We start from the raw sequence: 53,668 nt of genomic DNA, 5'->3' as shown, positions 1-53,668 counted from the left end.
GTTCTTGAGATTGATGCAGGTGTAACATAATCCGATGCCAGAGGGGAGCAGCACCAATCACCCCAGACACTTGTTCCATGGGCTCACCATTAAAATTGCCTACCCAAGTGGCAACGGTATAGTTTTTGGTGAATCCCACAGTCCAAGTATCTCGGAAATTAGAAGAGGTGCCAGTTTTAACGGCAGCCGGAAAAGGTAAATTCAGTACTGAATCTACACCAAACCCCTGAGCACGAGCTTGAGGGTCACTCAGTATATCCGTGATTAATGCCCAGGTTGAAAGGGTTGAATGTTGTTCGCGTAGCGTGGCCTTTTGGCCAAGGGTTGAATGTTGGAGGGTTGAATGTTGGAGGGTTGAATGTTGGAGGTTGAATAGTGGGCTTTGCTTACTTGGGGGATGATCTGACAATTGTTTGCTTCGCGCCATTCCTGCTCTTCCGTAAACCGACAAATCATCCCTATTTGGCGAGGGGCTAGATAGCTTAGTGACAAGGGATGTGGGTTTTCCAAGTCGTGCTAGGGTGAGGTAGGCGCGAGCTAGTTCCCAAAGACTGACTTCGCCACTACCTAGGGTTAATCCTAATCCATAATGTTCTGGAGACTGGGTTAGGTGTTCAAAGCCTAGTTGATGTAAGTGCAACAGAAAGTTTGATACTCCAACTTTTTCCAATACCCTAACTGCTGGGATATTAAGGGAATTGGCTAGAGCAATACGAATGCGAACTGGTCCGAGGAAGGTTTCGCTGTAATCGGTGGGACTGTAGAGTCTAGCTCCGGGAATCGGGTAATAGGTGGGGATGTCAGCTAAGACGGTGTTAGGACGAATAATTCGTTGCTCTAGGGCTAATTGATATAAAAAAGGCTTGAGGGTGGAACCGGGTTGACGTAGGGCTTGGACTCCGTCATTGCGTCCTAATTCAGCTTCGGAAAAGTAATCGGGAGAGCCGACATAGGCGTATACTTCACCGGATTGATTCTCAATGACTATAGCAGCAGCGTGATGGACATTTTTATGGGCAAGGTCGCGAACTACTTGCTGCACTTGGGCTTCAACAAATTCCTGTAGGGGACGGTCGATAGTAGTACGAATTTGGGAGGGATGCTCTGATGGTAATTGGTTGGCAACCAAGAATAAAAAGTGTGGCGCGGCAATTATTCCTTGCTGTCGAGGTAGTAGGGAAATGGCTTCCTCATAGGCTTGGTCTGCTTGAGTAGCGGTGATATAGCCATCTTCTACCATGCGCTTGAGCACATAGATTTGCCGCCGTTTGGCAGCATCCCAGTAATAATAAGGATTGAGATAATTAGGATTATTGGGTAGACCAGCTAATAGGCTGGCTTGAGCAACATTGAGTTCACTAGCAGGCATGCCAAAATAAATCCGAGCAGCAGCTTCTAAGCCATAGATATTGCCACCCATGGGGAGTCGGTTGATATAGGCTGCCAAGATTTCATCTTTACTCATCCCTGCTGCTAATCGCCAGGATAGCCAAATTTCTTGGAATTTGGCAGGTAGAGTGCGGGGGTTGGGTTCCAGCATCCGTGCCAGTTGCATGGTGATGGTGGAAGCACCACTGACAATGCGTTTCGCCTCAATGGCTTCAATTAGCGATCGCATAATTGCCCGCATCTCTAATGCCCCATGGTGATAAAACTCTCCATCTTCTGCGGCGAGAATAGCATGGATAAAGTGCGGGGAAATTTGATCGAGAGGGACAACTGCAGTATGGTCTTGGTCTCGACTGAGGATTGTGCCTAGGGATAAACCATTGCGGTCACGAAATTCTACCGCTAGGTCATCTTGAACTAAATCTTTAGCACGAATGGGAGCGAGATAGGGAAGCGTACGCACCGTGATGCCAAGCAGCGCCAAGCCAAGGAATAGTTTTACAGCACGCCGATGTTTGGGATTCAGCCTCAACCACATTTTCTGTTTGATGATGTTAATCGAATTTCTCATCAGGGAAACAATCTTGTGTAGCTCATTACTATGAGAACCGTTATAACTCAATGGTTAGAGGAAGGCTGAGGTGGAAACCTGAGGTGATTAGAGCTTTGATCAAATAGTTAAATCAAACAAAGCATCGGAGCAATTTTACTGTATGTTTAAAGAACTATTAAGAAAACCTTGAATTAAACATGGATTTAAGAGTACAATTGGCGGAATCTCTGGATGAGACAACCTGGGACTTACTGATTCCTCATGTGAAACGAGATGCAGTATTGGTGGTGAATGAGGGACTGGATTTGTTGGATGTTGGGGTAGCGATCGCAAATGATGATGTGCTATCTGTCCAACATTGGATCAGTGAGCAGCTAATGCACAAGCCTTTACTTGAGCAACTCTCTAATTGGAACAGCAACCAGAACAAGCGGTTTCAGGCTCTGATTGTACAACCCTACGTACTGGTGCAAGAACTCTCAACGGACTTTACCAAAAAATTTGGGTAATCGCGCCCCGTCCTTATAGGACGGCTTTTTTTTAAACAATGGCCTTGACAGTTTGTACTAGGTGTGCTATTTTAAAAGTCTATAACAATAAACTAAAAAACTAGATAGATACTATCTAACCATAAGTAGGCAACGTAAAAAATATGTCTGTGATACATATTGCGTAATTTGGTCTAACGACTTAAAGGTCTATGAAAAATTTAGATAAAAAAAAGTATCTATCTATCTATATATAAAAAAGGTACGGTGGGGCACACCGAAACCTAGATCCATGATCAAGCACGCTTAGGTCGAATTGTCCTCTACTTTTTTTGGTTCCGACCTGCTATACGCAAGACAGCTCGTTGTTCGCGTAGCGTGGCCTACGGCCAAGTAAGAATCCCCGTTATTCTAGGACGGGGAGTGTCAATTGATTAACCTTTTCGAGGCTTGGCCTAATTCAGCCCCTGTATGACCTGTCGTCAACCACAGCAACGCCCTAGCCCCATCTCGCAAAGCTTTTTCAAAGGGTTCAGGAGACTTTCCGGAAGGAACAGGTAACGGCTTGAGAACAATTCCTCTACTGCCAAGCACGATATCACCAATCAAGCGAGCACGGCGCATATGATAGTCAGAAGTAATCAAATAGACACTATCGATGTCCTGAGCTTCTAACTGATCCACTAACGTGGTAAAGTTAGTCACCGTATCCACCGCTTTGTAGTCTAGGTGGAGGCGACTGACCTCAATTCCTTCCCGGGTAAATAACCGTTTAGCATATCCCTTCGGGCTGCCGGAAGATACCCAAATGTTGAGGTCTGGGTGCTTTATGGCAAATTTGGCAGCATATCTCTCCCGCGATTCAGATCCCCCTAAAACTAAGGCAACTTTTGGTTGCACTAAATAGCTTTCAATCCTTTTGTAACCAAACATCAGAGTCATTGCTAAAACGAGTGTCACCCATGGTATTAATTTAGCTTTATAGTTAGGGGCTGATGAGTGGGAGTGAATCCTGAAAATCATAACTCGAATGGATGTCGAATAGATAGATGGCGTTGTTTAACTCAAAGCGCAAGGAAAGCAGCTTTCTTTAGGGATTAGTCATTACTTGCTACTTGCTACTTGTTACTTGCTACTTGTTACTTGCTACTTGTTACTTGTTGATTGTTACTTGCTACTTGTTACTTGCTACTTGTTAATCAACAAAAACTAAAAAATTTAGAAAGATTTACCAATCAAGCTTAGTCTTGGTCCTTGACCGGAAAAACTGATGAAGGAATTGTCAACGCTAGCTGATAGAGTTGACGTCGGGGGAGTTGAGTTAGCTTAGCTAACTGACGACTCGCTTGGGATCGCGATACTCCCTGAGCCATAATCTCTGTCAATTGAGCTTCTAGTTCAGCTTTTGATAACATAGGCTTTTGTTGGGAAGCTCCACCAATTACTAGGGTAAACTCTCCCTTGGGTTCTAGCTGAGTAAAATGAGCGATCGCCTCCCCAATAGTTCCCCGCCAAAACTCCTCATGCAGTTTGGTTAATTCCCTAGCTAATACAATTCTACGATTTTCTCCCAAACAGTTTGCCAAATCTCGCAACGTATTAAGCACACGGTGAGGCCCTTCATACAAAATCAACGTTCTTGGTTCCCCCTTGAGAGAGTCTAAACGTTTTTTTCGACTTTGACCCTTGGTGGGTAAAAAGCCTTCAAACACAAATCGGTCTGTCGGTAGTCCCGCAGCACTTAATGCCGTAATTCCAGCAGTAGCACCTGGTATTGGCACTACCGATATCCCCTCCTCAATAACAGCCTTCACCAATTTATAGCCAGGGTCAGAAATGCCTGGCATCCCAGCATCCGTCACCAACGCAATGGTATTTCCTTGACCCAGGCGATTCAACAACTCGGGTAAACGCTGGTCGTGATTGTGTTCGTGGTAACTCACTTGCGGCGTTTTAATTTGAAAATGCTGCAATAGCTTCCCGGTATGGCGCGTATCTTCCGCAGCAATCAAATCCACCGATTGCAGAATTTCCACTGCCCGAAACGTCATATCCTGCAAATTACCAATTGGTGTTCCCACCACATAAAGCATTCCCACTTGTCTTCTTCGCCATCCCTTACGTCTTTGCGGTTAATCAACAAATCACGGGCTCCTACCCCAAAAGATGAAACAAGTCAGCCAGAATGGTATTCGAGAACAAAAACCCTTCCGGGTCAGTTAATCTCAACCCTCCCGCCACTGGTAACCTCTGACCATAGGTTAAATTAACCCTTTCGCCATTATCTCCCACAACCTCTACCCAGTTACAACCGTAGTATGGCAGCAAACCCATCCAAATCTGTTCCAGAATTTTTTCCCCAAACCTCTGAGCTAGCATAGATAGACTCAACCCCTCTGCCAAGCGTAGACCTAGCATTAGGGTTTCTAACAACACATCCTCTGAAGTCGTGGGTGAGCCATCCCAAACCCCACCCGCTTCTAGTAACTGTTCCACCCAAGCATCATACTCCCGCCTCGTGCGTGGTCTAGTGAACCGATATCCTTGAGTATAGCTAGCCGCACCCATGCCAAAACCGTAATAAGGGCGGTTTTCCCAATAGACCCGATTGTGACGGCATTGATGACCAGGCAAGGCATAGTTAGAAATTTCATAATGTTCGTACCCCACACTAGTAAACACCTGCTGTGCTAAGCGGTACATCATGACAGTGGTTTCATCAGTCGGTAACGGCTTAGTTCCAGAGGTGTACTGGCGGCCAAAGGCAGTCACAGGCTCAAGGACTAGGTCATAGCTGGAAATGTGGGTAGGGGCAATCTTGACCGTTATTTCCAGAGACTCCTGCCATTGTTCTAGGGTTTGAGCCGGTAGACCAGAGATTAAATCAAGACTAAATTCGGGAACCTCTACTTGATGGATCAGTTCGATAGCAGTGACTATATCTTTAGAGTCATGGGTACGGCCACAATTGCTCAATAATTTATCTTGAAATGCCTGAACCCCTAAGCTGACTCGATTGACCCCCAAATCTCGGTATCCCGTTAACTGATCCTTGTTGAAGGTTCCTGGATCCATCTCCATGGAAATCTCGGCATCAGCTGCAATTCCAAAGCGCCTGTCCAAGGTGTCGAGGATTTTGGCTAGTTGTTCAACTGTCAGCAGAGAGGGGGTTCCACCTCCAAAGAAAACTGTGTCTAAACTGCTTGTGGTCGGTGGAGTGATATTAATTTCCTGACATAACACCTCGACATACTGGTCAATCATGCTAGAGGTACTCTGTGTGGCCTTATCCCCTACCACAGAGACTGGAAAATCACAGTAATAGCATCGGCGTCGGCAAAAGGGAATATGAACATAGGCGGCACTGACTCTTAAAGAATCGCAATCTTTCTCAGAATTATGTAATAAATTGACCACGGGCTTTTTACGGTAATACTTCAATCAGGTAAGCCAATCCGACCGTTGGGATGAACAGTTATTAATTAAATAAATTTTTTATTAGTTTTGTGATCATCTTTTGGCTAACCTCAATCTCCTCCGGAGCGAGATTCCCCCCTTAAGAAGAGTCAACAGTAGGAAACCTGTAACTCCCTTGAGCAGATAACTCCAGCGAATATAATTGCCCAAGCTATCCCTCGGTTAGCCTAGGCAATTCAACGGTTTAATGAAGCTAAGTCGGATCAGAGAATACAGCGATATAAAGGATATACTAAATAGTGTTGTTGACTATCACGTTGACGACAGTTTATGCAATCGTTTAAAAAGTTTTCCTAAAAAAACAACTACAAAACCAATTGGAAAGGAAGAATGCTTGACTTCGTCATTATACTTTTATTTATCATAGCAGCAGCAAGCATAGGCTTCGACAGTGTGGAATTGCTACCCGGTCATGTGCAAGATCAAGTCAGCAATTTGACAGCGTTACGCTCGACTACTGCATGCTTTGGTGCCATTATCGGACTAGCACTAGGGTTAATGGCCCAAGTAAGTTACCGTCGGGTAGAAGCCCAAGTGCGAAAAATGCCAATGGAGGTGATTTTAACCAGGTCTATTGGTCTGATCCTGGGACTGCTGTTAGCTAATTTGATGCTAGCGCCGATTTTCTTACTCCCCATCCCCTCGGAATTTTCCTTCATCAAACCCCTGACTGCCATTTTAGGAAGTGTGATGTTTTCGTTCTTGGGGGTTAGTCTAGCCGATACCCATGGTCGCACCTTCTTGCAGCTGATCAATCCTAACAGCCTGGAATCAGTTTTAGTGGCAGAAGGCACCCTCAAATCAGCCTCAAGTAAAATTATAGATACTAGCAGTATCATTGATGGTCGGATCGAAGCACTGCTTGAGACGGGTTTTATCGAAGGTCAAATTCTGGTTTCCCAGTTTGTCTTACTAGAATTGCAGCAACTTGCCGATGCTGCCAATGATCAGAAGCGCACTCGGGGACGACGGGGCCTAGATATCCTAAATCGGATGCAAGCCGTTTATCCAGAACGCTTGGTGATTCATTCGGCTGATTACGATGACCTACAAACTGTAGATACCAAATTGGTACGTTTTGCCCAGGAAATTAATGGCACTCTTTTAACCAATGATTACAACTTGAGTAAAGTGGCTAACCTCCAAAAGGTGCCAGTGTTGAATGTCAATGATTTAGCCCAAGCCGTGCGTCCTCTGTATCTACCGGGTGACATCCTAGAGCTGAAAATCCTTAAGGGGGGTAAAGAACCTACCCAGGGAGTTGGTTATCTAGATGATGGCACAATGGTAGTGGTGGAAGAAGGGTATAAACACATGGGTGTTGAACTGCCAGTGATTGTTACCTCAGCGTTGCAGACTTCAGCAGGTAGGATGATTTTTGCTCGACCTAAAGCTTCGGTTACGGTTTGATATTGGTGTTTTATAGGTTGGCAGGTTGGCAGGTTGGCAGGTTGGCAGGTTGAAGGTTGCAGGTTACAGGTTGCAGGTTGGCAGGTTGAAGGTTGCAGGTTGTTTGCCCTTGGCGTCCCTTGTAGCTTACCTTACAGCTTGAATGTTATAAATCCAGGTTTGCTCTTCTTAAGCCTCTAATCCTCAACAACCGTCTCACCATCAACCGTCTCACCATCGACCGTCTAACCGTCAATCATCAACCGCCTAACCTTCAACCTCCTAACCTTCAACTGGCTAACCTTAAACCTCCTAACCAATGACTAATGCCATGCTTAGCCTATGCATGATTGTTAAAGATGAGGAAGAATCATTACCACAATGTTTGAGTAGTGTCAAGGATGTAGTGGATGAGATGGTCGTCCTAGACACAGGTTCAACGGATCGAACGATTGAGGTGGCGCAAAGCTATGGTGCTAGAGTTTATCAGTTTGAATGGTGTAATGATTTTGCAGCTGCTCGCAATCAGGCATTGAAGTATGTGCAAGGGGAATGGGTGCTGGTGTTGGATGCTGATGAAGTGTTGAAACCGGAAGTTGTACCGGAAATTAAGCAGGCAATCCAAAATAGTTCCTATCTAGTTATTAATCTAGTCCGGCAAGAAGTGGGTGCAACTCAATCTCCCTATTCTCTGGTGTCCCGTTTGTTTCGCTATCACCCAGAGATTCGCTTTTCTCGCCCCTATCATGCTATGGTGGATGATACTGTAGCGCAAATGTTACAACGAGAACCCCAATGGCAGGTGGTGTCTCTATCCCAGGTGGCAATCTTACACTACGGTTATAGCGATGATGCGATCGCATCACGGGATAAGTTGACTAGAGCGCTTACGGCGATGGAAGGCTATCTGGCTAGTCATCCGTTTGATGCTTATGTGTGTAGTAAACTCGGGGCGCTTTATATTCAAAATAATCAAGTAGACCAGGGTCTGGAGTTACTCAAGCGTGGTTTAACTGGCACTGAGCTAGAGCCAGCGGTATTATTTGAACTGCACTACCATCTGGGGAATGCTTATACTCGCCAAGGAGAGCTTAATTCAGGAGCAATACATTACCAACAAGCGATCCAACAACCGATTTTGCCCCAGTTGAAATTAGGAGCTTACAATAACTTGGGCAGTTTGTTGTTACAAGCAGGGGAGTTGAATCACGCCAAAACCGCCTATGAAATGGCAGTGAAGATAGACCCAAGTTTTGCCCTTGGACATAATAATCTGGGCATGACTTGGAAGGCTTTGGGTCAGATGGAAAATGCGATCGCATCCTATCAGCAAGCGATTCAACTCAACCCAGAGTATGGAGAGGCTTATCAAAACTTGGGAGTGGTTTGGCTTAAACTGGGCAAGGTTGATCAGAGTTTATCAGCCTTTAAAAAAGCGATCGCACTTCACGAAACCGATAACCCAGCTGAAGCTCAGCGTCTTCGTCAGGGACTTCAGGCTATGGGATTTCAGGTTTAATCTTATTAAGTATTAGGGAACAGGGAACAGCGGATCACCGGAACAGGGAACAGAGAACAGTAGAAAAGAAATACGAGATTTTTTTGGTGTTATGCCAGGGCTGTTTCATTATTTGGAATAAATTGTCAGGTCAATCGGGTGAAAGGGAGGTGGGGTGCTGGGGAGAGGGTTTTTTTAATAAAAATACCTTTTTATTAAAAAAAATTCCCCGACGGTGCTTCGCACCGCTATCTCCCGTTTCTCCCGTTTCTCCCCACCTCCTATCCAAAGGTGCGACCCGAAGGCGCGACCCTAGGCCGGGTTCCCCGGCCTAGGAGGCGCGGGCCTTGAGGGAATTTAATTCTGAATGCGGGAACGAAGTTACCGCATTCAGAGGGTCGCCTTTATGGGTTACTGGCTATAGGTAAAAGGGTTAAAACTTTTGTAATAAGGCCTCAGATGAAACCTTAGACAGGCTCGCCAATGAGCGTCGGCAGGCTATGCATAAAAGGGTTAAAACTCGTGGAATAAAGCGAGCCTGTCTTACGGTAACTTCAAACCACTCTTCAAGGTTTTGTCTCCGGAAAGCGCACCTATCACATTTTAGTCGGACCCAAGAAACAGCCCTGGGGTTAGGGGGGATTCCTGTTCCCTAAAATCCCAAAATTGTGTACCTCACCAAATTGAAAACCGCTATACAAGTAATCAAACCTATTGTGAATGAATCGATGCTGCTGACTTTGGCAGTGTTACGATCCCTGAAATCTGTGAAGATTCCCCGGATAACTGATGGTATCTAGTTTATGGGCGTTACCTAGCTAACTGTGATTCCCTAATTTTAACTAAAACTTGAACAAGTTTAGTCTTAACTTTACGAATACTTTAAATAAAAGTATTTTTCTTTAAAAAAAGAATTGATAAATTGATAAATAGTCAAGTCAAGCAAAATATAAAAATTTTCAGGGTAAAAAAATAAGACACCTTAAGGTATTTGAATTTTTCATGAATACTCCAACATTTAAACGTTGATTTAAAGGGGAATCTACGAAAACTTTATCGGTTTTACGAGTCTGAATTAGGGTGTATCAACTGGTGTATCAACTGGTGTATCAACTGGTGTATCAACTTATGATGCCTTGAGGTGAGCTTAGTCAAAATTTGTTTGTCTGCAATGACCTTCTTGTGTCAATAATTTAATCTACCAAAGACAAAATATGATGACTACTATTTTTGGATTTGAGACTGGCGACTTCATAAATTGGAACACTATCGGCGATGCCAGCATTGAGACAGCGGCATTTGGCAGTATCCCTTCTCAGGGAAAATTTCAGGCTTTAATTACTAATGATGTGGGTTCTGTAAGTGATAGCGAACTTGAAAACCTCTTGGGTTTGAACCCAGGCACTATAGATGGTTTTGGCAATGGGGATGCCAAAGAAGGATCCGCTCTCAAGCTAAAACCTATTACAGTCAACGCTGGAGATGTTTTGAGCTTCGACTTTAACTTCCTCACTGATGAGCTTACCCCTGACTCCACCTTCAAGGATTTTGCCTTTGTCTCCATCACCCCAAACGTTTTATTTAACCTCGCAGATACAAATAGTTCATTTCTCCTGTCTCCTACAGGATTTCGTCAGGAAACAGACTACAATACCTTTACCTACAAATTCCCAACTTCTGGTACTTATCTAGTAGGTATGGCAGTGGTGGATGTAGAAGATGAGTTATTGGAATCCGCCCTACTAGTGGATAACTTGAAAGTTGTGCCGAAAGATGAAGTAATTGTAGGCACAAGCAACGATGAAACTCTTTTCGGTACTGCTGATAATGACACAATCTACGGTCAAGGTGGTAATGACACAATCTTTGGCAGTGAGGGAGTAAACATTCTCTATGGTGGTGCTGGAGATGACCTGATTTTCGGCGGTTCCAACTCTGACAACATTTATGGCGGCACTGGTAATGACCGGATATTCTCCTCCGGAGGCAGTAACTCAGTTTATGGGGGTATCGGTAATGACTTCATAGACACTGGCACTGGTAATGATTTCGTTGTTGGTGGCTTTGGCAACGATACGATCAGGCTTGGGGGTGGTCAGGATATTGTTGTCCTAGAAGCACGCAAAGGAACTGATACTATCATTAACTTTGAGGCTGGTAAGATGTTCCTGGGTCTGTCTGGTGCCTTGACTTTTAGTAACTTGACGTTTAACCAAAGTGGTGGTGATGTGGAAATCTCTGCTAACAGTGAAGTCTTAGCAGTTGTGAATAATGCACAAGTTAGCACTATTGCCAGCGCTAGCAACTTTCTGACGATTTAGTTATCTGATTTAGCTTGATCTGTGAGTGTAACTCTGAGTCAACCTGTTTTTTCCCGACGGTTTCTAACTCAGCATTTACGCAATAACTATACTTTTAGGGGCGCACGTCGTACGCCCCTACTACTGATGCTAACTACATAAGGGCGTTTGAGGTCGAGTTTGGCGACAGTCGCTGTAACTCTGGTTTTTCTGTGAAAACTATCATAACCAGGTCTAGAATCTCAAGAGGTACACTGGGGGAATTGGTAGTTAAAGATTATGGTTTTGATTAGTAATCAGTTCCCTATGTCTACATTTTTATTAGAAGTCGGTACAGAAGAATTACCCGCAGATTTTGTGGATAGTGCGATCGCACAGTGGCAATCGAGAATTCCCCAAACCCTGGATGAGTACTTTCTTACTCCAGAAGGAATTGAGATTTACGGCACCCCTCGCCGCTTAGCAGTTATCATTAAAGGATTACCTCAAAAGCAACCCGACCGAGAAGAAGAGGTTAAAGGACCACCAGCTAAGGCAGCGTTTAAGGATGGCCAACCTACTAAAGCAGCGATTGGGTTTGCCCGTAAACAGGGGGTAGAGGTAGATAATCTATTCCTCAGAGATACGGCTAAAGGCGAATTTGTCTTTGTTCAGAAACAGATATCCGGTCGCCCCGCTACGGAAATTTTAACGGAACTGATTCCCCAATGGATATTTGGATTGGAAGGAAGACGGTTCATGCGCTGGGCCAATGGAGATTTAAAGTTTCCCCGTCCGATTCGCTGGCTAGTCACACTTTTGGATGATGTAGTGCTACCGGTAGAGTTAGATAATAATGCCGAGATTATAAAAAGCGATCGCATTTCCAGTGGTCATCGGATCTTGTCTCCCAAACCAGTAGAGATTCCCCAAGCAACAGATTATCAGTCCTATTTGCGCAATGCTTATGTAGAGGTCAACCCTGAAGCACGTCGCGAGACAATCAAATCACAAGTGGAATCAGCCGCTAAACAATTAGGTGGTTATACCCCTCTGTACCCTGAGTTATGGGAAGAAGTCACTAATTTAGTGGAATGGCCGACAGCAGTAGTAGGTAAATTTTCCTCAGAATTCTTGAATTTACCTCAAGAAGTGGTCACCACAGAGATGGTGTCTCATCAGCGCTACTTCCCAGTATTCAAAACCGAAGCGGCTACTGAACTTATCCCCTATTTTATTACTATTGGTAACGGTGACCCGGCTAAATCCGAAATTATTGCTACTGGGAACGAGCGGGTAATCCGAGCCAGGCTAGCCGATGGACAGTTTTTCTACAAAACCGATATCGACTCACCCTTGGAAAGCTATTTACCCCAACTGGAGAAGGTCACTTTTCAGAAAGATTTGGGTTCAGTACGCCAAAAGGTCGGTAGAATAGAAAAGATAGCGAGTCAAATTACTGACCAGTTACGTCAACACTCTCCTAATCTAATCTCACCAGAGGCGATTACTCAGATTCAAAGAGCGGCCTTACTGTGTAAAGCCGACTTGGTTACCCAGATGGTCTATGAATTTCCTGAATTACAAGGGGTAATGGGACAAAAGTATGCCGTTACTAGTGGGGAATCTGAGCAAGTCGCAACAGCAATTTTTGAGCATTATTTACCCAGAGGTGCAGGGGATGCTCTACCTCAAACCCTGACCGGGCAAGTGGTAGGATTAGCAGACAGGCTAGATACTTTAGTCAGTATCTTTGGTTTAGGCATGTTACCCACAGGCTCTTCTGACCCCTTTGCTCTACGTCGTGCGGCTAATGGTATTATCAACATTACCTGGGATGCCAACTTACCGATTAATCTCCAACAGTTGCTACAAGATATTGCTGCAGATTTTGTAGCTGCTTATCCAGACAAAAACTCACCAATAGAGTCATTACAAGAATTTTTCTTACAACGGATTCGGACTCTGCTCCAAGAAGAAAATAAAATTGACTATGATTTAGTGAATGCTGTGTTAGGAGAAGATGATCCCGAGTATCAAAACAGGGCATTAATTGATGTGTTAGATGTACGCGATCGCGCTTTGTTTCTTCAGTCTATCCGAGATAATGGTACGCTGGATAAAATCTATGAAACTGTCAACCGTTCAGCTCGTTTAGCTAAACAAGGGGATTTAGATACCAAAGAGTTACAACCAACAACAGTAGTGACTCCGGAATACTTCCAGAAATCTTGTGAGCAAGCATTTTATGATGCCCTAGTGGAATTAGTGCCGAAAATTAAAGCGTCTCAGGAAGAGCGAGATTATCAGAAATTAGTGGAAGCACTAGAACAGATTGCTCCTACAGTTAGCACTTTCTTTGATGGTGACCAGAGTGTGTTGGTGATGGATCCTGACCCCAATATTCGCAGTAATCGGTTGAATTTGTTGGGATTGTTGCGGAATCATGCTCGTGTGTTAGCAGATTTTGGAGCAATTGTCAAGAGTTAGGGTTTGGTTTGTCAGCAATTAGCTATCAGCTATCAGTAATCAGTAATCAGTAATCAGTAAGCAGTAAGCAGTAATCAGTAATCAGTAATCAGTAATTAGCTATCAGCTATCAGCTATAATAAATCAGTAATCAGCAATCAGCAATCAGCAATCAGTAATCAGTAATCAGCTAAAGGCCAAGGCCAACGGCTGACGGCTGATCGCTGACCGCTGACCGCTGATCGCTGACCGCTGACCGCTGACCACTGACCACTGACCACTGACCACTGACCACTGACCGCTGACCACTGACCGCTGACCGCTGACCGCTGACCGCTGACCGCTGATAACTTTGGGGGATTGATCGTAAAAGCTCTATCTGCGGTTCTACTAAAATTGTGGTCAAATTGAAACTGACCCACTATGGAACTAGCCTCAGAACTGCCATGGAGATTTTGGAAACCGTAACGTTTGATGATGCGATCGCATTCACCGAATCGATAATGACCAAAATGGTAACAGGGGAACTAACATCGCCAGAAATTACCGAAGCGATCGCATCCTTAGTCAAGAGCAAGAATGGTGCTAGAGGTTTCTTTGTCACCTACCTTACCAGTGACAGCACCTTAGCTGACAATCCCTCACCAGAGGTGATCACAGCCCTAGAGTCATCCCCCGAAATCGTAGCCGAACTGTTAGTCAAAAATTTAGCTATGTCAGCGGCAATGGCATTGAACCATCGCCGCAATGGCAAAGAAGACATGGCTCAAGGATCAGACCGAGTGCGATCGCGTAGTGCTAATCTCATTAAACAACTAAACATGCCAAGCCTGTTTGACATTGCCCAACAGTTAAGGCAAAGCGCCCTTACTGGAGTTGGCAACTACCAAGAATTTCTCAAGCGCTGGAAATACGATTCTGATCAAAAACAGGTCATTCATGAAGCTTTATCTGACATTCTTGACCAATAATCAAAGGGATGTTTCCAAAAATCAAAAACTGACTATAGCAATTAATAGGAAAATAGCAATTTAAAAAATGTTAATTGCTATTTCCTAATCTCATCATGTCTACTTTCTAATAGTATAGCACTACCCATTCAAATGTTTGACGCTGCATCGCTCCTAAACTCCAAAACGTAAGTAATCGCTTACTTTTGACTTCTGACTTCTGACTTTTGACTTTTGACTTTTGACTTTTGACTTCTGACTTCTGACTTCTGACTTTTGACTTCTGACTTCTGACTTCTGACTTCTGACTTCTGACTTCTGACTTCTGACTTCTGACTTGCGCGTAGCGCTATATCATGGCTAATGATCAAAATTCTTCACCTATCTGATATCCACATGGGTAGTGGTTTCTCCCATGGACGAATCAACCCTGCTACTGGAATCAATACACGTTTAGAAGATTTTGTCAATACCCTAGCTAAATGTATTGACCGAGCCATTACCGAACCTGTGGATTTAGTTCTTTTTGGCGGTGATGCCTTTCCCGATGCCACACCACCACCTTATGTTCAACAAGCTTTTGCTAATCAATTTCGCCGCTTAGTAGATGTAAACATTCCTACCGTTTTACTAGTAGGAAATCACGACCAACACTCCCAAGGACAAGGAGGTGCTAGCTTATGTATTTATCGCACCTTAGGCGTGCCTGGATTTGTAGTAGGGGATAGCATCGAAACTCATAAGATTCAAACCGACAATGGTCGAGTACAGGTGATTACTCTACCGTGGCTAACCAACTCCACCCTTCTCAGTCGCCCAGACACCGAAGGTCTAACCCTAGCCGAGGTTAACCAACTCCTGATCTCACGGCTTGAGCCAATCTTAGAAGCAGAAATTCGTCAACTAGACCCAAACCTGCCAACGGTCTTGTTAGGTCATTTAATGGCAGACCAAGCTAGATTTGGTGCAGAACGCTTCCTAGCCGTTGGTAAAGGTTTTACTATTCCGCTCTCGCTGCTGACTCGACCCTGCTTTGATTATGTAGCTTTAGGACACATCCACCAACACCAGAATCTCAACCACTCCAATGACCCGCCAGTCATTTACCCTGGCAGCATTGAGCGGGTCGATTTCAGTGAAGAGAAGGAAGACAAAGGTTATGTCATGATTGAGCTGTCCAAAGGTCATGTTCAGTGGGAATTTTGTCCCTTGTCAGTGCGTCCCTTCCGTACCATTGAGGTCAACCTTGCTGAAGCAGATGATCCCCAAAGTACTTTACTAAACGCTATTGGTAACGAAATTATTAAAAACGCTATAGTCCGGCTGATTTACAAGCTACGTTCTGAGCAGCTCGACCTAATTGACAATAGTGCCATACATGAATCCTTGAGGGCAGCCCACCACTATACCATTCGTCCAGAATTAGTCAGCCAGCTAGCCCGTCCCCGCTTGCCGGAACTTGGTATAGGTAACAGTATTGACCCCATAGATGCGTTATCGACATATCTAGAGAATCGGCAAGACCTCAGAGATATTGCTGCAGATATGCTAGAAGCTGCAGAATGCCTATTAGAGAAAAATCGTTGACACTCCCCGCCCTATAAGGACGGGGATTCTTCGCTCAACGACCCGACTTGCTGTTCCTGGCCGGAACCAAGAACAGTAGAGGCCAGATCTCCCGAAGCGTTCTGATCTATGATCCAGGTTCCGGTGTGCCCCACCGTACCCAAGGCTCTTTTTAGGATATTGATTGCGGCGTTGTGGTCACGGTCTAATTCACAACCGCATTCACAGACGTGAGTTCTAGTTGATAGTGACTTCTTGACCACTTCGCCACATTCTGAGCAATTCTGGCTTGTATAGGCAGGATTGACTGGAACAGTGACTCTGCCAAACTTTTCGCCAAAGTGCTCTAACCATTTTCTAAATTGATACCAACCAGCATCATTAATAGACTTAGCAAGGCAATGGTTTTTAACCAAATTCTTGACTCTTAAATCTTCATAGGCAACCAGGTCGTTAGACCGGATTACGCAACGCGCCAGTCTCTTGGCATGTTCTTCACGCTGCCTACTTATTTTAAGGTGTTGTCTGCCTAATCTATTAATGGCTTTCTTACGGTTAGATGAGCCTTTATTTTTCCGAGATACTCGGCGTTGATAAAATTTTAGACGCTTCTCTCCTGCCCTATAGAAGCGAGGATGAGGTTCAGTGTTTCCCCTAGAATCGGTATAGAACTCTTTTAGTCCTACATCTAAGCCTAGAGTGGTATCAGCTGGGTCTAATTGCTCTTTTACATCAACAGAGACGCAAAACTGAACGTAGTACCCATCAGCCCTTGTGACAATGCGAACCCGTTTGATCAATTTTTTATCGAAGCGCCACAAGTCCCAGGTACCCTTGAGTTTCAGCTTTCCTATTCCTTTCTTGTCACTGAAAGTGATTGACTTTTTATCAGGGGAAAGTTTCCATCCTGATTGTTTGTACTCAACAGATCTACAGTGTTTTTGAAAACGGGGAAAACCTTTCTTTCCTGGTACTTTTTTCTTGCAATTGTCATAGAAGCGAGTAATTGATGACCAGGCTCTCTCAGCCGCAGCCTGTCGAGCCGTTGAATTCAGTTCATTGGCAAAGGGAAACTCTTTGGCAAGTATTTTACTATACTTGCTGAGGTCATATTTTCCTGTGCCCTTATTATCCATCCACAGACGAATACAACTATTTCGGATAAACTTTACTGTCCGAATTGCTTCGTCAATAGCTTGATATTGGCACGATTTTCCGTAGGCTTTGAATTCAATTATGATCATCATAAATCGACCTCTTATGTATACAATTACGCTAACACATATAGCGTAATTATACAACTATGATTCAATATCTTTTCAAGGCGAATAAACTCGCTAAGCACTTTCATCCCGGAGACGAAACCTTAGAATAAGGAAGCCTTAATCATAAAGTTTTCACCCTTTACTCATAGCCGACCAACCATAAAGGCTTCCTTATTCTTGCGGTAACTTCTGACCGGCTCTAAAGAGACGGAGCTTTCAGTGTTGGGATTCCTAGTAATTGGTAATTAGCGACTAGCAGGAAAACTGCCACCAGCGATGCAGCGCGGTCTTGGGGAGGCAGTGCGGTCTTGGGGGTTTCCCCCATGAGCAACTGCCGTGGTCTCCCCCATGAGCGACTGCCGTGGTTTCCCCCACTCGCGCTTTGCATCAAGAAATGAAGTGAACATCACTGAAGGTTTCGATCCACAAACGAGCGCCACAATCGAGTGGGTGATCTGGCTGATAGACAATCCGACATGGGCCGAGGATTTCTACTTGGTTGCCGTATAGATTGTTGCCACTTCGTTTTACTGAAATCACTGGCTTCCGGTCTTTGGGACTTTTGTGCATATTCGAGCCAATGTGATTGCGGTTGACATTGATCTTAGCTAGAGCCGGAGGACGATTTTTAAGCCACTTACCCTTTGGGCCACGTCTGCCTTTGGTAATTTGAGGCAGATAGTTAAACAGGGGAATAATCCAGAATTTACCGCTTTTATAAGCACCTCTGACCCGGCCAGAGCTTAGGAGTTGTCGCAATCGTCTAGAAGAAATTCCTAACAGAGATGCCGCTTCAGTAGTACCAACGCACTTGTTCATCAGTTGACTCCTTAAACTATTCCGATAAAACTAGTATAACAGAAAAATTTGTGAAACGTGGAATCATCGGGTGCTATTAATTAATGCATTAAACTTCAGCACTCAGAAGATTCCCTGAATAACATTGAGTGTAATTAGGGCTATCATTAGACAAATCAGGTCAGTTGGAATGATTGGTTGGGACTTCTGGAATAGCTAAAAATGGCAATCAGTGCTACTGTAGGATGCCATACTGTTGCGCTAGTTATCCTACATGGTTGAATCAATACCTAAGCAAAACTACCGTGAAGATCCAGGGTCAGCCATCGTAGGCTTCACAGGTCAACAGTGTCAGCAACAGCTGCTTGACAAAACCTGAGTAGACATCTGTTCTAACTCCTGATTAACCTGATGGTTTGTGCAGCATAACTGGTAACGCTCCTAACACCTGATGCAATGACAGCACTGCCCATTCCCCACCAACCCTCAAGTTCAACGAATAGCACCAGCTCCTATGCTGCTGCTAAGAAAAACCCTGTGTCCACCCTCAAAGAACTGGTGGCACGTCTTTATCGAGAACAGCACAAGGTTCAAGATTTGTTAAGTTCATTGGGGTTTGCCTTACGCAGCTTCAACAATCTCAATCAGTTTTTAGAGTTAATTCCTCTAATGGCAGCACGGGTGAGTGATGCCGATGGGGGAGCTTTAATCTTGTTCAATCGAGATGGTCAGGTACAACGATCTGACCTACACTACCAGAACCCTCAGGTGGTTCAGACTATTCGTAAAGCGATAGAAAAGACCACCCACCAAGTGACAAGTCCTAATGGCCAAGGGGGGAATGATCAGCACACACCAACCTCTTTGAAACTGGTTCAGGCATCCTTTGATAAACTCTTGAGGGATTATCTTGAACCCAATATCAAACTGTTTAGTCTTCCGATTCTGGTTAAAAATGTTGAACAAGGACATTTGTATATCTTTAGCCATGACCCACAATATAACTGGACAGCAACACGACAGAAGTTGGTAAGGTTAGTGGCTGACCAAACTGCAGTAGCGATCGCTAATGATGAACTGAAAGTTGAGCTACGCCATAAAGAACGCTTAGATCGAGAGTTAGAAATTGGTGCCGATATCCAAATCCGCCTACTACCGCGCCAATGCCCTGAAATTGAAGGGGTGGAATTAGCGGCTTTCTGTAAAACCGCTAACCGTGTCGGAGGTGACTACTACGATTTCATTCCCACCAACTACGACCAGCTCGGACCGAAAAACTCCGGGGATGGTCATCTCACTGATGACCACAGTGCTTATTTACCTTGGAGCATTGTGATTGGTGATGTGATGGGAAAAGGGGTTCCGGCTGGGTTGATTATGACTATGACCAGGGGAATGCTGCGAGCAGAAGTACTAAACGGTCACTCCCCTGCACGCATTCTCGAACACCTGAACCGGGTTATGTATCCTGACTTGGAAAATTCCCATCGGTTCGTCACCCTGTTTTATTCTGAGTACGACCCCAAAACCAAGATTTTGTCCTATAGTAATGCCGCTCACAATCCCCCCTTGTTGTGGCAGGCATCAACCGGTTCTATCAAACCCTTGGATACCGCAGGAGGGATGCTGATTGGTTTAGAAATTGATTCTCAATACGAAGACTCTCACGTGCAGCTAGATTCAGGGGACACCATTATTTACTACACTGATGGGGTGACCGAGGCAGCGAATCTCAATGGCAATCGCTTTGATGAGGAAAATCTAACCCAAAGCTTCCAGTGGGCCTGTGAACATAGTTATAGTGCTCAGGAAATTTTAGATTACCTATTTCAGCAAGTCCAGCAGTTTACTGGTACAACAACTAACGGAGATGATATGACACTGGTCGTAATGCAGGTAAAATCAAGGCTTGACTAATAGATTTAACGTATAGGAAAGCATAGCAATGGTGATTGTAGGCATACAAACAGTAATAGTTCCGTTAGATAGCATTAGCGATTGGACTGATGTCTTGGGATGGCTGAACTCTCAGTTACCCATCGATGGGCTAGTTTTGGCTCAAACTATTGAAGATCCCGATGTACTCGGTCAAATCAAGACGGCGTGGCAAAAGTTTATTGATTCTGGTCAGGCTGTGGCGCTGGTGATTGGTTTAGTTGTTGGTTACTTATTCAGAAATCTAACTTCGTTTAACTAAATCGTCAGCTGTCAGCCGTCAGCTGTCAGCCGTCAGCTTAAGATACATCTTCCGTAGCCTGTGCGGTTCGCTTAGTCTACACCTATGCCCATTGCACAATGCCCAAACGGTAAAATTTAATAGTTCCAAATTTTATAGAATTGAAAGTCTGGGGATTTGCCCTTCTTAGCTTATGCTCTACGCGCCTAAGCTGATAGCTGATAGCTGATAGCTGATAGCTGATAGCTGATAGCTGAATGCTTATACTAAATCTAACTTCGTTTAACGAGTCTTTTGTGCTTTATCTTTTGTCCTTTATCTTGTTTCCAAAACTGTGACTGAGCAAAAAACCTGGAGTCAGAGATTTGAATCAGCGTTACATCCAGCAATTGCTTGCTTCAATGCCAGTATCGGCTTTGACATAGAACTGATTGAGTATGACATTACTGGTTCTGTGGCTCATGTCAAGATGCTTGCCCATACTGGCATTATTTCTGAGTCGGAAGCTCAGCAGCTAGTAGCTGGCTTAGAACAAATCCGTTCAGAATACCACCAAGGAAAATTTAACCCTGGTGTTGATGCTGAAGATGTACACTTAGCTGTAGAACGCCGCCTAACTGATATTGTGGGTGATGTTGGCAAGAAGCTACATACAGCGCGATCGCGTAATGACCAAGTTGGTACAGATACCCGACTCTACCTCCGAGACCAGATTGACCAGATTCGTAACCAATTACGTCACTTCCAAGAGGTCTTGCTCAATCTTGCCAAAGCTCATGTTGAAACCCTGATTCCTGGCTATACTCACCTGCAACGGGCTCAGCCAGTCAGTTTAGCCCATCACCTATTAGCTTACGTAGAAATGCTAGAGCGGGACTGGCAGCGTTTAGGGGAAATCCGACGGCGGGTGAATATCTCACCCCTCGGTTGTGGAGCCTTAGCAGGGACTACCTTCCCGATTGACCGACATCATACCGCCGAAACCTTGCATTTTGAAGGAATTTATGGTAATAGCCTCGATGGAGTAAGCGATCGCGACTTTGCCATTGAATTCCTCTGTGCTGCCAGTTTGATCATGGTACATCTGAGCCGATTGTCAGAGGAAATCATTCTCTGGGCATCTCAGGAATTTGGCTTTGTTACTCTCATCGATAGTTGTGCTACTGGTTCGAGCATCATGCCCCAAAAGAAAAATCCTGATGTTCCGGAACTGGTACGAGGTAAGACTGGTCGTGTCTTTGGTCATCTGCAAGGGTTGTTGGTATTGATGAAAGGGCTACCTTTGGCTTACAACAAAGACCTGCAAGAAGACAAAGAAGCACTGTTTGATAGCGTTAACACTATCAAAGCCTGTCTCGAAGCCATGACCATTCTCTGGCAGGAAGGGTTAGAATTTCGTACCGAACGTTTGGCATCAGCAGTTACTGAAGATTTCTCTAACGCTACCGATGTCGCTGACTATTTAGCCTCAAAAGGGGTTCCGTTTCGGGAAGCCTACAATCTGGTGGGTAAGGTGGTCAGAGGTTGTTTGGCATCCGGTAAGTTACTGAAGGATTTGAGCCTCGAACAGTGGCAAGAGTTGCATCCAGCCTTTGAAGAAGATATTTATCAAGCCATTGCCCCAATTCAAGTCGTAGCTCGTCGGAATAGTTATGGTGGCACTGGTTTTGACCAGGTTAGGCGAGGGATTCAGGATGCATGCGATCGCTTAAATTCCAATCATGATTGATCGCTAATTTATCGTAAGCATATGCGCTACGCGCACGCTACGCGAACAGCTATCAGCTGTCAGCCGTCAGCTATCATGCAGACGTAACTCAGATTAAACAAATGCTTACCTGTTTTATTCAAAAGCACCATCTGTAGCCCATAAGCACCTCACCTCAAGTAGCGTGCGCGTAGCGCATAAGGTGATAGCAGCATCTGTAGCAACATCTGTAGCCCATAAGCACCTCAAGTAGCGTGCGCGTAGCGCATAAGCTGATAGCTGACGGCTGAATGCTTACAATTTATCTCTAATTTAGATCTTGTCGATCTTGCACCAGTACAAAAATACTTAATAATCTTAATAATAGGGAAGTTCGGATCGGGAAACTTCGGATCAGAAGTAAGGATTTTTAGTTAGTTTTTGGCTTAAAAGATACTTTGACTTTTGTTTATTCCAATCACATAACCTTGACTTATTCTGACTCGAAGCTCCTGACTCGATACTCCTAAGTTTTCTACATCAACAGTAGTTAATCAACTGGGGTAGCTGCCTGATCGGATGTAAGGAGTCAGCTATGACAGTCAGCTGATAGCTGACTCCTTACATCGCACCAGTACCACCTTGGTAATTATCCTCGTTGTTAGTTTCTGCTGTTGTTTCCTCCGACTTAGGAGGTTTGCTACCGTACCGTCTATTTTTGGAAAAACGGCCCGTATTACGCTTGGATTTCCGAAACTTACGGGCGTAAGCTTGATTCCGCTGCGCCTTTTCCTTTTTTAGATTGCGGCGCTTTGCCATGTCTACCTCATTGATAAAAAAACAAAAACACTATCAAACCCAAGTCTTAGACTAGATTCAGCTTGGTTTATTTAAGTTACCCATTTGACACTCCCCGCCCTGGAAGGACGGGGATTCTTAGTTCTTCGACATGCCTTAAAATTAGTTATCCGCCAAAGGCAATATTTAAGCCAAATATCCGTTAAAAACCAAATATTGAGCTTAATTTAACTAACCCCAGTGGGCTTATCTCCCTAAGCGTTGAGTTTCCTCAGTTTCCGTGTGCCGGAGACGAAACCTTAGAAGAGTGGAGCCTTTATGGTTAGTCGTCTATGGGTAAAAGGGTTAAAACTTTGCCGATTTTGGCTCCACTCTTCTTACGGTAACTTCTAACCCCACGGTACTTTCATCTTTTAAGATTTGCTTTACTGGTTGTCGGTATCCGCGCTTGATCCATACGTTTTTAATGAGGTTTTTCGCGCCTCATGTACTAGCATCGCTTTACGTCGTTAGTTTGTTGACAGTACCGACGAATCCTGTCTGTGCTAGGCTACCTTTTTATTATACCACAGTGAACAAAAGCCCTCCTAGAAGGACGGGGCTTGAGACCCACTTTTTCGGTCACCCACGGCAAAGGAAAATGGTTAGTTTTCCACAACAGACTTCTTGATTGTCCTCGAAGCCTACTGTTGTTATAACTTATTCTAGAACCCACTGCGACTACGATTTCCTCGATTGTTGTCGTTGTCGTTAGTCTTTGGTCTAGCTTTGCGGACGCGCATAGAACGCCCCATCCATTCTGCACCATCTAGCTCAGCAATGGCAGATTCTTCCTGATCCGTTGTCCCCATATCAACAAAAGCGAATCCACGCCCTTGACCTGTTTCCCTATCTTTAGGAACTACTACTTTTGATACTGTACCATAATCCTGAAATACTTCCTGTAAGTTTTCAGAGGTAACCTGATAATCTAGGTTGCCAATGTATATAGTCATTTAGAGTTGTCCATCTGATCGAAAATGTTCAGATGAAAGTCGGTGAGAGGGCGAAGCACTGGTGCATATCTACCCAGGTTATGACATTGATGCAGATCGGTCAAAGGAGGGCACCCCATGAGCGACTACCGGTGCGGTCAAAAGAGACCCCCTATTCGCGCTTTGCATCAAGACAGAGATTTAACCAGAAGTGATTCGCCTGTGAACCGGTCAGGTATTCCTTAGGCTCCTAGCTGTTAACTACTCAGACGTTCAACGTTGAATTGCATCACAATGGACTTTTCAATCACTGACGTTACCGAACTTGCATCCATAATGTCTATCATAGCAGTCAGTAAAACCAACACACACACTTCATAGCCCTATCATCACATGAGAAGATTATGGCAATTTGTCCAAACAGTTCTGGGGATTATATTTCGACATCCTATTACCGGTACGAGCATCATTCCACTCTTGCCGGATGGGCGAATTGTGCTAGTTCGACGTCGTGACAATGGTAAGTGGGCTCTACCAGGAGGGATGGTTAACTGGGGTCAAGATATTCCAACGACTATCGAACGGGAATTATTTGAGGAAACCGGACTTGAGTTGCTCAAGATTCGCCAGTTAGTTGGGGTTTACTCAGCACCAGGAAGAGATCCCAGAGTCCATTCTATCTGTATTCTGGTAGAAGCTGATGTGACTGGAACCATGGAGGTACAGGACGTATTGGAAATTAGTGAAGTCAAGGCGTTTGAACTGGAAGCTATCCCTAAGGGAAACCTCAGCCATGACCATGACCGTCAGTTACAGGACTATTTTGAGGGTAATATCACCGTTGCTTAATTCCCCATTCCCCACAAAAGTCACCGCAGCAACTAACTACCAACGACTGACAACATTCCCCAAAAGATTAAGTAAGGATCAACAATAATCTGAGCTGCTATTCCAGGAAATTGAGATTGGAGATAAGTAACTAACTGCTCAGAGTCGCCACCAGTCAGAGCAATCGGACTGTTGGGAAACTCCCTTTGCCAATCCTCAATAAAATCCCGGATACTAGCTAATACTGTATAGACCACACCACTTGCCATGGCTCCTGATGTTTCGAGTGACCAACGCTTTGGTAACTGAGCTGGTAGTTCAATGGCGGGTAATGCTCCAGTTTTTTGTGCTAGAGACTGTAACTGTAATCCTAATCCTGGCAAGATAGCCCCTCCGATTAGCTGTAGGTTTTGGTTAGCACCAGTAAAGGTTAGAGCAGTACCAGCATCAATAACCAAAATTGGATAACTATACCTGTGACCAGCACCAAATAACGCCAAGGCGCGGTCAATGCCTAGGGTGGGATATAGTCCGGAAAGGGGTAAATCTTCCAGGGTCAATATTGTAGTATCGGAATAGTTTTGCCAGAGTGCTGTTTGGGCAGGTACTACTGAAGCGATGTAAAGGGGTAATGGCTTGGATGTGTCTGTACCCTGAGCTCCTAACTGGGGTGGGAAAATTTCCTCTGACATTACATTAGACGTCCAGTCCTTGATTAACTGCGCTACAGCTGCTGGGGTTAGATGGTTGGTATCCCAGGCTTTTTTGAGGGTGTTATCCACAAACCAAGCCCAATGTAGCCGGGAATTGCCAATCACTAATCCTAAAAAGCTGTTTGCCTTAGTTGTCATATAGCAGTTATCAATTGGGTTAGGTCCTTTCGTTTTCGGTTGCGCGGGAGTCGGGAGTCGGGAGTCGGGAGTAGGGAGTAGGGAGGACACAACTCTACCGATAGGTTGAACGCGATGGACGCGCGTCCCGCTTTGCTGCGAAGCGCGTGGCCTAAAAGCCAAGGTTGAAGGTTGAAGATTGAAGGTTGGTTGGTTGAAGGTTGAACGCGATGGACGCGCGTCCCGCTTTGCTGCGAAGCGCGTGGCCTAAAAGCCAAGGTTGAATGTTGAAGGTTATTGAACGCGATGGACGCGCGTCCCGCTTTGCTGCGAAGCGCGTGGCCGAAAGGCCAAGGTTGAACGCGATGGACGCGCGTCCCGCTTTGCTGCGAAGCGCGTGGCCTAAAAGCCAAGGTTGGTTAAGGCTAGGATTAGCCTAGGGCATTAGCTATCAGCTATTGGTGGTGACTGAACTATAACCAATCCTAAATCAGAGCTATAGCATATTTAAATCCAGCTTTTGAAGATATTTGTGTAAAAATAAAGAAAAGTTACATAACTTAAAAATAGCGGATAAAGGAGTAAAGGGATGGTAGTACTCACTGACCGGGTTCAAAAGCGGCTAACCATAGAGACTAGCGAGATTGCTCCAGATACCACAACTATTCGTTCTTTGGATTGGGATCGCGATCGCTTCGACATCGAATTTGGACTACAAAACGGCACCACGTACAACTCGTATCTGATTCGGGGTGAGAAAATTGCCTTGGTCGATACCTCCCATGAAAAATTCCGCCAGCTATATTTAGATACTCTAACTGGACTAATTAACCCTACCGATATTGATTACCTAATTATCAGCCATACCGAACCAGACCACAGTGGCTTAGTCAAAGATATCCTTGCACTGGCTCCAGATATTACTGTGGTGGGCTCAAAAGTGGCAATCCAGTTCCTGGAAGACTTTGTACATCAACCGTTTCAGCGCCAAATTGTCAAAACTGGTAATCAGCTAGATTTAGGCAATGGGCATATCCTGGATTTTGTTAATGCCCCTAATCTCCATTGGCCCGACACCATGCTCACTTACGATGGGGGGACTAAGGTGCTGTATACTTGTGATGTGTTTGGCATGCACTACTGCTCTGCTAGCACCTATGATGACAACCTCAGCGCTATCGAAGCAGATTATCGATTTTACTACGAATGCCTGATGGCTCCCAATGCCCGTTCAGTGCTATCTGCTCTCAAGCGGATGGATAAGTTGGGAGAGGTGACTACTATTGCTAATGGTCATGGTCCTCTACTGCGCCACAATGTAGAACAACTGGTAGGAAATTACCGCAACTGGAGTCAAGCTAAGGCCAAGGCAGAAAAATCCGTTGTTGTGTTTTATGTCTCAGATTATGGCTATAGCGATCGCATTTCTCAAGCGATCGCCCTAGGGATTACCAAAACTGAGATTGCTGTGGAGATGATGGACCTCAAATCCGCTGACCCCCAAGAGGTTCAGGAAGCGGTCAACCGCGCGGCTGGCATAGTGATTGGCATGGCTCCAGCCACAAACAGCAACACTACAGCAGCAGTTAGCACGGTATTGGCTGCGGTCAAATCCAAGCAATCCTTTGGTCTGTTTGAATCCTATGGCGAAGATGACGAACCGATTGACCCCCTACGCAGTCAATTGAGAAGCCTAGGACTCAAAGAAGCCTTTCCTGGGATTCGCATCAAAGACACTCCTAGTGAAACCACTTACAAGCTTTGTGAAGAAGCTGGTACTGACATCGGGCAATGGTTGAGTCGCGATCGCTTGATCAAGAACATGAAATCCCTAGATACAGACCTAGACAAAGCCCTAGGTCGTATCAGTGGTGGGTTATACATCATTACCGCTAAGAAAGGGGATGTCAAGAGTGCGATGTTAGCCTCTTGGGTGAGCCAAGCTAGCTTCGAGCCTCTCGGTTTCACCATTGCTGTAGCCAAAGACCGGGCGATTGAATCCTTGATGCAAGTGGGAGACCGCTTTGTACTCAATGTACTGGAAGAAGGCAACTACCAAGACTTGATGAAACACTTCCTCAAGCGCTTCAAACCTGGTGCTGACCGCTTTGCAGGGGTTAATACACAAACCGCAGAAAACGGTTCCCCGATTCTGAGCGACGCCCTAGCCTATCTAGAGTGTAAAGTTACCACTCGTATGGAGTGTAGTGATCATTGGATTGTTTACTCTACCGTTGACACCGGACGGGTTTCTAAGCCAGAGTCTCTGACTGCTATCCACCATCGGAAAGTGGGAAATCATTACTAAACATTAATAGCAGTTCTAAATGTAATCGGCTAACCTGAACCATGAACACTACAAAACCCCGTGACGTCCAACCTCTCTATATTGCTACCGATACCCTCATATTGCGATCGCGTACTTGGGACCGGCTCAAATTTGAAATCGAATATGCCTTGCAACGAGGCACCACTGCTAATTCTTTTGTCATTAGAGCTGATCAAATCGCCCTATTCGATCCACCAGGAGAATCCTTTACAGAGGTATTTCTCAAAGCATTACAAGAACGCCTTGACCCAAAGCTGATCGATTATGTCATCCTCGGTCACATTAATCCCAATCGCCTGGTTACTCTGAATGCTCTGCTCAAACTTGCTCCTAATATTACCTTTGTTTGTTCCAATCCTGGTGCTAAATCCTTGCGCACTCTGTTTGAGAAACTAGAGGATAAAGCTATTCCAGAACAGGAGCTCAAAATCCTGGTAATGAAAGGGGATGACACTCTCGATTTAGGGAAAGGTCACATCCTAGATTTTATCCCTACCCCTAATCCCCGTTTCCCTGATCAGCTTTGTACCTACGATTCTAAAACTCAAATCCTATTTACAGATAAATTATTTGGTGCTCATGTCTGTGGCGACCAGGTAATGGATGAAGGTTGGAGGGTTTATGACGAAGACCGACGCTATTATTTTGATTGCCTGATGGCACCCCACGCCCGACAGGTGGAAACAGCTTTAGCTAAATTAGATGACTTTGATGCTAAGCTTTATGCTACCGGTCACGGACCTTTGGTGCGCTATGGCTTTCAAGAACTGACTGAATCCTATGGAAAATGGAGTAAGCAACAACAAGCTCAAGAGGCTAATGTTGCCCTAATTTATGCCTCAGCTTACGGCAATACTGGAGCAATTGCCCAAGCGATCGCACGAGGTATCACTAAAGCTGGTGTATCGGTAGAATCCCTTAACTGTGAAGCAGCTGACCCGGAAGAGATTGGCGCTGCTGTGGAGAAAGCAGACGGATTTATCATGGGTTCTCCTACCCTAGGAGGTCACGCACCAACCCAGGTTCAAACCGCTTTGGGTATGGTTTTATCTAGCGCTACTAAAACTAAGCTAGCGGGTGTCTTTGGTTCCTATGGCTGGAGTGGGGAAGCCATAGACCTATTAGAAAGTAAGTTCCGGGATGCGGGTTACAAGTTTGGCTTTGAGACGATTCGGGTCAAATTTAAGCCTACAGACAAAGACCTCAAATACTGTGAAGAAGCCGGTACAGATTTTGCTCAAGCCCTGAAAAAAGCCAAAAAAGCCCGGAAACCCAAGCAACCTGCTGGTGAGTCTTCCGCTGCCCGCACGGAGCAAGCGGTGGGACGGTTGATTGGTTCACTGTGTGTTGTGACTACTAAACAACAAGACCTGACCGGAGCGATGCTAGCTTCCTGGGTATCTCAAGCTACCTTTACGCCTCCAGGGTTAACCGTAGCGGTAGCTAAAGAACGAGCAGTTGAGTCTTTGATGCACACTGGGGATAACTTTGTATTGAATGTGTTAGAAGATGGGAAACATTTACCCTTGATGAAACAGTTTCTTAAACCATTTGGACCTGGTGAAGACCGATTTGGTGGGATAAAGATCGAAGAATCAGAGAATGGTTGTCCAATACTAAGTGATGCCCTAGCTTATTTGGAATGTACTGTAGAAAATCGGATGGAATGTGGTGACCACTGGCTAGTTTATGGGGTAGTTAAAAATGGGAAGGTGCTATCTGATGGAGTAACTGCTCTGCATCATCGTAAGTCGGGAACCTATTATTAATAGGAGATAGTTTTTTGGTTTAAAGGGAACAGGGAACATAACTATATCTGTAAGCTATCAGCTATCAGCGTGTCGCGTATCAGCGTGTCGCGTATCAGCCTTTGGCTGACGGCTGACGGCTGAATGCTTAGCAGCTATCAGCTTTTGAATAAAAGAGGTCAGCATTATTTTAATCTCTATTACGTCGGCACCTCAAGTAGCGTGAGCTTTTAGCTCACGGCTGACGGCTGACGGCTGACCGCTGAATGCTTACCGATGTTTTAACCTTTACTTCGACTGCTATAGACCTAAAAAAAGTGATGCTCAGCAAAGAGTGTCGCTTTTTTTTATTAACCCTCAAACTATACCAGGATCATTATACTTCATAAAAATCTCCCCCGACTCCCGACTCCCTCGGTGCGCTTTCCGTTGGCGAATTAAATTCGCCACGGGTCGCACCGCTCCCGACTCCCGACTTCCAAATCGGACTATTTTTAACTACCTGTTATAATATTGCGGTAGCCAAGGACTAATCACAATGAAGTCTAAACTCAAATATATCCTGCGTTGCACGTTGTGTGGAAAAGACTATGAACCAGACCCTTTCCGCCTTTGCTGTGACGAAGAACATGAGCCATCCCTTCTGCGTGCTGTCTATCCTAACGAAAAGCTAGAAGTCAAAGAGAATCTCCCAGGTTTATTCCGATATATCGATTGGCTACCGGTTGATCGATACTTAGAGACAGAAGGTAAACCGATTACTTATCAAAGCAAAAATCTGGCTCACCATCTCGGATTAGATCATCTTTTCATTTGTTTCAATGGCTACTGGCCAGAGCGAGATGCTGATCTTTCTACTTGTTCGTTTAAAGAATTAGAAGCTTTCCCGATATTAGCTAGAATACCAGAGGATAACCCCAAAACCCTAGTCGTTGCTTCAGCTGGAAATACTGGCCGAGCGTTTGCTACGGTTTGCTCTAAGCTGAAGATTCCCTTTTGCTTGGTCATTCCAGAGCAAAATTTATCCGCCATCTGGTCAAAGGAGCCGTTTGATTCTTGTGTTCGTCTGATTGCTGTTGGTGGGAATAGTGACTACTCCGATGCCATTCGGATCGGAAAAATTATCAGTGAATTAGAGGGTTTCTTTCCGGAAGGAGGAGCTAAAAATGTAGCCAGACGGGATGGCATGGGGTTAACCGTTGTGGATGCTACAGTAACCATTGGGGAAATTCCTGATCACTATTTCCAAGCCGTAGGTTCCGGTACTGGTGGGATTTCAGCTTACGAAGCCAATCTCAGATTTTTAGCAGATGGCAGATTTGGCAACAAAAAAATGAAGCTTCACCTCTGTCAAAACATTCCTTTTACCCCCATGACCGATGCCTGGAAAGCAGGTAGTCGAGACATTACTCCTTTGAGCGAAATAGAAGCCAAAAAATCCATTAGTCAGGTTTCTGCAAAGGTACTTACCAACCGAAATCCGGCTTACTCTCTTGCGGGAGGACTTTATGAAGCATTGGCGGATACTGAGGGAGAAATGTATGGTGTGACTAATGACGAATCAGATAAAGCAACGGCTTTATTTGAGCAATTGGAAGGAATAGATGTTAGTCCTGCTGCCGGTGTTGCTACTGGTGCTTTAATTCAAGCAGTTGAAGCGGGGAAAATAGGTAAAAAGGACACCATTGTGCTCAATATTACCAGTGGAGGCTACAAACGGATGCGCCAAGATTATCCGTTACACTACCTCAAACCTGATTTAGTTTTTAAACCTGAAGAGATTGAGCCGGATTTTCTGGAACAGACCATTAGCAGTGTATCATAACGGTTTGCCAGTTAAACAGTTCAATATCCATGAAAACTTTATCCACTCTTGCAGTCCATCAACTCAAACCCTTTGGGGTGAAGCTGACGAACGTTGATCTTAATTCCCCAGAACAATGCGATCGCATTCGAGAGCTGCTCTACGAAAATGGGGTAGTGATCATCCCTCCTGACGGAGGCAGTTTCGGTGATCAACCAATCCAAGCTGATGCAAGTCTGTTAAAGTTGGCGGGGCTTTTCGGGAAGATCGAGAACTACCACCCAGTAAACGCACCCAAAGACAGCACTGGCAAGGTGCAAATTCTGGAAACCATGGGTGACACGGGGATTCCAGCGGATTCCTTCCTATTCCACTCAGATATGAGTTGGCGAATGAACCCATCCCGGGCCAGCGTATTATGTGGGTTTATCCTGCCTCCTAACGGTGGTAATACCTGCTTCCAAAATGCTAACCAAATGTACCGCAATCTCTCACCAGAACTAAGGGAGCAGTTGCATGGTATCAGCGCTCTCCACTCTCTCCAGAAGGGTTATGCCCGGGTCAACCGACCGGATGATGTGACTAATGACGTGCAGGCTATTCATCCGGCAGTGATTAAGCATCCCGACACAGGTGTGCCACTGCTCTATCTGAACTCAAATTTCACGGTGTCCTTGGTAGGAATGTCGGAAGAGGAGAGTACGGAACTTTTGAACCGCGTCTTTGAGCAAGCCAACCGTCCAGACCAGGTTCTTTGCCATTCCTGGACTAAGGGGGATGTGGTGATCTGGGACAACTTTGGAGTGCAGCACCTGGCTAGGGCAGACTACCTTGGCCTGCGCCGAATGCACCGGGTGGTGGCCCACGACCCCGATCTGCGGACAGAGCGTTATGTAGGGGAAACAGGGGATGCCAAGGAAACCATATAATATCGAGCACTACCTGAAGCAAGATGACAATCAGGCTGGTTACGGCGACAACAATTCAGACCAGTCAGCGGCCCAATACAACCAAGCACGCAGCCCCTTTGGGGTAAAAGAGATCTTGGGATTTGTCCGGCCAGGAGATATGGTGTTAGACGCTGGCTGCGGCACAGGGCAGCACGCACGATACCTTGCTGAGGTGGCGAGTAAAGTTGTGGGAATTGACACCGATTCCGCGCGGATTGCGATCGCCAAAGAACATTGTCAAGACTTGGACAATGCCAGCTTTGAGGTGGGTTCTGTCACCAAGCTTCCTTTTGAAGACGGTTCCTTTGACCTAGTGCTGTTGGCCCAAGTGCTACACCACCTTGGAGGGGAAGACGTCCATTCAGCATCTTTAACGGAGCAATGTGAGCAGGCGATCGGGGAAGCCAAACGAGTGCTGAAACCTAGTGGACGACTTGTACTTGTCACGACTAGCCGAGAGCAGCGTCGTAAAGCTTACTGGCATTTTAACCTATTTCCAGAATCAGCGTGGGAGCGTCTGGATTCGGTCTGGTCCGTGACCGAGGGTGTTTGGTTCACATCGCTGATGGAGAAAATGGGGTTCACCATGACTGGTAATGTAACCCCAGCGGAATCCCACTGGATTGAAGCCCAGGATGAACAGATGGTGAGGCTTAGCCTCGACCCTGGTTGGCGGTCAACAGATGTGGCATTTGCGTTGCTGACACCTGCTGAAATGAGCCAGTTTGTGGCTCAGGTCGAAGCGGTGCTAGGGGATGGCTCTGCAAAGGAGCTAATCAATGGAGCGATTGCGGGGCGTGCTTCCCATGGGGAGGCTACGGTATATGCCTATGACCTTAAATCTGACCTTTAAAGCCCTGTTGTGATTGTTGATATTTTCCTCAAGGTGGGGAAAATATCATTCAGTCAAGTTATTTTTTAGTTCCTTCGATCATCACACCAACAAAGCCCAAATCATGAGTTTCCATAGAAAATCCTACTGATTCAAGCAATTCCTGAAAATAGCTGAAAGGATAAGCATTAGGAAAATGGGAACCCCGTTCTAAAATCACTTGATTGCCATTGATCCTTTCTACTTTTAAACCGGTTTTAGCATAAAAGCGTAAGCGCTCATCCATGACTTCTTGAGCACATTTAAAAGTCGAAATAAATATCTTTTTGTCTACTAATTTTTCGAGATTATCGAAAATAATTTCATGAACTTCTTGAGGAATATTGCCGATGGTATTCCATCCCAGTAAAGCATGAGTAAACCTTTCTTGAACCAGAGTAGGTAAATGTTCCGCTCTTCCGAGAATGACTTTTACATTATCAAAAGTTGCAGTTGATTCTTTAGCTATGTTTACCAGTTGTTCGGCAAAATCAATTCCTGTGATCTTGCCGACAAGGGGGGCAAGATGACGAAGATAACGTCCCTCACCACATCCTACCTCCAGAACACTATCCACCCCTTCAAAGGTTCTCTTGATAAATTCTTCTTCTAACTTCTGATACTCCCTGACTCCTTCCGTCTCATTTTGAGGATCGAGCAAAGTCAATCCGATCCCTTCGTAAAAGTCTTTGCTATCTTTCATGATGTCTTCTATCCTTTAACAGCTTCACCTAGTGTACCAGCATGAAGAGTTTACCAGCATGAATGAAATTATGCAAAAACTTTTCTAGATCGGCTTTTTGCAGTTCAGGGTTAGCCAGCATTAACCGAATCATAACCAGACCTTGATAATGAGCATAGTTGACAAAAGCTGTTCCCGAATGAAATAATCGGTTGTGTATGTCTAGATTAAGCTGGTCTAATCTAGATTATCTTAACTCTGAACTTTAAACCCCTGTTGTGATTGTTGAGATGTAAGCTAATGCGCTACGCGCACGCTACTTGAAGTGCCGTCAGCTATCAGCTATCAGCTAATGCGCTACGCGCACGCGATCGCGTTCAGCTAGCAGGTGCTTTAACTACACGGGGTCGGATGAATAAAACGAGCAGGGATTTTCAACCAGCCGTACTAGCACTCCCCAGCTTGTTTACTACTTCCCGTTGATTAGCTGACCGCTGACAGCTGATAGCTGTTCGCGCAGCGTGCGCTTCGCGCATTAGCTGACCAGTTAAGTTATTTTTTAGTTCCTTCAATCATCACACCAACAAAGCCCAAATCATGAGTTTCCATAGAAAATCCTACTGATTCAAGCAACTCCTGGAAATAGCTGAAAGGATAAGCATTAGCATGATGCAATCCCCCTTCTAAAATTACTTGATTGCCATCGATACTTTCTACCTTAAAACCTGTTTTGTCATAATAGCGTAAGCGCTCATCCATGACTTCTTGGTTAGATTTAAACGTAGATATAAATACCTTTTTATCTACTACTTTTGCCAGGTTATCGAAAATAGCTTGATGAAGTTGTTGAGGAATATTTCCAATGGTATTCCATGCCAATAATCCGTAAGTAAACGTTTCTTGAACCAGAGTTGTTAAATGTTCTGCTCTTCCGGCTAAAATGGTGACATTATTAAAGGTAGAAGTGGAGTCTTTAGCTAAGGCTACAAGCTGTTCTGAAAAATCAATTCCTGTAATCTTTCCTACAATAGGGGCAAGCTTACGAACATAACGTCCCTCACCACATCCTACATCCAGAACACTATCTACCCCTTTAAAGGTTCTCAGTATAAAGTCATCCTCTAACTCCATATACTCCCTGATTCCTTCTGTCTGATTTTGAGGCTCCAGAAACTTTAATCCCATCCCTTCGTAAAAGTCTTTGCTATCCTTCATTAGTTTTTCTATCCTTTAACACTTTCAACTAGTTTACCAGCATTAAGTAAATTATGGAAAAACGTTTCTAAATCAGTTTTTTGCAGTTCAGGGTTAGCCAGGATTAACCGAATCATAACCAGACCTTGATAATGAGCATAGTTGACAAAAGCTGTTCCAGAATGAAATAATCGGTTGCGTATGTCTAGATTCAGCTGGTCTAACCCAGTAGCGTCAAGCGGTTCATCTTTGGGGATATAACGGAAACAAATATTCAAAAATTGTGGTTCAGCGATTAATTCTAAATTATCGCAACGGCGGATATACTCGGTGGCATAATTAGCTAGGTCAAATAAATGATTGACCAGCTGATCATAACCTTTTTTACCATAGTATTTCCAACACAGCCATAATTTGAGTGCATCTACTCTCCGACCACATTGTAACGACTTAGTCCCTAAATTGTATAAATCATTTTCATCATCATGGAATAGATAATCCGTACCTCCCCCAGAGCCAGCTTCTGACAATAGTCCTTTTTGTTTCACTAAAATAGCGGAACAAATTAAAGGAACTCCCATTAATTTATGGCCATCCCAAGTAAAGGAATCAACTAACTCACTTCCTGCTAACAAATGCTGGTGTTTTTCACTAAATAAAACCGGCCCACCCCAAGCCGCATCGACATGCAGCCACAAGCCATATTTCCTGGTAATTTCGGCAAGGGTCGGTAAGGGATCGAAGGCTCCTAAAACAGTTGTACCGGCAGTTGCACCCACAAAGAACGGTGTTTTTTCTTCTGACAAGCTCTGTTGAATGGCAGCTTCTAGTGCTGCGGGAATCATTTTGCCATCAACACCAGACTTAACCTTGACTAAATTTTTGATGCCAATCCCTAACAAATTAGCAGCTTTTAAATAGGAATAATGAGCTTGATCGGAAACAAAGGCGACTAACTGATTATTACCCAATCCCTGTAATTTAGCTTCCGGTAAAACTTGATGTCGTCCACAAAGCATTCCGATCAGATTAGCATTACTTCCTCCAGTTACCATCAACCCTTCAGCTTCCTTAAACCCCACTAAACTGGTCAATTTTTTAATCAATTCTATTTCCATCAGGGTGGCTACGGGGGCGACATCATAGGTGTGCATGGTAGTATTCGTGGCACTGGTAACCATCTCGGCTATTATTCCCGGAATACTAGACCCACTAAAAAGTAGATTAAAAAATTGAGTGCTACCGGTTCTAACGCTATAGTTCAGGTAAGATTCTACTATAGGAATTAACGCTTCTAAAGCGACTCCCTCATCGGGTAAGGTTAAATCGAGTTTTTCCTTAAGATCATTAGCGGTTTGATAATTAACGACGTTGGAATCCGGTTCCAAATTACCGTCTAAATAGTTGAGAATTATGGCAAGGGTTTTAGTCAGGGTTGTTTCTGTATCTTTCATAGGGAGTCGGGAGTGGGCAGTAGGGAGTAGTGGTTGGAAAAATTGACTCTATATTTATTATTGATTTTTACTATTAAAAACGCTATAAATGGATATATTATCGACGGTTATACTAGACTTTATTGTAAAAGTAACGAGCGGCAATGATATCATCATATCAGTTTTTTTATATTAAATCAAGCGAAAAAAAAATTAATTATTCTGTAAGGATTTAGCTATCAGCTATCAGCATTCAGCTTTGTGCTAAGGCTCACGGCTGAATGCTTACATAGTATTTTGGTTTATATCATGTCAGGATACCCTTAATTAAAATTTCCCCCATCTCCCCATCTCCCCATCTCCCCATCTCCCCATCTCCCCATCTCCCCATCTCCCCACCCTGCTACTCCCTACTCCCTAGCTCCATTAAAAACTGCTATAGTTATGACTAACGGTAAGACTTGGTGATAAAAACCCTGGGAGAGGATTTAATGAAACGACAAGTGAGACAACTTACCTTAGGAATGACTCTGATCGCTTTGTTGCTCGGGTCAGTTGCCTGTGAGTCAACCTCCTCTGTAAAAAAAACTAAAGTTCGTTCTGCCCATAGTAACTGGGTCGAGGAACAGTTTCAAACCCAAATCGTCAATATTGGTCTGGAAAAACTTGGTTATGAAATCGAAGAACCGAAAGAAATAACCTATCCGGTTATTTATGTGTCTGTGGCTAATGGCGACCTAGATTATAGTACTATCAACTATGAAATATCACATCTAGAATTCTTTAAAAATGCTGGGGGTACCAAAAAAATAGAGCGAGTTGGAGTTATTACTCCTGATGTGATACAAGGCTATCAAATCGATAAAAAAACGGCTGAGAAATATAACATTACTAACCTGGAACAATTTAAAGATCCAAAGATTGCGAAACTATTTGATACAGACGGCAATGGTAAAGCTAATTTAATCGGTTGTGATCCTGGTTGGTTTTGCGAAGTGATAATCGATCATCACCTCAAAGCTTACGGATTAGAAGATACCGTTGAACACACTAGAGGACAATACATTGTGCTACTCGCCGATCTTATGACTCGCTACAAACAAGGGGAAAGCGTTATTTACTATGCTCAGAATCCTCACTGGATATCTACAATATTAAAACCCGATCAAGATATAATTTGGTTAGAAGTTCCCTTTACCTCTCTTCCTGAATCCCAGAAAGATCTAACTGAAAAAGACACCTCTGTAGACGGAAAAAATCTGGGATTTACTGTCGATCGTCAGCGTATTGTTGCTAACAAGAAATTTTTGGCAGCTAACCCAGTTGCCAAACGTTGGTTTGAACTGGTTCAAATTCCGGTTGAGGACATTAACGTTGAAAGCCTAAAGATCAAAGAGGGTGAGAGCAGTCCAGAAGATATCCGTCGCCATGCTAAAGAGTGGGTTGAGAAGAATCAAGAGTTGTTTGATAACTGGATAGAAGAAGCAAAAAAGGCAGGAGGGGATTCTATTTAAAGTGAAGAGGCAATAGGCAAGAGGGAATAGGGAGTAGGGAATAGGGAGTAGGAAGTAGGGAAAAATTTTGTGTACTTAATAGCTATTAAAAACGCTAGATAATTTAAATTACATCTAAGCATTCAGCCGTGAGCTTTTAGCTCACGCTACGCGAACAGCTGTCAGCCTAATCCTTAAAATAAACCTCGTTCGCGTAGCGTGCGTGGCACAGGCTAGAAGCCTGTGAAGTAGCGCATTAGCTGTTCGCGTAGCGTGCGTGGCACAGGCTAGAAGCCTGTGAAGTAGCGCATTAGCTAATACCTGAATGCTTACTAGCAATGTTACTGTCCAGGTGGGAAATCAGCTAGTTGCTTAGCATCCGTGATCACGATTTGAGGCTTCCCATCCTGATTGGGAGGATAGAGACTAGCAGTTCCAGTCACATACACATAGCCTCGACCGGATTTGGCATAGCGGGTTTCAATTAGTCCCAATATGGTTTGAGCTGCTTGGGAATCCCGATCGGGAATCCAGAGATTAAACCGGTGAAATCTTGACCCAGCATAGATCAGAGCACCATTACCAGGCCATTTATTAATCCCTCCTTGCAGGTCACACAATACCGTGATTTGGTTGCTAGCTTTAGCCGCTTCTACGATCTCATTGTAGTTTAGACGCACCGATAGCACCCCGGCTTGACTGCCTGCGTTACGGTAGTCTTCTACCACCTGGTTTCGTAGATACCACCAAGGAATCAGGGTGGTATAGTCTCTGCTCTTTCCACCGGCATTGGTAGCTGGATCCCAAATCCCTATACCTTTTGCTTGAGCCTCCGCCTCCGCCTCCATAAACTCGCGGTGATAGAGGCGCGACGAGCCATATTTTACAAAATAAGGGCTCCAGCCTTCCCGCACAATGCGCACATTAAAATTCTCCTGCTCTCCGGCTTTGTAGATATAACAGAGCAATCGCCCATAATTGCCCCGATGTTTCACCAGGCAAACCTCCACCGGATCGTTGGTGTCGAATTCAAGATCCACCCATACATCCTGATTGGGTATCCCTTGCTCGTTTGTCCCGAAATACTCCTTCGCCCATTTTGAGGCCAGGATGCCAGCGTTGGTTATCGGTTTACTGCCAGCGCGCTGACTTTCCTCTGTGTCAAGACAAACAAACCGAATTGATTCTTGCTCATTATCCAAGAGTATCTTGATTGTGTCACCGTCAACAACTTTGATCAGTTTGATATTTTTGATGACTGTACCTTTCATTAGCTCTCCTCTTTGTTGGTCAACCATGAAATGAGGGATTAGAATTGCTTGTTGTTTGAGGTGCAGCGCCAGAATATATAATGGGTGTGAGATAACTGTTTTTCTGACCTTTCCTATAGGATATCATGTTTTTGCAAATCTAATTCGGTCAGTGGAGTTTCATCTCCAGTTTGATGCTGGTTAAGGCTCCTTTATTAGGGAGCAGGGAGCAGAGAGCAGGGAGCAGGGAAAAAATTTTGTGTACTTCATAGGTATTAAAGACGCTAGATAAGTAAAATTACACCTAAATATAAGAATATAAGTAGAGTTTAGGACATAGTATTTTGGTTTATCTCATGTCAGAATACCTTTACTTAAAATCTCCCCATCTCCCCATCTCCCCATCTCCCCATCTCCCCACCCTCCCTACTCCCTACCCCATTGAAAACTGCTATAGTTATGATTGACGGTAAGACTTGGTGATAAAAACCCTGGGAGAGGATTTAATGAAACGACAATTGAGACAACTTACCTTAGGAATGACTCTGATCGCTTGCTTAATGGGTTCAATTGCCTGTGAGTCAACCTCCTCTGGAAAAAAAACTAAAGTTCGCTCTGCCCATAGTAACTGGATCGAGGAACAGTTTCAAACTGAGATAGTCAATATTGGTTTGGAAAAACTTGGTTATGAAATCGAAAAACCCAAGGAAATTGACTATCCTATTATTTATGTGTCTGTGGCTAATGGCGACCTAGATTATAGTACTATCAACTATGAAAAATCACATATAGAATTCTTTGAAAATGCTGGGGGTGGCAAAAAGTTAGAGCGAGTTGGAGTGCTTACTCCTGATGGGGTACAAGGCTATCAGATCGATAAAAAAACGGCTGATAAATATAACATTACTAACCTGCAACAATTTAAAGACCCAAAGATTGCGAAACTATTTGATACAGACGGCAATGGTAAAGCTAATTTAATCGGTTGTAATCCTGGTTGGTTTTGCGAAGTGGTAATCGATCATCACCTCAAAGCTTACGGACTAGAAGATACCGTTGAACACATTAGAGGACAATACATTGTGCTACTGGCCGATGTTATGACTCGCTACAAGCAAGGGGAAAGCATTATGTACTATACTTATCAACCTCACTGGATATCTACAATATTAAAACCCGATCAAGATATAATTTGGTTAGAAGTTCCCTTTACTTCTCTTCCTGAATCCCAGAAAGGTCTAACTGAAAAAGACACCTCTGTAGACGGAAAAAATCTGGGATTTACTGTCGATCGCCAGCGCATTGTTGCTAACAAGAAATTTTTGGCAGCTAACCCAGTTGCCAAACGTTGGTTTGAACTGGTTCAAATTCCGGCTGAGGACATTAATGTTGAAAGCCTAAAGATCAAAGAGGGTGAGAGCAGTCCAGAAGATATCCGTCGCCATGCCAAAGAATGGGTGGAAAATCGTCAAGAGTTGTTTGATAGCTGGGTAGAAGAGGCAAAAAAGGCAGGAGGAGATTCTATTTAAAGGGAATAGGGAATAGGGAATAGGGAATAGGGAATAGGGAATAGGGAATAGGGAATAGGGAGTAGGGAGTAGGGAGTAGGGAGTAGGGAGTAGGGAGTAGGGAGTAGGGAAAAAATTTTTCTATCTCATCGGTATGAGAAAGGTTAAATAAGTTAAATTACATTAACAAAAAAAGCGATCGCATAACTTTAGCGATCGCTTTTTTTGATTACCCCTAAAACTCCCCAAAAAAAAATTTCAAAACCCTTGACAAACTATTTTGTTATCGTTATCATTATTGTAATAATGATAATGATAACGACGAATTCAATCTTTGATTCATGTCAAAAAACCCAAACCTAAAAAAACAACCTGTTGAGCACACTCTAAAGCGATGCAGCGCGGTCTTGGGGGTTTCCCCCATGAGCGACTGCATCAAGACAAGGCTCTCGTCAAGCAGTAATTCATAGTATGCACATGCTTTATACACTTGGCTATGCCGAGATTTGCGAGTGGAGCCCTCTGGAGCCAACTGGTGTTCCAGACGAAGTGATTACGACAATGATGAAGTATTGGCTGTTGCCATAACACCTTAAAAAATTTCTGGGGGGAAAATCCCCCCAGGGCACAGGCTCCGGTCTGTTCGGGCAGCGTGACCTTTGGCCAATCAAATAAGATCACATCAGGTTAGGTTTGGGATCTGACTGACATCAAAATTTCAATCCACTTACTGTGGCATTGAAAAAGCCGTGGACATTATGTCTACGGCTTTTTTTTTACTATATTTGGGTTGATAATGCGGGTTTATTAAGACTTCAACTTTATCAAGTTAGTGCTGATTAGTTTAAGACTTATAGCATTTCGATTTGAGTTGTGAACATACTACCTTATGGAAATCAAAGAAGTGTGTTTATAACTATATACAAACGCTATATCATCCATTAAAATCCAAAGAGAATCAGTGGTCTAATATCAAAGCCTCTAGGACACCTTTTTCAACCATATCCAGGTTGAGAATGTAATCAATTTTATCAAAGGTATCGCGAAGAGGTCTTTTAGCTGTTAGCCAACCAAAACCATCGGTAATCCAGATAAATTCGTGACCATCTTGTTTCCACTGTAAAAATATCTCGCTATACTCACCAGCTGTCGCTTTTAGTTTAGAGCCACCACCTCTATAAAAGTTTGTTTCGATTAAAGCGATGCAGCGCGGTCTTGGGGGTTTCCCCCATGAGCGACTGCATCAAGACAACCAGTTTCTTAGGAGTATTAATTGCAAAATCAATCGTTTTAGACGCTTTTTTGATGGTAAGGTGTTTACCAAATTCTGATCTGATGCCATCTGACTTAGCCTGCGGGATGTACTGAAATCCATGACGAGTACAGATAGAATTGACAAAGTACTCGACGATGTCTTCCATGGCTTTACCGCCCCGGTTTTTGCGAGCATTTGTATCTAGACCGACCTCGACACCGATAAAGTAATCTGTTAGGGACTTGATACGTCTTGAGGTGATTTGCTCTAGGAAACCTAACTCCTTTAGGAAAACAATAGCTTTATCAATATCTTCTTCTGTTAAATTTTCTTTCTTTTTAAAACTGAAATTATCATAGTTAAATTTTACTGATTGATAGTCGGTTAAAATCTGAAACTTCTGATCACGACAAGCTAGCAAGGCTGGAATGATAGAGATTAGCTTTGGATGTTCTCTGAATAACACTCTTGCTTCTTCTTCAAGATTATCCTTGCCCACAAGATAGTTCAAAAGATTGAGACTAATCTCAATATCTCTAACATTTTTCCCAACCTTATTCCAATTTACGAAATAATCCCATTTCAAAATAGAGGGTTTCAGGGTTGCCATCACATACTCGAATACGCTGTCAGAGTCATTACAGCCAAGATTTTCCCTAAATACAGAATGAAATTTCATCGGATTTGTCCTGTGTCCTATGTCATTTGTCCTTTTTGAATAAAATAACCAATGGTAAAATTATTCCCCCTCTCCCCCCTCTACCTTCTTATAGTTACTCCTATAGTTACATGATTGCAATGCTCCTTTTTCAGATTGCTTTGAATGTTAATTCAATAGTTAGTAACCAGAAGTTCCCTAATTTCTCCTCTGCTATTTCCTTTTGAGTTTATTCTACGGGATGCCGATACTCGCTCGATCTTAAACCCTTGATATAAGTCATCGAAAAACAAATCATCAACATAGTTAGTTGGATCAGAATTGCTGAGCATTTGATGGGCTCCTGCCTGATCAGTTTTCACAAACACATCCCGTAAACGACGCTGCTCACTATCATCAAAGTCTAGGGAATGATAGGAATTGAAATTGGAGGTTTTGCTGATAGGACGATAGGGAGGATCATAGTAAATAAAGGTGCTATGATCAGCATATTTCAGAACTTGACTAAAGTCCCTTTGTTCTATTTGAGCAATTTCGAATAGCTTGGAGACAGCTCGCAGATTATTGGCATTCAGAATTTTAGGATTTTTGTATCGTCCCACTGGCACATTAAATTCTCCTTTGCTATTGACCCGATACAGACCGTTAAAGCAAGTTTTATTCAGAAAAACCGTTATGGCAGCTCGCTTGCTCCAATCGGAATCGTAACCGTTAGCATCTATATGTTTATCAAACCTGTTATATTTGTTACGATATTCGTAGTATAATTCTTTCCGACGTTGATCATCTTGGGGTAGGTATGTATTACTAAGCTTTAACAGTTCTTTGATCAGTGATTCAACATCCTGTTGGATAACCTTATAAAGGATAATCAGCTCAGGATTGGTATCGAATAGATAAGCTTTCTGGATATCGAAACTGTTGACAATATCGAAAAAAACTGCACCTCCTCCCACGAAGGGCTCGATATAAGTCGTCAGACTTCCCTTGCGTAGCTTTGGTGAGTATCTCTCTCGAAGTTGTGGCAGAAGCTGCGTTTTGCCACCTGCCCATTTTAGCACAGGAGATGCTAATTCTCTTTCTTTTTTTATTGGGTGCTGTATTAGGGTAAATGGTTCAGATTCTGTTAAAATAGCCACGTTGATAATCATTAAAATTGCAGACAATCAATATTGTATAGCATTTTTATTTGAGATGTAAACCTAGGATTAATATAACAAGTAAACAGGGAACAGATAACAGGAGTCAAACTATGCCGGTTTTTTTTGATTTAATGCTAAATAAGCATTGGATTTATGATATATTAATCAAGGCTATATATCCCTCAAATATTATTATTTGAGGAACCATACCATATAACTTGTATATAGTAAATATTTTTTCAAAAAAAGTAAGTATTTAAAATCATTTATTGTTGATATTTAAAAATCTCTTAATTTATATCAAATCTGGATAATTTTCCATACTTACAATATCCATAAAAAATCTTTCTCCCCCTACTCCCTACTCCCTCGGTGCGCTTTCCGTAGGCGAATTAAATTCGCCACGGGTCGCACCGCTCCCTACTCCCTCTTCCCTACTCCCTGCCCGCACCGCTATCACCAAGAACAGCTACCAAAATTCGGAACAATTCTTCTAAATCAGCTGGAACACGGTAAAGATTCAGGTCTTGAGTAACTTGTTTATGCTCTCGGTGCAAAAGCCCAAATTGCCAGATATCCCCTGTAGAAACAGCACCCTGTAAAATCAATTGGTCAGCGTCACTCCATAGATCGAGAGCAATCAGTTCTACAGCAAGTTGGGTAAAGCCTCTTTGGATATTAGCATTTTTGGCTTCTATTACCAGCAGTTTACTATCTGTATAAAGATAATAGTCTAGATAACCTTTCAAGTATTCTGTAACAGTTAGGGGATATTCGATTCTTAGCTGTGCTTGAGTATAGTGGACTAAATCAAGCAAGATCGGAGCGATTAGTAATTCCCGTCGAGCTGTTTCACTGGTTAAACTAACATAGGGTAAGCTTTCTTCAATTCTAGATTTGAGACTAGGGAGTCGGTCTAGTTTTGTCGTAGACTTTTCTAAAGTCAAAGAGCTTCGCTTCAAGGTATAGCCAAATTCCGCCAAAATGTCTTCTGGCTCAACGACCATATCAAAATAACTTCTAAAGGTATAAGATTTACCAGGTTGGAGGATGGGAATTTTGTTCATTATTAAGATAGGGAGTCGGGAGTGTGGGGGGATGGTAAGATAGGGATATAGGGAGATGGGGAGATTTTTATTAAGGGTAATTATCCTGAAATTATCTAATTTTAATTATCTATATAATTGATAATTATATCATGAACAATTTTGCTGATTTATCATAATATCAAACACTCTTTGGATCTCTTGACGACTACTCCCCGCTCCCTACTCCCTTTTCAAGTGCTTAATCCGATCACAAAGAGTGCGATCGCGTTTTTCTAGCTCAGCATTTGTGCTCAAATAATCCTGGAGCCAATCACAACTATAGGTTAGGACTTGATCAAGATCCAGGACTTGATCCACATTCCACAAAATCACGTTATAGCAGAAGTCATTTGTCAGAAGTCATTTGTCAGAAGTCAAACTCTTGCGCTTCTTGATGCAGTCGCTCATGGGGGAAACCCCCAAGACCGTAATGGTGCGCTTGACCTTGGCGAATTAAATTCGCCACGGGTCGCACCTCTGCATCGCTTACAAAGGGTGTGAGACTAATGTCGATGTCCTAACTGCCCTGGCGACTGCTATACTATCAGCACTGGCAGAAGCTAGAATTTCCCCATCTTGGCTGAAGGCGATGCCCTCTACCTCATCCTGATGTGCGGTGAGGGTAGTGAGCAAGGTACCATCATTCTTCCCCAAGGGGACTCCCGTTATAGTCGTTCGCGCAGCGTCTGGCACTGCCAGTAAGACAAGCGCGGGAGGGGAATTGGGGACTGAAAATGTTGCGTATCATTGAAAATTTGTGCTATAATAAACACAAAAACATCAAGCGAGAGTTAGCCACTTAATTTATTCAGTGGGCGGCGTTCGCGTAGCGTGGCCAAAGGCCAGCGTACCGGGATTTATCCCGGCTATCGTGTTAAACTAGAATAGTAAGTAAGAACAAGGTTGGTTACGTTGATTTTTTGCGCTTTTCGGTGAAATCCCAGCCAGTAAGAGACGGGGTAAATCCTACTCCTCAAGGAACAGGCAAGCAATGCAGCAAAAAGGACCTCTGCATCGCTGCTAGAAGGTCTAATGATTCGCCAGAGCATTTTCTCAACTTTCTCAACTTGAGTCTGGGTATTTGCCTTTGCCCCAGCTAACTGTTGCAGTTTGTTCCAAGCCTTGATGGCTACGGGCATCTGCCCAAGCTAGGGCATCGAGTAAGGCTTGACCAGGCAATAGTCTCGATTCATCCTGACAATCACCATTGAACCAAGCTCTTAGACTTGTAGCATAGGGACGAAGATTTGATAGTTGCTTGCTGACCCAATCACAGTTGAAAACAGCAGCATAAATGGGGTTGCGGACCTTAACCTTGCCCTCAGTCTTGACCACTAATCCCGACAGTAGCAATTCCATTTGTTCCCAACTGTCATCTGCTGCTACTGCTCCCTGTTGCAGAATTTGCTGATAAAGTCCTAATAACCGCCCAGCCCGTTGCTCATTACTGAGAATGCGATCGCGTATGGTCCTGAGATGCTCTGGTTCATCTTGGACTTCCCAGTTGTCGATAATCCGCCTATCCACAAGAGACTCAAGGGATTTGCCATTGACAGTACCATTCTCTATATCCTCTAGAATCAGCTGACATAGCTTTTGAGTCAGTAAAGGCTGTCCTCCCGTAAACCCCAAGATTTCCCTAAGTAAGGCTTTGGGATTGCTAACCATTCCGTTAAATCCTAGCCCTAGGGGTTTGGCTTCTTCCAGAGTAAATCCACATAACTCAATCCCCCGTCCGATATTAAACGGAGTGCGTTGCTTATCTACGATCAAATCCGAGGGAGTGGCTACCCCTAACAAGACAAAACTGAGGCGTTGGTAGGCTTGGTTTTCTGTGCGCTTGTTGTAGCAGGCTCGGATCAGGGCAAAAAAATCTTCAATCGGAAACGATAAACCCAGAATGCTATCGATTTCATCAATAAAGATCACCAAATTTCCCTCAACCTCTGCCAGTAGCACCTCCTCAATAAAATCACTCAGACGCTTGACTGGGGATAGATCAGAGCGTGAGCGCCACCAAGCGCGTAAATTGACCTGGAGGTTGAAGCTGCTCACCAGACAGCGTAATATACTAGCATACCACTGGTCTGCTGTCAAATCTTGGGTACCAATTTCCGTCAAATCAACGATTCCACAGTGGATGCCTATTCCTTGTAATCGGTGAGTAGTTTGCACCCTCAAAGAAGACTTACCCATTTGCCTGGAGGTAAGGACATAGCAAAACTCACCGGCTACCAGAGCCTGATACAAATCCTGATCTGCTTTACGACGCACATAGCAGGGGGTATCAGGGGGTAAACTCCCGCCAACTTGATAGTTGTGCTTTTTCATAACTTCCAGGCATCCATGGGTTTTAGCCCAGGTGAGTACTAAAGTACTGACGATACAAATCACAACTAGGTACAGCCCCCTGTTTGTGGAGCTGTACTAATCCTAAACTTTGCAACTTAAAGGCTAGCTTTTGCTCTAATTCCACTGGCTGGGATGACATCACTACTTTTCCATAGGCTGCGACCAGTTGTGGATATTGTTGTAGATTCCACCATTGTCGTCGAAGGTCATCATGATAAATCCCCGATTCCCTTGCTGCTGAATTCAATAACTCTTCAAAGGTAACGTCACCGCGCCTAAGATGATATAACGCTACCCTTAAAAGACAAGGATTTCCTCCTACTTTAGCCATAATTAAAGATACGTGATCGACCCTCGAATCATCAGTACCCCAATCGATTCCGTGGCGACGGGCTAATTCTTGCACTTGGGCCTTGGTAAACTCTGGCAATTCAATGGATAATCCCACATTAAACGGCGATTGGTGGATATGTAAGGCAATATAAACGTCAGTAGAATGTATAATAATTAAGCGCAGTTTTTGCCAAATTGTGCTACCAGTTACACCGTATTTGGCTTTTTCATACCAAGCTCGCAGCAAACCGAGGAAATCCGTGGCAATAGCAGGGTAATTAAACAACAGGTTGACCTCATCTAATGCCAATACCATCGGTGTATCTATTTCTTTTAATAGATAATTCTCGAAGTAATCTGTGGTATTACCACTGCTGCCAAAGATATCATCCCAATAATCATTTAGTCGATTTGGTAATTCTAGGCTACGAGTGACTGTGGCACAGAACCATTGTAAAAATCGTTCTAAATCCGTAAAGACATTGGCATCAGCTTGCTGCAAGCTCAGAGCGACTGTGCGGAAGCCAGATGCTCTAGCGTGATCAAGAATCCTCACCATCAGGGAGGTTTTACCCATCTGTCTAGGGGCTTTAATTCGGATTAATGCCCCTGGCTGCAACACTGTTTCGTAACATAGAGAGTCATTGGGGGGACGCTCGATATAAAAAGAAGAATTGAGAGGGACCACACCTCTAGGTAATTCGAACTCTGTAGGTAATTCCAGCTCGACCTCTGGCAACTCCTGAAGCTCGACCTCTCGTAATCGGTCCCTGATCACAGAACGAATGTTATTTTTTGTGATCTTCTCTCCAAACACCTCTGACAGGATATGCCATAAGCGGGAGCCAACCACCCGAATGTAATCGGCGTCGTAACCAGACCCCTCAGCAATCTCTTGATAAGTTTGTCCTGACCAACATTGGCGGAGCACCAGTTCTTGAACTGCGTTTAAGCGTTCGGGTTTGATGACCGTATCCACCATCGCCAATGCTTCTTCAACACTCATTACTTTTTATTATGTAATCAATTAGAATTATTTATTACTTTTTCTCACAGACAAAGCCACATTGCCGATTTACCTTAAAGTCAGGGATCGCAAATCGTCCTTTAGGGTTAACACCAAGCCAGCGATCAATAGCCGATCGCTGGCTACCTACTTCAAGGGGGATCAGCTTCCCTAGTCAACCAGGCTTAAGCAATTAAGCCATCTAAAAACTACCTATACGGGTTAAAGGGTAACAGTTAAAACTACCTCGTAATTGTGGGCATCCAAGAATAGGGCATGGGATTTACCCCTAGTCCATGCTCTATTTTGTTTTCCCTAGTTAACTAATCTAGTTAACTAATGGTTAACTAAGATGTTCCATCACTGATCCACGGTAGTGCTCCACGGTGGCTAGCGTTCTCTTGAAGTTGGGTTTTCGACAGTTGGCCGTTGCTTGTTTATCGTCCACATTCACTCAACATTCAACAGTCCCACCTCTGATTTAAACGGTATAACCGCAACTTAGGATGACCCCAAACAGCGTTATTGATTTGCTTAGTCAAACCATCAGTAAGGATGTTCATCGTTAACAACCATTAACAAAATTGAGCTTAAAGAATAGGGTAAAAGGTTAACTATACCACAGCTTTTGCCTTTTGGGTTTCCTTTTGGGTTTCCTTTTTGGCTCAATTATCAATGAGTAACTCAATTGAGCTAATTCAGGGTGATAGAGAAAGTAGGTGTTCGCTAGAAGTAACAATGATCAGCAAGATCAGCAACCTGTACAAAGGTTTCAGGATTCTACCTTTAATGACCTCCTGATTCCCTGGCTCAACGCAGATAGTTTTAGGAGACGGTTGAGGCAAGTAATCCAGAGGTCAAAGTGGTATAAGGGTTATCGATTCGCCGTCTTATTGGTGGCTTTGGAACGTTTTAAAGTCATTCAGTTTAGTATGGGACGGCAGGTGGGAGCAAAATTGCTAAAGGCTTTTGATTCTCGCTTGACTGATGCCCTGAATTCTACCGTTAACTATACCGTTAACTATACCGTGGCGCGGTGGTCCGAAGATGAATTAGCTATCTTACTCAAAGACATTAACGATGTCAGTGAAGCTACCTTGGTAGCAGAACAGATTGGCACTAGCCTGCGGACGCCTTTTTCGATTGATGACCATGAGATTTTTTTGAGTGCCAATATTGGAATTGCTAGCAATGACAGGGATGATTACCAAGCCTCTGCTTTTCTTGACAACGCCAGTCTAGCTCTTTATCGAGCCAAAATGGAGAGTAACACTGGCTATAAGCTGTTTACCCCTGCCATGCGCACCCGGAGTATAGAGCGGTTGGAGTTAGAAGATAGTTTACGCTTGGGTATTAAGCGCGAAGAATTGCGGCTTTATTACCAGCCAATTGTGTCTCTTGAAACCCATAAGCTGGCTGGCTTTGAGGCACTGGTGCGGTGGGAGCATCCCGAACGGGGACTGCTGTTGCCAGCAGAGTTCATTCCAGTGGCAGAAGAAACAAAGCTGATTGTGCCACTGGGTTGGTGGGTACTACGCCAGGCTTGCCAACAAATGTGGCAGTGGCAACAACAGTTTCCCCAATATCAGGATTTAACGATCAGCGTTAACATCTCCAGCTTACAATTATCCCAACCGGATCTAATCGGTAAAATCGACACAATTTTGTGGGATTCTGGTCTCGATGCCCAGAGTTTGAAACTAGAGATCACAGAAAGTTTACTGCTGGAAACCACTGCAGTGGTTCTGTTGGAGAAACTCAAACAGCGACAGATTCAGTTGTGCATTGATGATTTTGGGACTGGTTATTCTGTCTTAAGTTACTTGCCAAATTTACCGATAGATATATTAAAAATTGACCGCTCTTTTGTAAAAGGTATGAGTGATGATCACAAACATGGGGAAATTTTGCGGTGGATGGTAAAGTTGGCAAACGACCTCGGCATAGATGTAGTAGCAGAGGGAGTGGAAACTGAAAAGCAATTGGCACAGCTTTGTGATTGGCGTTGTCAATATGGACAGGGGTATTGGTTTTCTAAGCCTTTAAATCCCGAAGCTACTGAAGCCTGGTTAGAGACTCTAAGTGTGGGGAGATGGGGAGATGGGGAGATGGGGAATCGGTAAGTTAGAAGTTAGAAGTTAGAAGTTAGAATTTAGAATTTAGAATTTAGAATTTAGAATTTAGAATTTAGAATTGGGAATCGGGAATCGGGAATCGGGAATCGGGAACTTCGGATCAAGGAAGATTAGAACAGCAGAGGATTTCTTGGTGTGATCAGAAATCAGGATTGGGTTTGATGATCGACTGCGCGTTTATGATACTGTTTATGATACTTATGAGGTACATTCAATTTTCCCATAGGCCACTCCCGACTCCCGACTCCCGACTCCCGACTCCCGACTCCCGACTCCCGACTCCCGACTCCCGACTCCCGACTCCCGACTCCCGACTCCCGACTCCCGACTCCCTAATGATTCCCAACGCCGAACGATACTGGCTCACAAATGCCCATGTACCATTTTGCCTACTGGAAAACAGCAAGGTTTACCATCGGAACGAGCAGGGTTTGTGCTTAGTTGATATTGAAATTAATCAGGGAGCCATTGCTGGAATAGTGCCAAAGGCGATTGTTCCCAAGGGGCAGCAAAACACGATGCTCGAAAAGAGCCGTTATGGGATTGACCTTGGCCAAAAGGCCACGCTACGCGAACGGTCACGCTACGCGATCGCAAACAGTACCGAAAACAGTATCGCAAACAGTGTTGAAGCTAGCACAGATACCAGTAACATACCTAGTGACATCCCCAGTATAAATCTCCGGCAAGGACAAGTATGGCCGTGTTTTCTAGATATACACACCCATCTGGATAAAGGTCATATTTGGGAACGGTCTCCCAACCCTGATGGTACTTTTAATAGTGCCTGTCTGACCGGAGATGCTGATGCCCAAACCTATTGGCAACGGTCAGATTTATATCGGCGCATGGAATTTGGACTCAAATGTAGCTATGCTCATGGCACCAAAGCTATCCGCACCCACATTGACTCGGTTGGAGAACAAAGTGCGATTAGCCTAGGCGTTTTCCAAACCCTCCAGAAAGAATGGCAAGACAGAATTACCCTACAAGCAGTGTCTATAGTTACTCTAGATTACTATCAAACTGCCGGTGGCATTACCTTAGCCGATCAAATTGCTGAAATCGGAGGCATACTTGGAGGGGTAGCTTATAGCAACCAAGACCTGGATGCTCAACTCGATACTGTTTTCTCCCTAGCTAAGGACAGAAACCTCAACCTAGATTTCCATGCTGATGAAAATGGTAATCCCGATTCCCATTGTTTACGAAAGATTGCCCAAGCTGCGATTCGTCATCAGTTTACCGGAAAAATTATTTGTGGTCACTGTTGCAGTTTGGCCATGCAACCCTTAGAGGAGGTTGCGGAAACTCTCAAGTTGGTCAAAGCAGCAGGAATTGCCATTGTTAGCTTACCGATGTGCAATCTTTATCTACAGGATCGACAGGCTAACTCTACACCTTCCTGGCGGGGAGTCACCAGGCTCCATGAAATTAAACAACAGGGTATTCCGGTAACCTTGGCTAGTGATAATTGTCGAGACCCCTTTTATGGATTTGGGGATCATGATGTATTAGAAGTCTTTACCCAAGCCGTAAGGATTGCCCATTTAGATATGCCCATCGGTGATTGGCCTTGTGCAGTAACCAAGACAGCCGCTGATTTAATGGGTTTACCTGACATGGGTAGGATTGGAGTGGGACTCCCGGCAGATTTGATTTTGTTTAAGGGACGCCATTTCAGTGAACTTTTGTCCCGTCCCCAGCATGACCGAATTATCTTGCGTCAGGGTCAGCCAATTGATACTAGGTTGCCGGATTATGCTGAGTTGGATGATTTATTGAATTTAGAATTTAGAATTTAGAATTTAGAATTGGGGAATCGGGAATCGGGAGTCGGGAATCGGGAATCGGGAGTCGGGAATCGGGAATCGGGAATCGGGAGTCGGGGCAACAGATGTGTAGGGTGTGTTAGGGGCGGGCTTGCCCTAATTTTCCACTTCGTCGCCAGTATTAGAATAGCCCGCCCCGTAACGCACCACCAAGTAGAATGCGCGAATTGGGAATTTAGCAACAGATGTGTAGGGTGTGTTAGGGGCGGGCTTGCCCTAATTTTCCACTTCGTCGCCAGTATTAGAATAGCCCGCCCCGTAACGCACCACCAAGTAGAATGCGCGAATTTAGAATTAGGAATTTAGAAAAAATTATCTGTACCTGATAACTATGAAAATTGCTATATAGCAGTTTTCAACAATTCCTTAGCCCATATCCGATTTGTTTCTGATAAAGCTGGTACTGGCTCTTGGTCATAATCGAGTTGATAATCATAACCCCCTCGCTCATAAACACTACTGATTATACCTTGTAAATCCACTATCGGTTCAGAATCTTCTGGACGTAACGGTAGGGAAAAAGTTGGTAGTTGCTCTGGGAGATTACAAGTATATAACTCTGCTCGTGGGCGATGCTCCTCTCGACTAACCAAAACCCGATAATCGCTTTCAATAGTATTATCTAAGAGTGGCATTGGTTTCCAGCCTCTGAGCAAATCGATCTCCACTAAATTGGTCAAACTTCCTAACACCCGTTGGCGTTTTTTCAGGTAAGTTTCTCTTCCTTCACCAGAGCGCTTATTTACTGGAGATAAAACTTCGATAGCGGTTACCACAGCACCGGTAGTCATATCTCTTACTTCCAAATACCCTTGTTTGATTTCTTCAGGCATAGGAACGATTACTGTTACCGGTTTTGTGGTTGGTGACGCAACAGCAACCTTAGAGGATATCTGAAAAGTTTTTTGATACTGAATTTTGCCCCCCTAGCCCCCCAACTTTGGGGGGAACAAGAGTCAATTTGCTTCTAAAAGTCCCCCAAAATTGGGGGATTTAGGGGGCTTGGATGTAGCAAATGAGACTTCTCAGACAACCTCTTAGAGGTGGGAGAATCTTCAGTATTGGGTTGACGTTTAACAGTAACATCAGGAATTCCCACTAATAAGACGTCATCTTGGTTACTTTTATTAACCTGATAAATTCGCTTTTCAATAGCTACTTTATACTTCGGACGTACCTGAGGAATTAAAG

At 44.1% G+C, this 53,668-nt stretch carries 44 protein-coding genes and 2 pseudogenes; 21 read left to right on the top strand and 25 right to left on the bottom strand.

Features of this window, described 5'->3' with window-relative positions:
• Positions 1-1,960 (bottom strand): penicillin-binding protein 1C (locus tag F6K38_RS11075; RefSeq protein WP_502709575.1); only part of this gene is annotated, 1,960 nt, incomplete at its 3' end.
• A gap of 179 nt (positions 1,961-2,139) precedes the next feature.
• Here F6K38_RS11075 and F6K38_RS11070 point away from each other — a divergent pair.
• Positions 2,140-2,451, top strand: coding sequence for a DUF2288 domain-containing protein (locus tag F6K38_RS11070; RefSeq protein WP_008187864.1), 312 nt, complete (start codon positions 2,140-2,142; stop codon positions 2,449-2,451).
• A 405-nt stretch (positions 2,452-2,856) separates the two neighbouring features.
• Here F6K38_RS11070 and F6K38_RS11065 read toward each other — a convergent pair whose 3' ends face one another.
• The 3 genes from F6K38_RS11065 to hemW all read right to left on the bottom strand — a co-directional run bounded on the left by F6K38_RS11065 (position 2,857) and on the right by hemW (position 5,847).
• Positions 2,857-3,453: a YdcF family protein gene (locus F6K38_RS11065; RefSeq protein WP_008187866.1), complete on the bottom strand. Its 597-nt coding sequence runs from the start codon at positions 3,451-3,453 to the stop codon at positions 2,857-2,859.
• Between the two features lie 218 nt (positions 3,454-3,671).
• A complete protein-coding gene (gene rsmI / locus F6K38_RS11060; protein WP_008187868.1) occupies positions 3,672-4,523 on the bottom strand; it encodes a 16S rRNA (cytidine(1402)-2'-O)-methyltransferase in 852 nt (283 codons plus the stop codon).
• 61 nt (positions 4,524-4,584) lie between these two features.
• Entirely contained in the window at positions 4,585-5,847 is a 1,263-nt protein-coding gene (gene hemW / locus F6K38_RS11055; protein WP_044494242.1) for a radical SAM family heme chaperone HemW, read from the bottom strand.
• Positions 5,848-6,237: 390 nt separating this feature from the next.
• Here hemW and F6K38_RS11050 point away from each other — a divergent pair, with 390 nt between their 5' ends.
• From F6K38_RS11050 to glyS, 4 genes are all read left to right on the top strand, one after another.
• Complete coding sequence (locus tag F6K38_RS11050; protein WP_044494244.1) at positions 6,238-7,317, top strand: PIN/TRAM domain-containing protein; 1,080 nt, start codon at positions 6,238-6,240, stop codon at positions 7,315-7,317.
• Positions 7,318-7,642: 325 nt separating this feature from the next.
• A complete protein-coding gene (locus F6K38_RS11045) occupies positions 7,643-8,815 on the top strand; it encodes a tetratricopeptide repeat protein (protein WP_008187875.1) in 1,173 nt (390 codons plus the stop codon).
• A gap of 1,193 nt (positions 8,816-10,008) precedes the next feature.
• Positions 10,009-11,115 carry a calcium-binding protein gene (locus F6K38_RS11040; protein ID WP_052308470.1) on the top strand — a complete coding sequence of 369 codons (1,107 nt, stop codon included), beginning with the start codon at positions 10,009-10,011 and terminating at the stop codon, positions 11,113-11,115.
• A gap of 285 nt (positions 11,116-11,400) precedes the next feature.
• Positions 11,401-13,563 (top strand): glycine--tRNA ligase subunit beta, encoded by a 2,163-nt coding sequence (gene glyS / locus F6K38_RS11035; RefSeq protein ID WP_044494267.1) that lies wholly within the window; start codon positions 11,401-11,403, stop codon positions 13,561-13,563.
• 165 nt (positions 13,564-13,728) lie between these two features.
• Here the strand turns inward: glyS and F6K38_RS43280 are convergent, their stop codons facing one another.
• Together F6K38_RS43280 and F6K38_RS43275 are read right to left on the bottom strand one after the other, a co-directional pair.
• Entirely contained in the window at positions 13,729-13,851 is a 123-nt protein-coding gene (locus F6K38_RS43280; RefSeq protein ID WP_353737184.1) for a hypothetical protein, read from the bottom strand.
• A pseudogene (locus tag F6K38_RS43275) lies at positions 13,812-13,964 on the bottom strand (hypothetical protein); the annotation flags it as partial. The pseudogene F6K38_RS43275 and the gene F6K38_RS43280, both read right to left, overlap by 40 nt.
• On the opposite strand from F6K38_RS43275, the gene F6K38_RS11025 reads away from it, so the two are divergent.
• The gene (locus F6K38_RS11025) at positions 13,950-14,513 is read left to right on the top strand and encodes a sll1618 family protein (protein ID WP_324616702.1); all 564 of its coding nucleotides are present in this window, start codon (positions 13,950-13,952) and stop codon (positions 14,511-14,513) included. The pseudogene F6K38_RS43275 and the gene F6K38_RS11025 sit on opposite strands and share 15 nt — an antisense overlap.
• A gap of 179 nt (positions 14,514-14,692) precedes the next feature.
• Here the strand turns inward: F6K38_RS11025 and F6K38_RS11020 are convergent, their stop codons facing one another.
• The gene (locus tag F6K38_RS11020; protein WP_044494246.1) at positions 14,693-14,863 is read right to left on the bottom strand and encodes a hypothetical protein; all 171 of its coding nucleotides are present in this window, start codon (positions 14,861-14,863) and stop codon (positions 14,693-14,695) included.
• Between F6K38_RS11020 and sbcD the strand changes: the two genes are divergently transcribed.
• Entirely contained in the window at positions 14,856-16,079 is a 1,224-nt protein-coding gene (sbcD, locus tag F6K38_RS11015; protein ID WP_008187888.1) for an exonuclease subunit SbcD, read from the top strand. The two genes, F6K38_RS11020 and sbcD, sit on opposite strands and share 8 nt — an antisense overlap.
• 11 nt (positions 16,080-16,090) lie before the next feature.
• On the opposite strand, the gene F6K38_RS11010 is transcribed toward sbcD, so the two are convergent.
• Together F6K38_RS11010 and F6K38_RS11005 are read right to left on the bottom strand one after the other, a co-directional pair.
• Positions 16,091-17,302, bottom strand: coding sequence for an RNA-guided endonuclease InsQ/TnpB family protein (locus F6K38_RS11010; RefSeq protein ID WP_071107980.1), 1,212 nt, complete (start codon positions 17,300-17,302; stop codon positions 16,091-16,093).
• A 408-nt stretch (positions 17,303-17,710) separates the two neighbouring features.
• A complete protein-coding gene (locus F6K38_RS11005; protein ID WP_008187894.1) occupies positions 17,711-18,142 on the bottom strand; it encodes a helix-turn-helix domain-containing protein in 432 nt (143 codons plus the stop codon).
• A gap of 435 nt (positions 18,143-18,577) precedes the next feature.
• Here F6K38_RS11005 and F6K38_RS11000 point away from each other — a divergent pair, with 435 nt between their 5' ends.
• The 3 genes from F6K38_RS11000 (at position 18,578) to argH (ending at position 22,026) form a co-directional block, all read left to right on the top strand.
• Positions 18,578-20,038, top strand: coding sequence for a GAF domain-containing SpoIIE family protein phosphatase (locus F6K38_RS11000; RefSeq protein WP_008187896.1), 1,461 nt, complete (start codon positions 18,578-18,580; stop codon positions 20,036-20,038).
• 28 nt (positions 20,039-20,066) lie between these two features.
• Positions 20,067-20,318 (top strand): hypothetical protein, encoded by a 252-nt coding sequence (locus F6K38_RS10995; protein ID WP_008187897.1) that lies wholly within the window; start codon positions 20,067-20,069, stop codon positions 20,316-20,318.
• A 313-nt stretch (positions 20,319-20,631) separates the two neighbouring features.
• Positions 20,632-22,026, top strand: coding sequence for an argininosuccinate lyase (argH, locus tag F6K38_RS10990; RefSeq protein ID WP_008187898.1), 1,395 nt, complete (start codon positions 20,632-20,634; stop codon positions 22,024-22,026).
• Positions 22,027-22,605: 579 nt separating this feature from the next.
• Here the strand turns inward: argH and F6K38_RS10985 are convergent.
• The gene (locus F6K38_RS10985; RefSeq protein WP_008187899.1) at positions 22,606-22,803 is read right to left on the bottom strand and encodes an Asl3888 family RNA-binding protein; all 198 of its coding nucleotides are present in this window, start codon (positions 22,801-22,803) and stop codon (positions 22,606-22,608) included.
• A 683-nt stretch (positions 22,804-23,486) separates the two neighbouring features.
• Entirely contained in the window at positions 23,487-23,777 is a 291-nt protein-coding gene (rbp, locus tag F6K38_RS10980) for an RNA-binding regulator (RefSeq protein ID WP_008187900.1), read from the bottom strand.
• A gap of 372 nt (positions 23,778-24,149) precedes the next feature.
• Here rbp and F6K38_RS10975 point away from each other — a divergent pair, with 372 nt between their 5' ends.
• Positions 24,150-24,605 (top strand): NUDIX hydrolase, encoded by a 456-nt coding sequence (locus F6K38_RS10975; protein WP_008187901.1) that lies wholly within the window; start codon positions 24,150-24,152, stop codon positions 24,603-24,605.
• Between the two features lie 32 nt (positions 24,606-24,637).
• On the opposite strand, the gene F6K38_RS10970 is transcribed toward F6K38_RS10975, so the two are convergent.
• Positions 24,638-25,435, bottom strand: a complete 798-nt coding sequence (locus F6K38_RS10970) for a pantothenate kinase (protein WP_008187902.1) — start codon at positions 25,433-25,435, stop codon at positions 24,638-24,640.
• Positions 25,436-26,003: 568 nt separating this feature from the next.
• On the opposite strand from F6K38_RS10970, the gene F6K38_RS10965 reads away from it, so the two are divergent.
• The 5 genes from F6K38_RS10965 to F6K38_RS10945 all read left to right on the top strand — a co-directional run bounded on the left by F6K38_RS10965 (position 26,004) and on the right by F6K38_RS10945 (position 33,098).
• Positions 26,004-27,722 (top strand): diflavin flavoprotein, encoded by a 1,719-nt coding sequence (locus F6K38_RS10965; RefSeq protein WP_008187903.1) that lies wholly within the window; start codon positions 26,004-26,006, stop codon positions 27,720-27,722.
• A 41-nt stretch (positions 27,723-27,763) separates the two neighbouring features.
• Positions 27,764-29,512, top strand: coding sequence for a diflavin flavoprotein (locus F6K38_RS10960; protein WP_008187904.1), 1,749 nt, complete (start codon positions 27,764-27,766; stop codon positions 29,510-29,512).
• A gap of 517 nt (positions 29,513-30,029) precedes the next feature.
• Positions 30,030-31,316, top strand: coding sequence for a cysteate synthase (locus F6K38_RS10955; RefSeq protein WP_287356600.1), 1,287 nt, complete (start codon positions 30,030-30,032; stop codon positions 31,314-31,316).
• A gap of 29 nt (positions 31,317-31,345) precedes the next feature.
• Positions 31,346-32,224, top strand: coding sequence for a TauD/TfdA dioxygenase family protein (locus tag F6K38_RS10950; protein WP_008187906.1), 879 nt, complete (start codon positions 31,346-31,348; stop codon positions 32,222-32,224).
• Complete coding sequence (locus F6K38_RS10945; RefSeq protein WP_008187907.1) at positions 32,205-33,098, top strand: class I SAM-dependent methyltransferase; 894 nt, start codon at positions 32,205-32,207, stop codon at positions 33,096-33,098. The genes F6K38_RS10950 and F6K38_RS10945 overlap by 20 nt, the downstream gene beginning before the upstream one ends.
• 58 nt (positions 33,099-33,156) lie before the next feature.
• Here F6K38_RS10945 and F6K38_RS10940 read toward each other — a convergent pair whose 3' ends face one another.
• The 3 genes from F6K38_RS10940 to F6K38_RS10930 form a co-directional block, all read right to left on the bottom strand.
• On the bottom strand, positions 33,157-33,819 hold the full coding sequence (locus F6K38_RS10940; RefSeq protein ID WP_287254500.1) for a class I SAM-dependent methyltransferase: 663 nt from the start codon (positions 33,817-33,819) through the stop codon (positions 33,157-33,159).
• Between the two features lie 531 nt (positions 33,820-34,350).
• Positions 34,351-35,013 carry a class I SAM-dependent methyltransferase gene (locus tag F6K38_RS10935; RefSeq protein WP_287253427.1) on the bottom strand — a complete coding sequence of 221 codons (663 nt, stop codon included), beginning with the start codon at positions 35,011-35,013 and terminating at the stop codon, positions 34,351-34,353.
• Positions 35,014-35,021: 8 nt separating this feature from the next.
• Complete coding sequence (locus F6K38_RS10930) at positions 35,022-36,446, bottom strand: pyridoxal phosphate-dependent decarboxylase family protein (RefSeq protein ID WP_287253426.1); 1,425 nt, start codon at positions 36,444-36,446, stop codon at positions 35,022-35,024.
• Between the two features lie 470 nt (positions 36,447-36,916).
• Between F6K38_RS10930 and proX (F6K38_RS10925) the strand changes: the two genes are divergently transcribed.
• Complete coding sequence (gene proX, locus F6K38_RS10925; protein WP_161603190.1) at positions 36,917-37,939, top strand: glycine betaine/L-proline ABC transporter substrate-binding protein ProX; 1,023 nt, start codon at positions 36,917-36,919, stop codon at positions 37,937-37,939.
• 320 nt (positions 37,940-38,259) lie between these two features.
• Here proX (F6K38_RS10925) and F6K38_RS10920 read toward each other — a convergent pair whose 3' ends face one another.
• Positions 38,260-39,189, bottom strand: a complete 930-nt coding sequence (locus tag F6K38_RS10920; protein WP_287253422.1) for a thermonuclease family protein — start codon at positions 39,187-39,189, stop codon at positions 38,260-38,262.
• A 485-nt stretch (positions 39,190-39,674) separates the two neighbouring features.
• Here F6K38_RS10920 and proX (F6K38_RS10915) point away from each other — a divergent pair, with 485 nt between their 5' ends.
• Both proX (F6K38_RS10915) and F6K38_RS10910 read left to right on the top strand, forming a co-directional pair.
• Positions 39,675-40,697, top strand: a complete 1,023-nt coding sequence (gene proX / locus F6K38_RS10915) for a glycine betaine/L-proline ABC transporter substrate-binding protein ProX (protein ID WP_287253421.1) — start codon at positions 39,675-39,677, stop codon at positions 40,695-40,697.
• 320 nt (positions 40,698-41,017) lie between these two features.
• Positions 41,018-41,264 (top strand): annotated as a pseudogene (locus tag F6K38_RS10910) (hypothetical protein).
• A 370-nt stretch (positions 41,265-41,634) separates the two neighbouring features.
• Here the strand turns inward: F6K38_RS10910 and F6K38_RS43270 are convergent.
• The 7 genes from F6K38_RS43270 to F6K38_RS10880 form a co-directional block, all read right to left on the bottom strand.
• The gene (locus F6K38_RS43270; RefSeq protein ID WP_353737183.1) at positions 41,635-41,871 is read right to left on the bottom strand and encodes a DpnII family type II restriction endonuclease; all 237 of its coding nucleotides are present in this window, start codon (positions 41,869-41,871) and stop codon (positions 41,635-41,637) included.
• Complete coding sequence (locus F6K38_RS10905) at positions 41,852-42,610, bottom strand: DpnII family type II restriction endonuclease (RefSeq protein ID WP_008181737.1); 759 nt, start codon at positions 42,608-42,610, stop codon at positions 41,852-41,854. The genes F6K38_RS43270 and F6K38_RS10905 overlap by 20 nt, the downstream gene beginning before the upstream one ends.
• 152 nt (positions 42,611-42,762) lie before the next feature.
• Positions 42,763-43,737: a DNA adenine methylase gene (locus F6K38_RS10900; RefSeq protein ID WP_502709576.1), complete on the bottom strand. Its 975-nt coding sequence runs from the start codon at positions 43,735-43,737 to the stop codon at positions 42,763-42,765.
• 428 nt (positions 43,738-44,165) lie between these two features.
• Entirely contained in the window at positions 44,166-44,798 is a 633-nt protein-coding gene (locus F6K38_RS10895; protein ID WP_287356597.1) for a hypothetical protein, read from the bottom strand.
• A gap of 507 nt (positions 44,799-45,305) precedes the next feature.
• A complete protein-coding gene (locus F6K38_RS10890; RefSeq protein WP_008181742.1) occupies positions 45,306-45,512 on the bottom strand; it encodes a WD40 repeat domain-containing protein in 207 nt (68 codons plus the stop codon).
• A gap of 369 nt (positions 45,513-45,881) precedes the next feature.
• Complete coding sequence (locus F6K38_RS10885) at positions 45,882-47,150, bottom strand: AAA-like domain-containing protein (RefSeq protein WP_353736804.1); 1,269 nt, start codon at positions 47,148-47,150, stop codon at positions 45,882-45,884.
• A gap of 22 nt (positions 47,151-47,172) precedes the next feature.
• Positions 47,173-48,510, bottom strand: coding sequence for an AAA-like domain-containing protein (locus F6K38_RS10880; RefSeq protein ID WP_008181745.1), 1,338 nt, complete (start codon positions 48,508-48,510; stop codon positions 47,173-47,175).
• A gap of 719 nt (positions 48,511-49,229) precedes the next feature.
• Here F6K38_RS10880 and F6K38_RS10875 point away from each other — a divergent pair.
• Positions 49,230-50,633, top strand: coding sequence for a putative bifunctional diguanylate cyclase/phosphodiesterase (locus F6K38_RS10875; RefSeq protein ID WP_008181747.1), 1,404 nt, complete (start codon positions 49,230-49,232; stop codon positions 50,631-50,633).
• Between the two features lie 212 nt (positions 50,634-50,845).
• Positions 50,846-52,450: a cytosine deaminase gene (locus F6K38_RS10870; RefSeq protein ID WP_287356595.1), complete on the top strand. Its 1,605-nt coding sequence runs from the start codon at positions 50,846-50,848 to the stop codon at positions 52,448-52,450.
• Positions 52,451-52,818: 368 nt separating this feature from the next.
• Here the strand turns inward: F6K38_RS10870 and F6K38_RS10865 are convergent, their stop codons facing one another.
• Both F6K38_RS10865 and F6K38_RS44140 read right to left on the bottom strand, forming a co-directional pair.
• Positions 52,819-53,319, bottom strand: a complete 501-nt coding sequence (locus F6K38_RS10865) for a DUF4058 family protein (protein WP_353737182.1) — start codon at positions 53,317-53,319, stop codon at positions 52,819-52,821.
• A 125-nt stretch (positions 53,320-53,444) separates the two neighbouring features.
• Positions 53,445-53,668, bottom strand: a 224-nt coding sequence (locus F6K38_RS44140; RefSeq protein ID WP_502709574.1) for a DUF4058 family protein, incomplete at its 5' end; no start/stop codon positions are given.

This window comes from Moorena sp. SIO3B2, assembly GCF_010692525.1.
Classification (GTDB): domain Bacteria; phylum Cyanobacteriota; class Cyanobacteriia; order Cyanobacteriales; family Coleofasciculaceae; genus Moorena; species Moorena producens.
Note: the sequence above shows the minus strand (reverse complement) of the source record. Positions and strands in the feature narration are given on the sequence as shown.

What these genes read in the sequence shown, in the direction of transcription:
- F6K38_RS10935 (WP_287253427.1), bottom strand. Translation starts at nt 35,013, where the DNA reads ATGAAGGATAGCAAAGACTTTTACGAAGGGATGGGATTAAAGTTTCTG.
- F6K38_RS10995 (WP_008187897.1), top strand. Translation starts at nt 20,067, where the DNA reads ATGGTGATTGTAGGCATACAAACAGTAATAGTTCCGTTAGATAGCATT.
- F6K38_RS10970 (WP_008187902.1), bottom strand. Translation starts at nt 25,435, where the DNA reads ATGACAACTAAGGCAAACAGCTTTTTAGGATTAGTGATTGGCAATTCC.
- F6K38_RS10940 (WP_287254500.1), bottom strand. Translation starts at nt 33,819, where the DNA reads ATGAAAGATAGCAAAGACTTTTACGAAGGGATCGGATTGACTTTGCTC.
- F6K38_RS10945 (WP_008187907.1), top strand. Translation starts at nt 32,205, where the DNA reads ATGCCAAGGAAACCATATAATATCGAGCACTACCTGAAGCAAGATGAC.
- rsmI (WP_008187868.1), bottom strand. Translation starts at nt 4,523, where the DNA reads ATGCTTTATGTGGTGGGAACACCAATTGGTAATTTGCAGGATATGACG.
- F6K38_RS10895 (WP_287356597.1), bottom strand. Translation starts at nt 44,798, where the DNA reads ATGAACAAAATTCCCATCCTCCAACCTGGTAAATCTTATACCTTTAGA.
- F6K38_RS10870 (WP_287356595.1), top strand. Translation starts at nt 50,846, where the DNA reads ATGAGGTACATTCAATTTTCCCATAGGCCACTCCCGACTCCCGACTCC.
- F6K38_RS10975 (WP_008187901.1), top strand. Translation starts at nt 24,150, where the DNA reads ATGAGAAGATTATGGCAATTTGTCCAAACAGTTCTGGGGATTATATTT.
- glyS (WP_044494267.1), top strand. Translation starts at nt 11,401, where the DNA reads ATGTCTACATTTTTATTAGAAGTCGGTACAGAAGAATTACCCGCAGAT.
- F6K38_RS11070 (WP_008187864.1), top strand. Translation starts at nt 2,140, where the DNA reads ATGGATTTAAGAGTACAATTGGCGGAATCTCTGGATGAGACAACCTGG.
- F6K38_RS10950 (WP_008187906.1), top strand. Translation starts at nt 31,346, where the DNA reads ATGAAAACTTTATCCACTCTTGCAGTCCATCAACTCAAACCCTTTGGG.
- F6K38_RS10880 (WP_008181745.1), bottom strand. Translation starts at nt 48,510, where the DNA reads ATGAGTGTTGAAGAAGCATTGGCGATGGTGGATACGGTCATCAAACCC.
- F6K38_RS11010 (WP_071107980.1), bottom strand. Translation starts at nt 17,302, where the DNA reads ATGATCATAATTGAATTCAAAGCCTACGGAAAATCGTGCCAATATCAA.
- F6K38_RS11005 (WP_008187894.1), bottom strand. Translation starts at nt 18,142, where the DNA reads ATGAACAAGTGCGTTGGTACTACTGAAGCGGCATCTCTGTTAGGAATT.
- sbcD (WP_008187888.1), top strand. Translation starts at nt 14,856, where the DNA reads ATGATCAAAATTCTTCACCTATCTGATATCCACATGGGTAGTGGTTTC.
- F6K38_RS10930 (WP_287253426.1), bottom strand. Translation starts at nt 36,446, where the DNA reads ATGAAAGATACAGAAACAACCCTGACTAAAACCCTTGCCATAATTCTC.
- F6K38_RS10885 (WP_353736804.1), bottom strand. Translation starts at nt 47,150, where the DNA reads ATGAAAAAGCACAACTATCAAGTTGGCGGGAGTTTACCCCCTGATACC.
- F6K38_RS10965 (WP_008187903.1), top strand. Translation starts at nt 26,004, where the DNA reads ATGGTAGTACTCACTGACCGGGTTCAAAAGCGGCTAACCATAGAGACT.
- proX (WP_287253421.1), top strand. Translation starts at nt 39,675, where the DNA reads ATGAAACGACAATTGAGACAACTTACCTTAGGAATGACTCTGATCGCT.
- F6K38_RS10920 (WP_287253422.1), bottom strand. Translation starts at nt 39,189, where the DNA reads ATGAAAGGTACAGTCATCAAAAATATCAAACTGATCAAAGTTGTTGAC.
- F6K38_RS11040 (WP_052308470.1), top strand. Translation starts at nt 10,009, where the DNA reads ATGATGACTACTATTTTTGGATTTGAGACTGGCGACTTCATAAATTGG.
- rbp (WP_008187900.1), bottom strand. Translation starts at nt 23,777, where the DNA reads ATGACTATATACATTGGCAACCTAGATTATCAGGTTACCTCTGAAAAC.
- F6K38_RS11065 (WP_008187866.1), bottom strand. Translation starts at nt 3,453, where the DNA reads ATGATTTTCAGGATTCACTCCCACTCATCAGCCCCTAACTATAAAGCT.
- F6K38_RS10960 (WP_008187904.1), top strand. Translation starts at nt 27,764, where the DNA reads ATGAACACTACAAAACCCCGTGACGTCCAACCTCTCTATATTGCTACC.
- F6K38_RS11050 (WP_044494244.1), top strand. Translation starts at nt 6,238, where the DNA reads ATGCTTGACTTCGTCATTATACTTTTATTTATCATAGCAGCAGCAAGC.
- F6K38_RS11045 (WP_008187875.1), top strand. Translation starts at nt 7,643, where the DNA reads ATGATTGTTAAAGATGAGGAAGAATCATTACCACAATGTTTGAGTAGT.
- F6K38_RS10985 (WP_008187899.1), bottom strand. Translation starts at nt 22,803, where the DNA reads ATGGCAAAGCGCCGCAATCTAAAAAAGGAAAAGGCGCAGCGGAATCAA.
- F6K38_RS10905 (WP_008181737.1), bottom strand. Translation starts at nt 42,610, where the DNA reads ATGAAATTTCATTCTGTATTTAGGGAAAATCTTGGCTGTAATGACTCT.
- F6K38_RS11000 (WP_008187896.1), top strand. Translation starts at nt 18,578, where the DNA reads ATGACAGCACTGCCCATTCCCCACCAACCCTCAAGTTCAACGAATAGC.
- proX (WP_161603190.1), top strand. Translation starts at nt 36,917, where the DNA reads ATGAAACGACAAGTGAGACAACTTACCTTAGGAATGACTCTGATCGCT.
- F6K38_RS10955 (WP_287356600.1), top strand. Translation starts at nt 30,030, where the DNA reads ATGAAGTCTAAACTCAAATATATCCTGCGTTGCACGTTGTGTGGAAAA.